Origin of the sequence: Kurthia populi, assembly GCF_042686175.1 — a bacterium.
In the GTDB taxonomy this organism is placed as follows: domain Bacteria; phylum Bacillota; class Bacilli; order Bacillales_A; family Planococcaceae; genus Kurthia; species Kurthia populi.
This window is the reverse complement of sequence record NZ_JBHUOR010000130.1, coordinates 1-42,195: the sequence shown is the minus strand read 5'-3', so window position 1 is coordinate 42,195 and position 42,195 is coordinate 1. Positions and strand designations below refer to the sequence as shown.

Genomic DNA, 42,195 nt, shown 5'->3' with positions numbered 1-42,195 from the left:
CTGTAATATATGCACGACTATCACTTTTTTTATCAATTCTCCACGCACCAGGTGTTGTATTCACTACACGCGCTTTAATCGCGTCTAACTGTTCTTTATTCATCATGATCTCCTCCTATTTCAAAACTAAAAATATAATGGCCATCGTGATACAAAAAACAAGCACAGCAACCTCATACCAAAACTCATACTTATTCATTTTCAGTCACCCTTTTCATGTACTCACACGCATTGTCATAAATTTCTTTTGCTAATTTGTGCGATTCGCCATTTTCATACTGGCGATAATCATCATAAATATTCGTCCAACCATTTTTACCTAACAACACTGTCCAGTCATGAACTAAAAATGTTTTCGATTCTTCTGCGTTCAACCATTTCAAGATTTTTGTATTTCGAGTCCATCCACAATATTGAAGCAAGATATTCCGCATCGTTTTTTCAATTGCCGTTGCGCCGTTCCACGATTTAAACCATTTTTCGATGTCATCAAAAACTAATTCTGCAGCACTCATAGTTTCAGCTGGCACACGATCAGCATGCAATAATTCAATCTCGCCTGTGTTGAGTAGCTTCATTTCTGCGCCACTTTTCCATATTTTTGATAAAATCTCTAAATAATTCATGATTTCACCTCACAAGAGTTATCTAATTTCATAAAAGTTATTAAAAGTTACCGAAAGTTATCTTTTAGTAACTACTCTAAACCTTAGAGCCACAAGGGTTTGGAGCGTTTCGGTTATTTTAGTTACCCTCGCAGGGCATTGCGCTCTTATATATATATATTTATTTTTTATTTTTTTAGTAATATAAAACAAAAATAACTAAAGTAACTTAAAAGCTAACTAGCCTTAGAGCCACAAGGGTTTGAGTAGAGTTACTTTATTTTATAAAAAGTTATTTAGTGATGAAAAACGGGACTTCTTCACTATGGTTTTGTAACCTATTTTGATTTTCGGTAACCTTGTCAGTTGGCGCTCGTTCCAACAATGTAATTCCGAAAAAGAACATTTTATTTTTTGTACTACGTTTCTTAACGAATCCCTTTGTTTCCATCATTCGATAAAAAGCACGACTATTTTTGACGGCTGTATCACTATTTTGATAACTAAAACGGTCATATACTTGGTACAACTCTTTAGCTTCGATTTTTAAATTTTTATCTTTTTGGTCAACGTAACAACATTCAGTCAAAAATGGTGCAAGTAAATCCATTTCTTCTTTGTATGTGCCCGTCGCTACTGCTACTACGCTTGGTTCTTTCAATCCCGACTGCTGCCACTTCATACAACCTTCGACTGCCCAATTTAAAATACCTGGCATTTCTAAACTTAGTTTCTCTGGCAACTTTTTATCACGTAGATGTGATGGTAAATTGAGATTGAATGGTATTAGCTTCACTCGTCGCCAAATACCTTCGTCCAAACCGCCAATTATCGGCTTGTGATTTGTTGTAAAGAAAACTTTGAAGTTTGGTATAAACTCAAAAAATTCTTGTCGTAGGAATCGCGCAAGGACTGGCTCTCCACCTGTAATTTGCTTCACGAATGATTCAGATAAACGTTCGCCTTCTTCTGATTCAATCGCTGACACAAAGCGTGAACCGACCAATCTGGCAATATCATTGTTTGCGCCTGTTTCCTTCTTTTTGATAAACGTGTCGGATTTGGCTTGTTTACCGTAGTCACCGACCAAATCTTTAATTGTATTAATAAATGTTGATTTACCATTACTACCACCTCCGACTAAAAACATCATAATTTGTTCTGAAATGTCACCAGTTAAGCTGTAACCAACAAGACGCTGCATGTACTCCTGCAGCTCTTTATCACCTAAGAAAATGCTATCTAAGAATTTGAGCCAATTCGGACATTCTGCATCTTTGATAAATTCCACGTTCGCAATTTTAGTTAAATGCAGATTACGGTCATGTGGCATGAGCTCACCTGTTTTTAAATTAACCACACCATTTTGCACGTTGAATAAGTAATCATGCTTATCAAATTCTTCTCGTTCACCGGGTACAATTGGCATTAAATCCTTAATACTATTCATACGGATATTTCGCTTTTCACAATATCTCGCCCACTTTTGCTCGCCTTCATCTTCCGATTTGTACAATCCGCGTAGCACCTTCGCTGTGATCCGTTCGATTTCTTTTTTGTTATCAACATTCCAGCGCTTGCCATCCCAAAGCATCCAACCGATTTCAGAAACATATTTAATGATATGGCCGTATTCGAATGCAATACGTTCAGCATTCCCTAATTCAGTTAGACGGAATTTTTTCTTTTCTTTTATTACTTCTTCTACTCGCTTATCATCCACAGACTCCCCAGTAATGTTAAACGTGAAATCATCGTACTGTGTTATGTTGTCTAAGATTGTGGAAGGTGTAGAAGCTATTGCTTTTGCGATTGTGCGCTCGCCATACGTTTCCCCCGTCTGTGTGAAATGAATAACATCCCACTTATCACGCATAAGATTACTTTCACGAAACATTGCATCCATGCGAATAGCGCTTTTGGCAGTCCAAAACGCTAAGTGATTACATAAAGCTAAATCGTCACTACTTCTGTCACCACTCGATTCACCATTGAACAAGGCTCGGATTTCATCGCCATTTCGACTACGGAACATTTTCTCCCACAGCTCTGCATTCGAGAATTTAATTTCATCTTTTTCGAAATCCGCTAAATTTACTCGACCTTGAATGTCGCTGTCGTCAAAATACTGTTCAAACACTTCTGCAAGCTCATCTGTACGTTCGTAAATTTCGTTGCTATTCTCGCGATCACCAGTAAACGTAAAGAACCGGCCGTACTGATAAATTTCTAATCCATGTTGTGTATTTTTTCTGCCCGTCCCCATCACCGACTGTGGAAGATTACCGCGAATAATGATGTGAATACCGTTCCCACTTGGACTAAATTCAGTGTATGAATCAAGCGTATCGATAATTTCAGACGCGAACGAATTTGCTTGGCCGTCCACAACGCACTTATCAATATCGACTCCGATTAAATTATCCTGGCGACTAAAAACAAAACCGATGCCATCAAATTCATCGTATTCGGTATAAAACTTTACTGCTGTTGCAAAGGTGGACCATGTATTTCGATTGTTCGCTTGTGCTGCAGAACCATCTGCTTGATATGGCACTTTTGTTTTCTTACCGTTACGGTCCTCGTATTTCCAAAGCACCCATTGTGCCATCATTTTCAGCTCGTTCGGAATTTCATTAAAGTTGTAATGCTCTCTCATTTTTTCACCTTCTCTTTTATGTAGAAAGAATGGGCTATATACCATTTTTCTTTCTTTAATTCTTCGATGTATTTTTTGTGATAAGGTGTGACAATTACTTCATCTATTTTTCGACGTAGCTCAACATATTTAACTTTTCTTGTTTTAACTTTTTCCTCAAAAATAGTAATGCCATTTTTATTTTTCATCGATTTCACCCCATTTTTAGCAAAAATAAAGAAGCCTATCGCTAGACTCCTTATTTTTAGTTGTTCGTTTTAGAACGGTAAATCATCTTCACCTACTGATACTTTATCGTTTGCTGCGGCACCGGTAGGGAATTTTGTTTCATCGAACCAAGTAACTTTCGGATAAACTTTACCTTCTTTATTAGGCTTATGTTTTACCGTTACCAGAACATTTTTGTTCAAGATTTCTTTTTCAACTTTTTCTAAATCCAATTCCTGTTTACCGCGATAACCGCATGCTTTTAGGAAAACATCGCGTTTACGCTCTGTTGATTCAGCCCACTGGCCACTGCCGATTAAGTAAACAGTGTTATAAAGAATCTTTGCACCTTGATGATCTTGTACAACGTCAGAACGAATTTCAACACCTACCGAAAAATTTGGTTCACCGTTAAACTCCTGTAACTCTGCGCTGATGATTGTTGCTTCAAATTTTCCCTCTTTGACCATTTCAAATTCTGATGAAACTGCATTTTCTTCGTTGAATGTAATTTTAAAACCCATTATTTATCTTCTCCTTCTGCTATCGTATTGTGGATAATTAATTCTTCTTGCAAACAACCTTTACGTGCGTCTAAATGATTTTTTGCGTATACACTTTGATTTCCTTCTAGCATGAAACCGCGTGTATCATCTGCTTTCTTGATTAAGCGCGCTACTACGTGCTCAACACCCATGATGTGATTCACGATTTTATCACGAATATCTGGAATGAATTGATTGTAGATTTGGCCACTTTCTTCTGTGATTTGTCGTGTTGTTTCCCACGCTGTAAAGAATACATTTGCATCTAGCTCGTTGAACATCACGACCATTTCGAGTAAATGCGTGTCATACAATGCATAATCTTTTAACTCTGGCATTCCAGACTTTGTATTGCGTCCTTTGGCCATGAGCCATAATTTTTGATAATGCGTTAAGTTATCAATGAAAACATTGTCATATTCTGCAATGTGCATTTTCGCATGTGAATAAAATTCTGCAATGCTTTTATGAGGATGTTCTGTATCAATTTGTGCTACATCTACATTGTCATATCCACTTAATACCTGTGCTGTACCATCAATGTCGAGTACCAAAGTACGACCAGGTAATAGTGCAGCTACTGTCGTTTTACCAACGCCTGGTTTTGAATAAATGATGCCTTTAACATTGGCGCTTTTCTTAATGTCTTTACCGTTTGTAATTTCCATGCCTTGACCTACTTTCTAAATTAAAATGGCGCTTTATCTTCTGCAGCTACTTCGCCTGGTGTATCTTCCACATCAGCAATATTCATTTGACCGTCTACTACATCATCTTGTGGACGAGCATCTTCCATGATTTCCTTCGGTGTTCCAAACTGGAATGTTAAATCTACTAAAAAGTATTGACCGTATTTGTTGTACTTTTCACTGATTTTATTCATTACGAGCGCATCTTTTTCTTTTGCAGCAGTTACAATTTCTTCTGCTTCTTCGCGCGTATCTGCATAATGCTGTTCTTTTTGATTGAGTAATTTCTTAGACAAAATTTTCCCTCCTATTAACGAATAGATAATGATTTATTAACTTTTAGCGTCGCGCCTTTTACTTCGTTGCCTAATTTTAAATACTCGGTTAATGCTTTGCTATCTGCTTTAATTTCAGTTTTGATGAAATTAATCGGTAGCTCATTTACATCTTCCACAATTGCTGACGCACGTTCGATAAAGTAAAAACTGAATTTATCAGTTTTAACACGTTTCTTTCCTTTGTCATCATCTTCTACGAGTTCAAGCGTTGACGACATAGCCTCTTTCATGCGTTTCACACTGTTTTCTAGTGAGCGTCTGCGTTCAGACAAACGTTTTTCTTCTGCTTTTAAACCATCAATATCTGACTGTATATTTTTGATAACCATTGCATAGCCTTCTAGCTTATCAGCTATTTCAAGCTCAACTGATTCAAGCGTGTCGCCTAGATCCATCCCATCCTCAATCATTTGCTGAATTTGAAGTAAATCACCTGTTAATGCATAAAGTGTTGCCATTATGGTTCACCTCTTATATATTTAATGTGTAAAATATTTTCTTAACTGCCTGTTACGACTGCAATCGTTTCAGGCTTTTTTCTTTTTAACACTGCAAAATGTTTTGGAAAAGAAACCGTACCAGCGAAAACACTTTTATTGAAACATTGAAGTGAACTTTGTTTGTATTCAAAATTTTTCTTTTCATTTAAATACACTCCAACTCTAACAAGTTCAAAACCACGTTCTTCTAAATCTGCAATCGCAACTTGTAATTCCTTTTCATTTTTCCGTTGAATGGTTATAGGTGCGTTTTTATTTTCATTGCGCCATCCCATATCATTCCACCACTTTTAATACTTCATATAATCCAGCAAGCATACCAGCAACTTCATGATATTCATCACGACGTTTAACCGAAATATGGCCATCATCAGACTCAACAATTTTATGTGCCAATTCGTTATGCTCATTAGTTTTGGTTTCAATCATCTGGCTAATTTTTGCTATGGTTTTTTCATTTTTGCCATGCCAGATAACTGCATTATTTAAATCTGCATGTTCGTTATGGTCCATCTTCATGATGTAATTATTGTCATCTACAAAGACTAATTTACCGTTATCTAAACGGTATGTAAGTTTGTTGATACAACCCTCATGGTCATATGAGATTTCTGTGACTTCAAAGCTACCTTCATCGTTTACGTAAATTGGATACATTATTGTGAACCTCCTATTTAGCAGCTTCAGCTACAGTTAAGATTTTTTTAATACCTTCTGGACTAAACCATTTACCAGCAACCATAATATTTTCATCCGATACTTCACCAGTTACTACACACGCGTTACTTGCAGCATATTTACGTAAGATGATTCGATCTTCTTCTGTGAAAATTTCTACTGGATCTTTAACTTCTAATCCTAGTGAACGACGTAATTCAATTGGCAATACGATTCGACCTAACTCGTCAATTTTGCGATTGATACCTGTTGATTTCATTAGTTCTCACCTCCTTGTAATGAGTAATCTGCGTTTGTGTCATCGATGATTTTTAAACCTTCCGAAAGCGAATGGTCCATATAGCAATGAATATCACCTGTATAGCATTCACCTTTCCAATTCCGGCCTGTAATAACTTCTATCTCTGTATCATCGCCAGGATAAATAACATGCCCAGGAACCATACTATCTGGTTGTACGGCCTTTAAAATGTCTGGTGGTAATTTTTCAATGATGTCTAATGCTTTTGCCAGTGCAATTGCTTCACCGATGTGTTCATTAAACACTTCACCTTTTTTACACTTTGCTTTTCCTTTTCGCTTTCCGTTTACAAGACTTAATTTAAATTTCACTTTTCTTTTTTCTGAATCAATCGTTGTTTCACTACTGATTATTTCATTCATCCATGAAAATGTTTCTAATGAATCTTCCACAAACTCTTTCGCCATTTCGATTGCTCTGGCGCGTTTCTGATTAGCAGTGAGATGATGACATGTTTTATTACTATATGAAGCAACGTCCTGTTGAACGCTTTCTTGTAGAGTAACGATGTTTGCTTTTAATTGATTAGCGAATGCTACGTTTGCTTCTGCATTCTTTTTCATTTCTTCAACCATTTTCACTGTTTCTGCAAAATCCATTACTGGAGTTACCATGTATTGTTCTTTAGTTTCCATCGTAATTACCTCACTTAATATCTAAGATTTTTTTAATATGTTTAATATGTTCTTGCGCTTTTGGTCCATCTTTACGACCTTTCAAAATATCTGTAAGATAGGCTCCAGAAATTCCGATGATCTTTGCCAAATCATTTTGTGACATCTTCTTTTTGTATAATTCAGCCCTAACACGTACCGCTAATTCTATTGACATTTCTTTGTACACCTCGATTTTTAATAAATATTTTATTTTTAGGATTAAACAGTTCATTTTTTTGGGTAAATAGATAATAAATTAGCTAATGCTATTGTTTTAAATTAGCATAAATGCTATTATGAAAGCACAGTTAAACAAGACCTACAAATACTATTAAATCAATGTTCCGCACCGCCAAATGCTCAAATGATTTATTGTAGTTCCTTTTTTGTACTCTTTTTTAGCTAAACAATTAGCTTATGAGAAAAGTATAATAGCATTTATGCTAAAAGTCAAACTTTTATTAACTTAAATGCTATTTTCGTTTTCTTATAGGCTCATGAAAGGTTGATAAACATGGGTTTAGTAGAAAAAATTAAAAAATTATGCGATGAACAAAATATTACATTTGCAGAGTTAGAACGAAGAATTGGAATTTCTAACGGTCAAATTAGAAGATGGGATAAAGTTTCCCCTAAAAATGACAACTTATTGAAAGTAGCAGAACACTTTAATGTATCTTTAGATTACTTGAATAATCGAACTAAAATACGATCAGTAGTAGACCAAAATTGTGAAGAAAAAGAAACACATACGATAGCAGCCCATATCAAAGATGATGTAACAGAAGATGAAATGGACGACATAAAAAAATATATAGAGTTCTTAAAGTCTAAACGTCATTAATAAAGGTGGGCTAGTCTAATGAATAAATTCGAGTCTTTAGTAGATGAATATTATAAGAGAGTACCAATAACAATTGATAAGAGAATGCCAATTGGTCTTTCTGGGATCTATACTTCATTTCATGGCATTTTGCTAAACGCTAACCTTACACAAAATGAATACCATTCCGTTTTAGCAGAAGAAATCGGACATTACGAAACAACGGCCGGAGATATTATTGATTTAACAAATGTTCAAAATAAAAAGCTAGAAATTATTGCCCGTCGTTGGGGATATAAAAAAATTGTCACATTAGACGATTTAATAGAATGCTATGAAAGATACATAACAACTGTGGAAGAAATATGTGCTCATCTTGAAATCGTTCCAGATTTTTTGGAAGAATGTCTAGTCCATTACCGCCAGCAATATGGACAAGATGTTTTCTATGAAGATTATTTAATCATATTAGATCCACTCGATATAAAAAGAAAAAAGGACTTAGCTTTATAAATAAAAGCTAGGCCCTTTTCTATTTTTTACATTTGTCTATTTATACATAAATGTCTAAATGTCTTTTTACATTTTTGATTTAGCGATTATCTCAATTGCTTTTTGCGTTGCATCATCAAATGTTGCTAATTCTTTTTGTAGCATTTTATTAATCAGTTCGTCCACATTCTTTAATGACTTGAAGTCCTTCACCGCATTTAGCGTTGCGCGTGTGCTAGGTGAAACTTTGATTGATACATTACCTTCTACTTTTTTCTTTTCTGCGTTCACTGGTGCAGCTACTACTGCATCATCTGTGGAAGATTCAAAAGGTTTTGTTGGCGCTGGTGCCGGCTTTCTAATTAAGTTGTTCATGTTGCATCTTCTCCAATCGTTCTAAGAATTCATCTGTTAGCGTTTCATATACAGCATGCACACGTTTATCATGCACATCTTTTTCATTTTCTGTAATGCCGATCATATCCCATCTTTTCAGACGTTCCATGTGCTTCACAACATTTTTGAACATATTCTCTACTCCGAAAAGTTCTGTAGCATTTGCTAATGTCGCTTCATCTACCAGTCCGCCTTTTTTAAGTATCACTGGCAGAACCCCGTACACTTCAACGTAGTGTTGATATTCGTCCACAAACACTTGTAACTCTTTCACAAAGTTCTCTGCGCCATCTAAACTTCTATCTTGGGTCTGCAATACAATTATCACACCGTCAGACGCGTATAACGCTCCGCTAGTGTACACGCTAAGTGTAGGAGGAACATCGATAAGTACGAAATCATAATCACCTTTAATCGGCTCTAACAAGGCGTTAAAATAACGTGCCCGTTGCGGACGTTGAGCGCCAGGGAATTTATCTTCAAGAAAATCTGGATAACGTGTGAAATCTGTGAATGATGGAAGTAAATCTAAGTTAGTTTTGATTGGCGTTACGATTTGTTTTAAATCACCTTCACGCATGGCTGCCATTAATGTTTTTTCAAAAGGTGCTGCATGGCCATTGATATTTTCATAAGTTTTTAAAAGAATGTTTGTTGCATTAGCTTGCGGATCCTGGTCAACTAATAATATCTTGTAGCCTTTTGAAGCTAATTCATAAGCAATCATTGTGCTATTGGTAGTCTTGCCAGTACCGCCTTTAAAGTTCGCAAATGTAATAACCTTAGTCACGTAAATCCCTCCAATTTCCAATATAAATATAGATTAATAGAAAAATGCCTAAATGTCTACATAGAAAATTACATTTTTACATAATTCTATATAAACATATCTACATTTGTACATTTTTCTATAAATTGTTTCATGTGAAACATTAGTCTTTATATTGTGCATTAATTTTACGTACTTCTTCTGCAAAGTTAATAGCTTGCTCATTTGATACAGTCTCGTCCACATGCTTTTTGTGTGTCTTGTCTTTAAACCAAGATGGCAACTTAGATTCATCTACTTGTATAACTGGCTTAGAATGGCTTGTATGGCTTTGTTTTTGAGTATTGTAAATAATGCTTGCTGTGTATGCTTCTAAATCATCGGCACCGTAATTTACTGATTCTTGTAATGCATACATGAAATGCTCGTCTGTAAAGTTGATAATGTTCTTTTTAGCTTTTTCAGCTAGTCGAATTAATTTGGTTACTAATGCATCTGCTTTAACGACATTTAATAACTTACAAACCTTACCGTACAGATTGACCGGGCCTTCTTGTTTTGGTTTTAAATCTTTAGAGAAAGAGAAACGAGAGAAGAAAGAGAGTGATTTCGTTTTTGGTTTCTCAATAGCTGGTGTATCAACGTTTTTAGCGATTTGAGGAAAGCCGTCTAGCTGTTCATCAACTTGGCCGTCTAGTTGTTCGTCAGTAGTAGCCGATTCAACTTGTGATACATTATTTACTCCTGGTACAGCAATCATAACTTTGAATAAATCAGCCATGATTAAATGTGCCTTTGGATGACGTAGATCTACAAATACATAAGCACCCGCATTGCCATTTCCGATTTGGCCAATATAAAATTCTTGTGAAGCATGTAAACGTAATAAACGAACAGTTTCTTTTACTGTTGTCGCACCAACGCCACGCTTACCAGTGTTCACTTTGATAACGTTCTTCTTTAAAGTATCAACGTGTGCAACGTATACACCTGCTTCAACTGATTTGAAAACAATATCGTCCACAACATTTTGCTTTTGTGCTGAAAACTCGTCATAGAAAACATCGCCAATGTTCGCTACTAGAATACTCATGCGAATTTGTTTAGCTGTTTTAGCTTTGCCAGAAGGTGCTTTTGTCCACTTGTTTGCTTTATGCATTTTAGTTGTTAATACATCTTTATTAAGTTTCATTTTCCATTTCTCCTTTTGGAGAACGAAAAAAAGCGTGGTATCGGATTACTTTTCGATACACACGCTTCGAGTCTTGTTAGACTTTTAGAAGTAAATTAGCTTTTAATACTTGAAATAACCCCTAAAATGATTTATCATAATAAGCAATTAAGTAAGCATTAAAAGCAAGTGAAAGTGCGTATCGTAGTTCTAGTACGATATAGCATGTTGGGTAGACGTTGGCGCGAATACTCAACCGCTTGCTTTTTTTGCGTTCATTTTTAAGTTGTTTTAATAATAATCTAAAAAAATATATTTTGCAACAGCTAACAAAAAAAGTCAGTAATATTATGACTAAAAACTCTATAAATTCATCTAAAGAATAATAATTTCATATTACGCATTTTTTGTGTCTGAAATGAAATTTTAGTGCTACGATTCGAAAAAACGAAAAGGTGGCAATTCTAATGGACACAGCTAGAAAAATTAAAATACTGTTGGCTGAAAATGATATGACTGCAAAAGATTTAGCAGAAAAGATTAATCTTAGTCAACCACAGATGTCACGAAAATTAAAACGTGGAGATTTTTTAGAATCTGAACTTATGCTGATTGCTGCAGCTTTCGATGCTGAAATTGAAGTTAAATTTACTTGGCCAAACGGCCGTAAATTTTAATACATAGTTTGAGTCGTATATGCGACTCTTTTTTATTGTCTAAAATTTGCTAGTGTGCAGCGCACCGATTACAATGTTGAAAAATGGAGGTGTCAATATGATTGATAACAAAATCACTAAAATGTTTGCGGCTGGTGTAAGTCTTCCAGAGATTTCGGCAGAAATGAATTTGTCATTGGACCAAGTGAAACGTTTGAAACGATTATATAATTATCAAGAAATTGTACGCCCTCTCGTATCACCGTCATCGTTTAATGCGTTTGAACGACTTAACCAAAGCGTTTTTGCGTTAAAGCCGCTAGTAGATTCTGGGGATGAAAAAGGACTTAATGAAGTGTTAGAGCAAGTTGATGATAAAACTTCACGTACTGATTTAAAAAGGCTTGTCGATTCATACTTAGCTAAACAAAAACGAATTAGCGAGCTTGTTATCCAACAACAACAACGCTTTGAATATATAGAACAACAAGAAGTGCAAATCAAAGAAGAGTTAAAATGCTTAGAAAAGCAATACGAGCGTCTACGAGAGTTTATGAATCTACCCAAGCAATATCCTAAAGCCATTGAGAAACTATTGTTTAAATACGTAGTGCCTTTTCGCGAAGGGTACGCATTAAGGCGTAGATTAGATAGTAATTTTAATAAGCAACTTAAAAAAGAAGGCGTAATCGAATTAAATGATTATATATGGCTTATAAATTCGCTTGAATCATTTGTCGATATGCTATCTATTCGCATTAAAAATGGTGGCGCAATTGAATGGGACTATCAAAAAGAATTGAATAGAAGTCATTTATTTGGAATTTCACAAGATGATGAATATAAAGCTATTAGAAAATATGCTTTATCGATGGATGAAGTAAATGCACAAATTGCTGAACAGACTTCGTACATTTTGGATTTTGAAGAAGAAAAGAAAGATATGATCCGCGAACTCACTAAAATAAAAAAATCTAACATTCGGTCTTGGAACGAACATGCAGTCATTAGTGATAGTTTGAGTGACCGTGAACTACTTAAACATAAAGAGCTGCAGAACCAGGCACTTAGGTGGCTATACACACAAGGTTATGTGGCATGCAGTGAAATAACATTACCTAACAAAAAGCGTGCAGATGTAATTGGTTATAAAAATGGACATGTGATAATTATTGAAGTGAAAGCAAGTTTGGAAGATTACAAACGTGATAAAAAATGGAAACAGTACCTTAACTGGTGCGATGAATTTTATTTTTTAGCTACGTATACATCTGAAAAATATGAAAACGTCGGTTATTTAGAAACGTATGCTAATTCTGTACAAATAATCGAGCACGACGAATTAAATCATCAGTGCAACGATTATATTGTTGTATGTGATTTGATTAATCGCACATTATCAAAGCGTTTTATTTACGGATTTTAATAATAGTGCGTAGCGCACTACTTGCGGTTGCTTAACAGTAACCGTTTTTATTTTGAAGTCACGCAAGAACATATCCGTTAAATCAAATGCTTTTTGATACGCTAAAAGTTTTTGAATGTGATAAGTAGTGAGAGATTTCTTGCGATAGATTTTCATAGCTGGATAGTGTGAGTGCTGCACAATGATGTAATTGTCATGCTTTAGTAATGTTTGACGATTCATGTTTATCACTCCTTTTTCTAAATGTAATTTAATTCCCATAAATATACAATAGTAAATTTCCTGTATTTGCTATTACTCATAACCCCGTCTTATCAGTACATGCAATAGCTTATCGTCCACACGACTATTCCATGAGTTTGTGGAAGAAAAGATAACTTATAAAACTTCTATTAATCACCGATATAACTGCGTTTACTTAAATTAACCTATCAAAAAACATTTGGACATTTTTCTATATAGACATTAATGTCTATATGTATTTATAGAAAAAGACATTTTTAAATGTGTATAAAATACTGTTTTTTTATTAAAAATAGTGTAAATTTAATAAGTACAACATATGGAAAAGGTGGGGTTATTTTGAGTTTTTTAATTATAATTTTAGTATTAGCTATAGTCATATCATTACTTTTAGGCTCAATAACATTAATTTTAAGTTTATTGAGAAAGAAAAAGAACAAAGTTACCAAAAGATATTTTCTCATAGCAATAGTTGCTTTTATCATTCTTATAGGTGTATCAATAGCTTCATCACCAGATGATAATAATTCTACAAACGAGAAAACTGAAGTAAAACAAGAAAAATCAATAGAAAAAACAAGCGATGAAAATATTAAACAAGAGAAAAAAAATGAAGTTACTTCTGTTGACTGGAAAAAAGAAATTAACAATATTGTTAAAACAGATAAAACCCCAACGGAAAAATTCGATGCAGTAGAAGAATTTGTATCTACTTATCCAGCATCCGAAAAAGAGATTGAAGGATTTGCTGAGGATATTATTAAAAAATATCAGAGTGGAAATTATTTAGATATAAGTGAGAAAGAATATTTAACGCAAATTTTCAAATCATCTGTAGTAGAAAAAAATTCTTCTGAAGATATGAAAGAATTTGCGTTTGATTACTGGCAAGTTCAAAAATATGTATATCGTGGTGCTGAAAAGCCTAATAGCCAGTTTGTAGAATCGAACGAATATCAAATGAATAAATCTTTACAATCAATCAAATAAGATAACGGCTGCCACTGGGCAGTCTTTTTTTGTGCAAATAAAAAGCCATCATATAGATGGCTAAACATGAAATAACTGAACACATTTTCAATTATTTATAATTATTTTAACCCGAAATAGAACAAAATAATAGTTCTATTTGATTATTATTTCTAGAAATAAAAAAAGCCCCATACCTTCTACATGACTGTGGAAGATACGGGGCTTTCTTATTTAACTAATGCGCAGTAAATTTTACGTATTTAGAAGATGCTGTAATATATAAACCACTTTTTAATAGATACATATTGCCAACTTTTTTAACAACAGTGAATACTTCACCTTTGTTTACTTGTCCATTTGGATTCGTCCAACGTGCTGTATCGTAGTAATTCAAGTCGTTCACAAGTACTTTGATTGTGCCAATTGATGTGTGATAGCCTTTTACATTCTTCTTGTTTGCAGTGATGTAGCCTTTTGCTGTTTTCAAGCGTGGCGTTTTCCCATCGTACTCGATACCAGTAATCGTGAGTCGCGTACCTTCTGGATAACGTTTAATCGTTTTCTTCAACGTAACATCTTCATACAAACCGATTTCTCGTAATGTCACGACACGATTTGGCGTGTACGTATAAAATTTATCGCTTGTTGTATCACCTTTCAATTTACGCGCCACTTCGTTTTTAAAACGTGTCCAATCGCTCGGACGTGCAACAAATGGTGCCGGACAATTCTTGGCTGTTACATCGTAGTGACGATATAAATCATGTTGATTCAAACCATATTTTTTACATAATTCTACGACTACATCTACTGTGCGATTAAATGTCTCTGTTGAGATTGAACCATTCTTTTCTAGGCACATTTCAACACCTACTGTTGTCCAGTTAGCATTTTGGCCAAGTTCAGCTGCAGCACCTCGATAAGCCTTTCCTTTCACATATTTTTGTACATCGTTTGCTTGATAAGTGAGCTCATTCAATGGCACAATACATAACGCTTCTTTGGCATCTACAAATAAATGAGCACTTGCATAGCGACTACCGCCTCCATCTTTGCCATCAAAAAATGATGCATGATTGGCAGCTGATGCCCCAGGATTTGCTGTGTAATGGACGATGATACCTTTCGTAACTGAACGCTTTAACCCTGGTCGGCTAAATTGATTCACAACTACATAATTATTTTTAATTTGTGACATTATGCTTCCTCCTTTTTCTTCTCGTGTTCCTCAATCACTTGCTTATGTTCTTTTGCTTTTTTCGTTACAACATACGTGTTCTTCCACACGCCATAGATAATCAAGATAAATGGCACTGCAGCGAGTAACGCATTCGTAAATGCTTCAATTGACTTATCTGTAAACCATGCAAATTCAAACCCTAATGTCTGCAAAAATAAAAGGACTGCTCCAAGCAATCCTCCGAATAAAGCAATGTATTCTTTTAGTTTTTCTGTATTCATAATTTCCTCCTTTTTATTGACCTAAGACGATCGCCATAATCGCTACAATGACTGAACCGATGATGGATGTACCTGCCCAGAAAACGATTTTGTCATGGCGATCAATACGATGATGAGCGCTTTTTGAACTTGCTCTTGCTTCTTCTGCAATGTCTTGCGCTAAATCGGCTTTTGTTTCAGCACGTTGCGCAGTATTACGTAATTGATTGATGTTATCTAACTTTGCATCCAGACTTCCTAGTTTCTCGAAAACCTCTAGCATGACTGTTTTTTCTTCTGCCATGTGACACCTACTTTTCTTCATTTTGACCAAAATAAAAACACCCTATAAGGTGCGATGATTAAGCGTAAATTCCTTCGTATGTGCCACGACGTTCTAGCTCTGCAACTACTTTATCGCGATATAATGTCGGCACTAAGATAACGCCTGTTTCTTTTGATTTTTCTTCACTTACTGTTCTGATTCCTAACTCTACTAAATCTGCATAAATAATAACCATTATTGCATTCCTCCTAAAATTAATTCGGCTAATTCAGCCATGCTCTGTTTGATTTGTTGATTTTCGGTTTTTAGTAATTCCATTTCGCTTGGTGGAATATCTTCTAAAATTACTTGATGAGGTGTTACTGATACATCTACACCGATTCCATCAGTTATTTTCAGCTGCTTACCTTCCGGAATATCTACCCATATAAAAGGAACTCCTATCGGTTCTCTTGGTGCAGGTTCTCCATTTCTGGTAGATATAATATAACCTTCGTTGTCGTGAATGATTAATGTACTCATTTTAAGTCCTCCTATTCAATCGCTATCCATTGGTAAACTTTATCCCCTGTAGATACGGGTAAAGAAAAACCACCTGAATTTACAGTAAAGTAAGGCGATTTGATGAAATTTTTCGAATATAAGTAATAATTTTCAGTACTCCAGTTAATAAGTGGTTTTGAATTGTAAATCGCCGGATAGCTAACACCTGTTGATTCTATTGCAATAATTATACTTGGTGTGAATGGTAATGATAGACCGTTTACACTTAAAGTACTCATACTCTCTGTACCATTGGATGTTCCGACTGAGCTGGACCCAGATGAAGAAGTAGCTGTTCCACTTGCCCACCTTTTACCTTGCACGAGCGAACCAACAACTCCAAAAATATTTTTACCACTCAAAATATTAGCAGAAATTAAATCTGGATCACCTAAAATTGTTTGAGTGCCACTTAAATATTGACCGCTTGTAATTATTTGATTTGTTGTTCCTGGTGTATAAGTTTGAGTAGTCTTACTTGGAATCGTACCCACAATATCTCCTGCATCAGTACTTGCTGTTTTACCAGAGAGAAGGTCAGATGCAATTGCATTACCAGAACCACCTTCACCCTGTAAGATAAAATTTACGCCATTGTATCGCACTTGATAAATCGCATTAGCTTTTAAGTTATTTACTGCTGTACCGTTAGCTTTTACAATAGCTTTAGCACCGAGATTGTTGATGTTTAATGTAGTTGCACCATTGCTTTCTGTTGTGTTTTTAAATGCAACTAACATACCTTCAACATAAGCAGACACATTGCTAATGGTCATTGTAAGAGCATTTGTCCCACTAGCTACACCATAAACTCCGTGAGTAACTAAATCTGCTTGATGTAGAACAAGATTGTTGCTTACATCGGCAACCGATTCTTTTGTTGCAAAGCCACTTGTATCAATCACTGGAACATGATTGTCCGTGTATTGCTTTGCTTGCTGTAATATTTCAGCATCTTTAGCTTCAACTTGTTCTGTAGTAGAATATCCACTTAAATCAACTGGTGGAATTTTCGAGATTTCTGCATTGGTATAATCTCTGGCGCTTTGTAACGTGTCAACATCTTTCATATCCGCGTAATCTTTCGCACTTTGTACAGCTGTAGCAGTTTCTTCTTTTGTTGATAGCGCCGATAAATCAATGTTTCCAACTTTACCGTCTGTATAATCTTTAGCAGATTGTAGTGCGCTTGCATCGCCAATTGCACGTTTAGTCGCTTCACTATCAATACGCGCTTTCAATGTATCGTGTTGTACGTTCTCTTCATCTGTACGGGATTGAATTACTTCATCATTTGTATTGCCTTCGGTTAATTCATTAAATCGAATTTCCACACTTTCAGCAGTTGATTTCGCACTATTTGCTGTCGATAAGGCATTACTGGCATCAGTTTTTGCCTTCGTTGCATCATTAGTTGCTTGCGTAGACAATGCTTTAGCACCGTCTGCTTGTGTCATAGCTTCACTTGATGCAGCAGTTGCAGTCTGTGCTACATTTTTCGCTTCATTTGCTACTGCTACTGCATCTGTGGAAGATTGCACAGCTTGATTTGCATTTGCTACTGCACTTTCAACTTGTGATACGGCGTTTTCAGATGCTTCAACAGCTTGTGTTACATGAGTTTTCGCTTCATCTGCTACCGTTTTAGCATCTTTTGCAATAACTAACGTTTCAGCCATATCATCTAATAATGACTTGATACTGATAATCGGAATGGTTTCCCCAACTTCATTAAACGACTTTTCAATTAGTAATCGTTGTGTACCGGCATTTGGGGCAATGTGTAGCTTATTATCTGCTGTTGTTAAATTGACTTGAATGCTATAAGTACCGGCTGGCAATTCACTTGATAGTGTGAACGAAAATATATTCATTTCTTCATTTATAATAGGTGTTTCAGTTGAATAAAGTGAGCCGTTAGAGCCGATTTGTACAGCGATTGTCGTGAATTGTGATAAATCAATACGTTGCTGTTCTTCGTCTAATACAGCTAATTCAACTTGTGTAGCGTTATCGGTACTTTTTAAAGTATCAATATCATTTACCAGTAGTAACTTCATTTACCTCGTCATCTCCTTCTTTTGCTGCTTGTGTGATGGCTTGTTTCAAAGATTGATTTTCCGTCTGCAAATGTTGAAGGATTTCTTGGTCCTCACTTATAATTGCTTGTAATTCTGCAATTAAAATAGCATCATCCGCTGTGGACGATGCCATATTTTTAATTACACTATTAAGGCGTGTAATTGTTGCTTCATATTGCTCTGTTGTTTTTTCTGCCATTATGCCACTTTCCTTTCTAGTTCTTCCACACGATGTAGTAGTTGCTGAATCGCGCGACTGTTAAGCCATGTGCCTTGCGCAACTAAAACACCTTCGCCTTTTGTATCTGCAACCTCAACTGGTGCTTCATCTAAAATTAGTCCGACGTATGGGCGATCTATACCTTCAATATCATCTAGATATTGATATTCTGTAATACGCATGCTATTAATAATCGCTAATGCATCGCCTTCGTATGTTTGGATGTTTTTCTTTAACTCACGTTTTGATGTTTCCACTAATTTTGCGCATGTCATATTCCCTGAAATTACAACATTACCTGTTGTACCACCAATTTTAATTGCGTCACTCCAGGAATTGATATTTGTGCTATTAAAATAAAAGTTCCCAATCCCTGCTGTTACAGCGTTGACACGATTTAAGTCAGCTAATTTTGCATAGATGTCGTACATATTATAATTTTTATCAGATACATAGAGTGAACCGCCTGCTGGATTAATAAAGATATTACTACCAACAGTCGACTCTAAAATAATATTTCCACTCGATGCAAGTACAAGTGAGTTAGCTTGCGACGTATAACCATCAGCAAAGAATTCAATAACACCGGATGCAGAACCGTTATTATCAGCATCCATCCGCGTTGAAATACCTTTTGCACTGTAATAGAGAGCGTTCGTATTCCCTCCATCCAGTTGTTTCATTTTAATATAGCCGACTTTGGCTTCAAGTGAATGATTCCCAGCGTATGTTTTTCCACGCCAGTTATTCGAAAAATAACCAAAACACGTCATTTGTTGACCTTCAATTTTTGTATAAGCTGTATTCGCGCTATTGGCACTAATAATACGCGGTGCAACGAATGTATCAGCTACTTTTACCGTACCGTCTAAATAAATGGCTTTCCCGGCAATATAAACACCCTTATCAGCTTCAACACTGATTTGACTAATAACATCACCTTTTTGTACACGTAAATTAATGCGGTCACTCATTTGCGTCATAATAGACGCTGTACCATTGTTCAAGGAATTTACTTCCGAACGCAGACCACTGGCTGTTAATGTCAAAGTCGTTAATTCTCTTTCAGCATTTCCGACTCTTAAAACTAAACCTTCCATTGATTGAGCAATTCCACTAATACGGCCATCGTTTTCTTCGTACCAACCAAGCGCTTCAACTCGATTATCGATGATAGATTGTGTTACTGTGGCGAATGCTGCATCATCTTGTTGATTTCGTTCTTCGACTGTCTGCTTTAAATTATCCATCGATGTATTAATACCTTCAATTTCGTCTAATAATTCTTGATGTTTTTGTAGCGTATCATTTTTTAATTCATCGATTAAATCGGGATCTAGCTTTTCAATGTCGATTTGTTGTAGTACCCATTTCTCGCCATCCCACACATACAACTGTGGAGGGTTAGTCGATGTGTTTAGCCATTGTTGCCCCTCAACTGGAAATGGTGGTGGCGTGGGTCCTACGTGGATGTCAGTATTATTACTAAGTGAAACTTTACTTGTCGCTTTGACTCGTTTTTCTTTCATCACGCACCTCCTGCATATTGGCGAATAGGACGATTATTAGACTGGGCACCAAATCGAATCAATTGAATATCGTTCAAATCAACACTAATTGCAATAACATCGAATAAGTCCTCATTAACAGTACCGATGATACGACGCTCTTTATCATCTGCATCACCTGCGGAATAAGAGCAATTCGTTAAAATCGTTGGTGTATTCCCGAACCCTTCACGCTTGGCCACATCACGATGTTTGTGACCGGCAAAGAAACTTATCAACTTACCAGGACCTCGTTCGCTGTAATCTACTTGAATAGTGACTGGATAATCATTATTTTTATTAGCAGTATGCAGTGCATCTTTTGTCGAATCGTATGTTGAACCAGTGCGCCACGCATTAAATATTCCTGACATAACTTCATCATTAAGGGCAGTCCAATCACCATTATCAACGGTACCATTCAACCCATTGTGGACGAATACAGCAACACCATAATTACTTGGTGTTTGCTTTAAAACGTCTGCTACATATTGAATTTGTTTTGCTTGAAATCCTAAATATTTGCGTGATTGATATTTTACTTTTTTTACATCATCCAGCAAGTCATAACGCAAATCCCATGCGTCGATTACGATGACACGCAGTTTTTTATCTTCCACATCGTAGTAGCTATAGATTGCATTATCTTCACTGTTATAACTAATGTCATTTTGTAAATATTGATTTTTAAAGATTAGAGATAATTCGTTAGGTTTAATTAAACCTTCACCCTTTGCACCGTATTGTCGTACATCACCAAGACCATTATCATCGTGATTCCCTTTCGTAAACATTACGGGGCAATCAGACTGATTTAACATAGCAGTTACAGCCTGTAAATTAGAAAGAGTGAGCGCTTTAGATGTTTTACCATCCACTAGATCACCACCATGTACAACTAAATCACAATCAACCTGGTGTGTAATTTCAACAACGTTTCGGATATGGTCCATCGAGCGCAATTTAGATTGTGTATATTCCATTCCATCTGTTGCATAGTGCGTATCTGTAATAAAAGGAATGATAGCATGCGTATTTTGTAAGGCTTCAATTTTCTTTACCGTATCTTCAATTGCTGTTTTAAAGTAAGTTGTAGCAACAAAGTTAAATGAATCGTCTAAAAAGTGACAATAAAAATCACAGTTCTTGGCATAATCTTCACCCGTCACTGTGACAGTATTACCAATATTCTGTTGCGCCATTTCCCATGCTGTATCGTGTTCACCTGTCTTACGATAAATCTTTTCCCACACGTATTGTTCTTTTGTGCCGTTCACTCGAATATTATCTTTGTAAACTACTGCTTCAAGTACTGCATCGCCAGTCGTTTGAAGGTAACCGTTACGTGCAATTAAACCGGCGCTTGGACGGATTTCAATACGATAAACAGGCGATAAACTATTATTTAGCGTTGTTAAATCGGATTGTATTTTTTTAATTTCATCTGGTGTATTGTTTACTAACTCTACATATTCACCTAAAATAACTTTGTTTTTTGTTGGATCACTAAAAGATGTTTCTTTTTCAATAATACGAGCACCTACTGTAAGCTCTGGTGCCATTTCAAAATCGACTGCTCTTACACTATCACCTAGCCAAACCGGTTCTTCATCTGTATAACCAGCCATCTGATTGAGTAAGGCAGTATCAATTTCATATTGGTATTTTGGGCGATTGCATTCATTTAATTCTTGTCGTGCAGCAGAATATAAAGCTGATGGCGTTTCAAGTTCACTATATTCAACAAACTTTACTAGATACTCACGACCACCGTTATATAAATCATTGGCAGCACTATCGTAAATCGTATCGCTACCATTATTCATATCTGTAAATGTAATGCCATCTTTTCCACGAGCTTTTATCGCTGTATAAAGTTCTGCATCAGATGCACGACGCGTGACACCCACTAAATCTCTACGATATTCAAAACGTTTACCTGTATCGTGTCGTCCGCGTTCTTCCACAAGATCAAAACACTTATTAATGATTTTATTCGCATCGTTTAATTCTACATAAGCATCAATTTCTCCACGATAATCTTTACAAATTTTTTGAATCTCTCCTTGTGCCGTTGTAGTGCCATCGAATTCTTGTGCGATTAGTTCACCTAACCATTCCGCATTTTTAATTTGCCAACCACTATTACTTAAACAATGTGCGAATGCATCGCGAAAATTGACTGTTCCAATTTTGGCACGTGGCACTAGTGTTTTTAATAAATCATGTACAAATGCATTTTCTGCATAAGCTGTTTTCACGTGTATATCGCCTAATAGTGCATCTTCTACATCATAAATACGAAACAACCGGTGCTTATAAGTTTCATCTTGAAATACTACATAATTCCCTCGCACAATGTGCTGTGATTCTTCTTCATTAGCTGGTACGCTAAATTGATACGTGTCATAAAAATCCTCTAGTTTCTCTGTACGCAAGTCATCGTAAAATGGACAAGAATGCGTACTATCATTGCTTAAAACGGCCACTGTTTTATAATCGTCAGCAGCATAACGACTTGCTGCATCTGCTTTTAAAATGAGTAGATTCATCGGTTACCTCCTTTCTATAATGCTGTCGGGCGTATATGCATCGTCCAGTCAAATCCTTCTGCAAATACAATTTCATCTTGTACGCCGCCTATGAATTTAATAAAGTCGGTGCCGATGTGCATTGCATCCATGAAAAGTTGGCCATTCTTATAAATACGACCACGTTCACAATCAAAAATAAGTTCATCACCTTCCCAAATAATGACCTCTGGTGTGGACGATAATATGGTTTCTTCTTTAATTTCCGCACGTTCGTAAACCTTTAAATCACAGAATGCTAAGTAGTTCGATTTGTAGCTAATTCCTTTAGCATCTTCTGTAATTGAACGTTTTCCTGCATACAATACAAAGCCAGCTAAATCTTTTTTAAATGTATCAAATTCATCGGTCCAAACAGATTCCCAACGATTGAGTTCATTCCGATTTTTTGTATCTAATTTAACGACTGTTGCAAAAAATTTATTGCCGACTTTCTCAATTTCGATATAGCCATAAAAATCTGTTAAATCATTTGTACTGTTATTTTCATTAAGTGATTCTTTTAGTGTGATATAACTATATGTTACTTTGCCTTTTGAATCGGTTTTTTTAACCTTTTGTTTCCTTGAAAGTGCAACAGCTTTTTTATTTTTAACAGTTGGTTTAAACTGGCCAACACTTTTCACACTGCCATCTGCGCGATATACTTGTACATTGATTTCTTGCTCGCTACCTTCTCCGTTATCTTTAATACCTAATTTACCAATTACTTTGCCTGCGCTGTCCAATAAATACAACTCAAATTTATTTTCGGCACGTTTGTAGTTATTCATCGACTGTATACGCCACGTCACTTTCCAGTTGGCCAATTGTTTCGTAAGCATACGTTTGAGCGCTGGACCATACCATTCTGTACTTTTACCAGTATTTTCTCCAAAATCTTTTACATTAATATCATCATCGGATTGTTGAAAATAAGAACCTTTACCAACAGTGCCATTATCTACTTGTGTAAACGTTTCACTAGACTGCCGTTGCCACAAGTCCATATTTTGTGCTGTATCTGTCAACACAGGATTATAAATTGTTGTAGCAGTTTCTCCAGTTTCTACATCCACTTTACCTCCGACGTAAACAAATTGGTCTACAGTCGATAAACCGCACCATGTCGCGTCTTTTTGAGCGATTGCATGGATGACTGGAAACGTCTGTTTCTGTCCTTTTGGTGTAAATTTCAAGATATTATTGATGATGTTATATGTCATTTGTTCACCGTATTTTAATGGATCAGCACAAGTAAAAGTCAAAGTTACGCTATAGTCATAACCATTAACCCATTCAAAATCAGAAATACCGGTAAACTGTCCATAATATGTCCATTGTGCATCTGTATCTAGAACAAGTGGCTTTTCTACTGGCTCTTGTAAAATAACCAGATTTTCTAAATACAATCGTTTCTCATTGAAATCTTCTTGTGAAAAACAATAAAGGCTCACGTCTAATGTAATCTGACGCGAACCAATATCATTTCCCATATTTAAAGTGCCTAGTCGACCAGGTACATTCACATTCTCCGGTGAAATTTCTGGTGAAGAAACTACTACATTATTTAAAAAGTACCCTAGTTGTTTCATATATGCACCATCATAAGTAAAGGATGGTTCTGCTGTGATTATCATGTTGTCACTCCTTTCGCTCGCATGCTCATGCGCTCATTCGTTTGATTAATACGATTAACGACATTTGCAATTTCTTTACCATCAATTTGAATAGTGGTACCCGATGCAAGTAAAGCAATTAATGCATCTAATTTTTTAGATGTTTCAGCACCTTGCGCCATGATAGCTGCTACAATACCTTCCACAGATGCAGTAGAAGTAGTTGCTTTATTCCCATTCAAATACTGACTAGCTTGTGCAAGTAATTGCATGGAACGTCCTTTTTTCGCTTTATCCAATGGTAAAACAAGCTCTGGGCCCGCCTCACCTACTAGACCAAGCGTAGGACTGGTAATAAGTCCACCGTTGGCATATGGTTTTACACGTGGACCTCTTGGACTCCATCCTTTTCCTTTACCAGCACGCGTGATAGCTGCATACCATTCTTTGATGTTGAACATGGCAAGTAATTGGTCATAGCCACTAAAAATATTGCCATGCCCTTTTAATTTATAATTATCAAATGTGGATTGAATGAATTGAAGTAATCCTTTCGCACCGCCCGAACCATTATGCGTATTTACATCGACAATTCCTTGTCGAACCGTCGCATTACCACCGGACTCCGTTTGAATTTGTTCAAGCACTTCATTTAACCCTTGTTTCGAAATTGCACGACCATAGATAGCTTGGTGGGCTTTCTTGATTTGTGGAATCCAAGCCTTTGCACCGCCAGAAACATTTCCTGCAGCACCAAAACTTCCTTTCGCTGCCTTTGCTTCAGCTGGTGATTTTGCTGATAAGTGAAGGTGATTCATATGCCCGCCATACGGGAACTTTTTAAACTCTCCACCATTTTGGCTCCATTTGTCACTTCCGATTACATATTTCAAATAAGGATGTCCTTGTAGCGATTTCGCCATTTGATAATAGGAATTATCACTAATTCCACCACGCGCTAAATCCAACCCAAGTCCATAAACATGGTCCGATGTAGTACCTGCTTTAGTTTTCGATTCTTTTCGTTTTCCGTTTGAAATATAAAGTGAAGGATACTGCGATTTAAATTGATTTACGATTTGTTTACCTAAATCATATAGGTAATCGTATACGCCCATTTTGTTGCTAATTTTATTAAAATCACCTGTAAATGGTGACCAAGAACCAAAATCGGCTCCACCGCCCATTGAATCGGCAATGTTAAAGACAAAATCTTTCGCTTTGTCCACCATTTTTTTCATCATGCCATTCAACATAGATGGCACCATACCAGAAGAAAATTCACCCGGAATGACATTTCCAATCACATTCATTAGAAGGTCTTTCACTTTTTCTGGACTTGTTACCCAATCCCAAATTTCTGTAGACCAATCTTTTACTTTATTAAATGCTGCAGAACTAACATCTTTCGTGCCTTGCCATAACTTTGAAGCACCCGATTTTGTGGATGACCACAGACCAGATAGTGTATCACCAACACCCGATTTATATTGTGGAATGACACCACGTTTGGCTAAATCGCGCGTCTTATGACCGGGCAATACTTCCGCACCTTGTGGAAGATTCATGACCACATTTCGTCCTTTTGGTACGAATGTTTGACCATTCGGCAATGCTACTAACTCACGATAGTTACTACCTGGTGCATCGTTGACCATTGCTAAACCGCCATCATGCCCACCATTTGGTGTACCTTTCGCATACTTAGTTAAATCGACTGGCTTTAATTTCGAATCGTCAGCGCCTACCCAAGTCATTACTTGATTCACGCCTTTAATGACTTTGTTTAAGCCCCACTCTACGCCACCGATTAACCCTTTTAGCAATTTTTTACCGCCATTTTTCAATGCCCCGGCACCTTTAGCAATTGCATCTGCCATTCGTTGTGGCATTTTCTTCACGTGATCGATCATATTAGTAACTTTCTCAACGGTTAATTTCTTAATGGCCGTCCATGAATTCGACATCGCTGTTTTTACATTCGACATACGATTCTTTACTGCATTGTAGCCATTGGAGAAAGAGTTCTTGGTGCTCGTCCACATCGATGATACTTTGTCGGTTGTTGCCTTTTTCGTATTTGTCCAAGCATTAGACACTGAATTTTTCACACTGGCCATACGTGATTTCACTGCATTGTAGCCCGACGAAAATAAGTTTTTCGTACTTGTCCACATACCTGTTACCTTAGCGACTGCTAATTTACGTGCATTTGTCCAAGCGTTTGAAATAGCATTTTTAGCGCCTTCGATTTTTGTTTTCACAAAGGTATAGCCAGATGCAAAAGCGCCTTTAACCGATTTCCACATCGCTGATACAACGCCACGAACGCCCATCGCTTTTAAATTGTTCCACGTGTTTAATAAGCTATCACGTAATTTATTAACAAAATTACGGAACGTTTCAGAATGCTTATACGCATATTTGAATCCAGCCACAAGTAAGGAAACCGCTGTGATAACTAACCCGACTGGTCCAAGTAGCGCTCTAAACGCTGTAACTAATCCTGTACGAATAAATGGTGCGATAAATTTAAGCACATTCCATAGCTTTGATAAGCCATTACCTAGCCAAACAATTGGCTTATAGGCTATATCTACAGCTTTTCCTAATCCACTCATAACGGTGCTCATAGATGGCAAGAAAGAAACAAGTAATTTCAAACCACTAAATAAACCTTTAATAGCACTCCAAGCGAGTTTAATTGGCATAGCTAATACTTTAAAAGCAATTGTTAAAGGACCCATCGCAACTGCTAATACACCGGCACCAATTGCGATTTTTTGTTGTGTATCAGATAATCCATTGAACCAAGTAATTAATTTTTCAACATATGGAAGAAGGCCTTCAGCTATCGCTGCACCCGTATTCATTAAAGTATTTCCAAGTGGTAACAACTCTTTTTTTAATTTATTATAAGCAGCAGTTAATCGGACAATCGCTTTCTCTTTTTCTTTATTTACTAAATCATCAGCTTGTCCTTTTTCTGCTTTACCACTTTTTTCTTTCGCATTGAAAATACCATTGATTGAACCCAAATCAATATCTTCACCTTGCGTACCGAAAATAGCTGCCCAAAAGGCTTTCTTATCTTCTTTTGGTAATTTATCAGCCTTTTTCTTTGCTTCCATCATGAAGGCTTTATAATCAATTTCACCAGCTTGGAATTTTGCGTATTCAGTAACTAATCCAAATTCTTTATAGGCATCAGCACCGTCACCGACTACTTTCTTTTGTCCTTCAGCAAGTAAATCGAGTGTCTTATCACTATTCCATGCACCCGATTTCATCCCACCTTCGAGTCGTGCAATGATTTCATCGATGCTTAAACCACCATCTTTTAGTTGCGGAATATATTCCATTGCTTGGTCAAAATCTTCAATACCTGTTTGTGCAATTCGTTGTGCATAATCCCCGGCTTGTTCAATTGTCATCCCAAACTTTTTTTGAAGCATAGAAAGAACATCGACAATCTCTTTTCCTTCTAAGTCACTATTTTTTGAAATAACTGTGGCATAATCAATGGCTTTTTGTTTATCTTTATCTGCAATTCCTCGTTGCTCGGTACGTGCAGCAATATTGGTTGTTTCATCAAGATCCGTAGTTAAACCAGCTGTGTACGTTTCCATGATGTTCTTTTTCATTTTCTTTAATTTTTCTTCAGAACCATTTACTAATGTTTCTAATCGCGATTCGATATTGTCAGTTGCATTTGAAATATCGATAGCGAGCGCACCCATTGCTGTTCCTACACCTGCAACAGCTGTAGATAATCCTATTAATGGCCCACTCATACCGCTAATTTTATCGCCTACCTTAGAAAATGCTGAACGTAGCTTACTACTACTTTGCTGTGTTTCATCCATTTCTTCTTGTAAACGATTCATAGCGCGTCGTGCTTCATTATTGGATGTTTCTAAGTCACGTACACGTGCCACCTGGCGACGATATTCTTCGCTATTTTCGCCATATTGTTGCTTCAAACGTTGCATCTTTTGCTTTTCCTTGTCGATTAAACGTGTCCGTTCTTCCACAGCTTGTTCTAGCCCGTTATAATCGGCTTCAAGGGCTTCGAGTTCTTTCCCTTGTGAACGCAAATTTGCCACGATTGAACGATTCTCTGTACTTAAAAGACTAATCGATTTCCGCAATTCCTCTGTACCATCGCGCGCATCCGTTAATTGCGATGTAACGCGATTTAACTGTGCTTGATACTTGGCTTGTTCTTGCACTGTTTTATTGATTTGGCGCGCTAATTCTCGTGCTTTTTCCGATGATTCGCCACTCGCTGCCACTTCATCTGCATAGGCTTGTTTGAGCTTATCGATTTGTTTTGCGTTGAGCTTCATGGAGTCACGTAAACCGTCATAATTTGCTTCAAGTTTCCCGACTTTATCCTCTAATGTATCGTAAACCGCCATTTCAGCTTTCATCTTTTGTTGATTTTGTTTCAATGCACGTTGCATATCTTTTAAACTGCTTTCAAAACCGACACTCGAAATATCCACTTCAATAATCATCTGACCTAATGGTTGTGCATTGTTTGCCATACTGCCACCTCCTTACATAAATCCTTTTAAGGCTTCATACATACTACCGACCTTTTTTTCTTCTTTCTTTTCTTTGTTGAAAAGTTCAACTAAATGAAAGAAATCGGCATTTGCTATATCTTGATAAGCCATGCCGTTTTCCATAAATGATTTATACAATTTATCGATGGTTTCTAATGATGCTTCATACGTTACTTCTGCATGTACTTCATCATTTTGGCCATCTTTTTTTCTTCTTCTTTTTCCAATTCTTCCACACCTAAGATTTGTTCAAAAATATGTTTAATTTTTAATGCACCTGTTGATGCATCAAGCCCTTCCCAAATATCATCAGACGATACGTGGAAAACATCTGCCACAAATTCAATTTGTTTTTCTAGCATTGCTACTTCATCTGGCTCTTTTTCATTGGCCATTTTTTCTAATTCTGCTTTTACTTTTAATGCATCACGTGTAACTTTAATCGACACGAAATCTAATTTGCGTGATTCATATTCAAATTGTTCTTTTCCATCCACAATTTCTTTTTTCTTCATTAGTTTTAATTCATAAATAGCCATGTAATAGCCCTCCAGTATGTTTTAGATAAATAAAAAAGCACCCCAAACGGAGTGCTTCATTGAATTTTAATTTAATTATTGCCACGTAATATTGGCTTGCTTTGCCTCTGGCGTAGCGCTCACATTAAGCGCCACCGCTGGGTGTAACTTTAAATGCTTTGGCACGTAATGCTGCTACTTGTTCGGCACCTACTGCAATTCCGTAACCTTTTTTATCATCGCCAACAACACACGCCATTGTGTATTCTTCTTCTGGCAATTCTTTGTTTTCTCCTTCAAGTGTTTCCCCTTCAAGTGAATTTCGTGACCATGATCCGCGATAAAGTGCAATCGCATACGGTTCACCTTGTGGCGTTTTATCATAGAAGATAGTCGCTGTATACGGTGCTTCTGTATCATCGCCACCTTCGTAGAAACCTTCTGTTGATTTTGCAATACCAAGAATCGTCATTTCAAAATCCAGTGGTACATCAATCGCTGTTAAAGTCGCAGATAAGTCACCGATACCACGTTTTGCTGTACGATAAGGAATGTTTGAACCGAATTGTTTCACAGCTTCAGCTGTTAATCCTTCTACACTAAATGAGCGTGTTGCCCCTTTATCTGTTTTTCCTTCAAGTGTAAAAATGTTTTCTTCTGTTGTTTGGAAATTGGCATCTAATACCGCGATTTCCGCTTTTTCAAATCCTACTGCGTTCATTCATTTTCCTCCTCTTTTTGAGTAAATAAAATAGCGCTATATAAACGTGTGTTTACGTAGCGCTTTGTTTCTTTAAAATATGTGTCCAGGCCACCGGCTTGTTGTTCAAAACCAAGTGTCCTCATAACTTTTCGTACTTCATATGCTAAAGAGTCCCGGACTCCTCGGTTTGTGGCTTCCACATTAATCTGGTAGTAGTAGCTTTCACTATGATTAGTGTTGCTGCCATAACTACTTGGCTTGCTTGGTTGTGACGGTGTAATGATAATAAATGGACTTAATAAGTCGCCTGTTTCTGCATACTCGTAAAATTTAATCCGGTCACCACAACTTGTTGCAATGAGCGCATTTTCGCGTAGTGCCTGATTAATTTCCATCATCAAATCTCTCATAAACGTTTGGCCATCTCCCTTCGCGTTGCATCAAATACTTCCTGTTTTTTAGTTTCCATAGCTTTTGCGATTTGCTTGTAACCGCCTAGTTGCGGACCGTAAAACTTCCCATCGCGTTTATAGCCATTCTCATTCAAATGGATAATACGATAGCGCTCTAATGGACCATTCCAACCAATCTGAACAGTACGCGCACCACGCTTTGATTTCGGTTTGCTCATGACAATCTCGTCAACTGTTGCCCCGATTGAATAGTCGCCTAAGCTACTTGATAGCCTTCTGGCCACTTCTTTTTTCAATACCGTTGCACCGGCAGTTACAGCTGTATCTGTTAGCTTTTTAAACTCTTTTTCGGACATCATTTGTTTTAAACGCTGTTGGATTTCGGCTAAACCATGAAATTCGACACTCATTAAACCACCGCCAATACGATGTTAATAAAACCAAGTGATTGTGCATCTGGTCTTACTTCAACGATATTCCAAACCTTTCCGGTATAACGATAGTGGCCAATCTCTGCAAAATGCTTACGGTCTGGAATATAATCCATCAACGGATCTCGAATATTAATCGTAATCGATTCTTTTGCATTGACCGTTTTTAAGATTTCTAAATCCTTTTGACTCGATGCGTAGATTTCACAAAAGCAATAATGTAACGTTTCCTTTTCTTGTTCTCCTGGCTCTGGACCCTGTATAGGCTCATAACCAAAGAACGTGATAGGTGTCCGTAAATCACCGCTAGTAAGTTGTCGTGCCATCTTCAATCACCTCATATAGTTCAAACTGCAGCGATTGGATTTGAGATAAAAAATTGGTGTCAAATTCTTCGAGCTTGTCGTTATAAACATAGCGTGAGCGCTCCATAACAAGCTCTCTAGCACGTTCATGCGATGCCACATCGAATTGACCACATTTCACTTTTAAATCCTCCACAGACGCAGAAATGATAGTTAATAATGCTTCATCTTCTGCTGTGTGGAAGATTTTCATACGACGTTTGAACGCCTTTAATAATTCATCCAATGCAATCCCTCCTAACCGGCTGGATTAACAGTTACGACGCATGTAGCTGTTTTATTACCGTCTGTTGTTTTAACGGTAATCGTTGCTTCACCTTCGGCTACAGCTGTTACTAAACCAGTTGAGCTTACAGTCGCAATAGCTGCTGCACTTGTAGACCAAGTAACAGCTTTATTTGTCGCTGTTGTTGGCGCTACAGTTGCCGTAAGTTGTTTTGTGCCTGCAATATCAAGCGTTGCTGTCGTAGCATCTAATGTCACACCGGTAACAGCTGTTTTAGGTGTTGCGTTTACAGCTGTAGATTTACTCGATTCACCTTTGCCATTTTTGGCTGTCGCTTGAATCGAGTATTGTTTACCGTCCGTTAAACCCGTAATAGTACCTGTTTTAGTGGTAGTGTTTTGTGTTTTAGGTGTTGTGCCATCTGTGTAATAAATGGTATAGCCAGTAATCGCTGTGCCATCGTTTGTACCGTCCACAATTGTGAAGTCAATGGCTCCTGCTTTGGCTGTCACCGTAACAGTTGGGGCACCAGGTACAATATCCGTTGTTGTAAATTGAACAGAACCTGTAGCACCATTTTCTTCAACTTCGACTGTATAGGCCGTATTTGGTGTTAAATTTTGCAAACTAAAAGGCGATGTAGCATCTTCTGACACCACAACGCCATTATTTTTAATCGTAGCCATTATTCAACCTCCCATGAAATATTGGCGCTTTTAGCATTCGGACTAGCCGACACGTTTAATGAGCCGGCATTAGCTGGGAATCGCGAGTGTATAGATTTGCGCAGCGTTATTATCTTTAGCTTTACCGAACGCAAAACCTTTAGCAGTGTATAGGTTGCAATCTTCAAGCGCTAATGTTTGATCGAATTTGTTCACTTGTAAGCCACCAGTTGTATAAAAGTCATAGCGATCAGTTACAAAAGCCGTTACTTCGTTTGCTTCTTGGAAACGCGATTCGATAATGCGTACATTAAATGGTAATGAAGTAATGAAAGCACCTAAAGAATTTTGGATAGTGTATTGAGCTTTAACTAACCATGCATCTGCTGGATTTACGATTAATGCAACTTTGCCATCAATAGTAACCGACTTACCATTTTCCTTCGTTGATAATGCTTTGTTTAAAGCAGCTAGTTCTTTGATAGTTGTTGCTGAATCAGCAAATGTTAATGTACCAGCAACTGCTTTCTTTGCATGGCCATTTGTTGGATCAATAGCGCCTTTTAAATCACGAATCAAACCGATTGGTTCATTTTTAGTTGGACCAGCACCCATAACAATACCTTGCTCTAATGCTACTGCATAAGTTTCTGTGATTTGCGCGCGTACATATGCTTCAATCCAAGCTGGGCCGAATTTTTCTAAATCCTTCGGTAATACTACAAATGCAGTTAATTTGCTTTGACCAAATGTTTCTTCAGTGAACGCTGCATCTAATTGGCCTTTAATTTCGCCAAACACTTTACCCCAAACGAATGAACCCTCTGGCTCTGAAGTAATTACACGAGCCGTTAAAGTGTTTAAGTTTTGGAAGTTGATTGCTGAAAGTAAAGGATGTGCTTCAGTTAAATCTTCAAAGATACGGTCTACAACTGTTTCTGGAAGAATTAAATCATCTTCAAATCCTGCTGAATGTTGAACAGCTGCAAAGAATTTATGTTCTTCAGATGTTAATACATTTGCACCGCGACCAGCTAAAACTGTTTGATCATGATTTTGTGCAGCTACACCTTGTGTGATTTGAGAAGTTAAAGAATCTACTAATGAATCTTGCATAACAGTCCATGCTTGTTCAACTTCTTCTGGTGTTGATGTTTCGTTTTTCACTACGTTTGCATAGTTTTGTTTTGCGTTTTCATACGAGTCTGTATGATTGTCTAATTTAAATGCCATCTTTAGATGACCTCCTTGTTTTTTGTATTAAAAAATGACACGACGTTTAGATGCAGCAACTGGTGCTGGCGTTTCTAAAGTCTTGTCATCTTTTTGTGTATTTTGAATTGTGCCTTTAAGTTCATCAAAATATGCTTTCAATTCATTTTTTGTGATGTATTCATTTTCCTTTGAATCATTACTACCTAAAGCATTATTAAATTCTGTTGCTTTATCTTGAAAAACTTCTGATTCAACTGCTTCAGCTGTACCTTCCACAATTTCATCAATGAACCCAAGCTCTTTTGCTTTCGCTGCAGATAAGTATGTTTCTTCATCGAGTAGCTTTTTTACTGTTTTTGCATCTACACGATGTGTATATGACGCTAAAACTGATTCACCAATCGAATCCAAAACATCAGCAACTTTACGTAATTGTTTTGCATTGCCAGCTACCATTGTCCAAGCATTGTGGACCATAAGTTGAGTGTTAGCATACATTTTGATTTTGTTTGCTCCCATTGCAATGATTGATGCAGCAGATGCAGCAATACCTGTGATGGTAATTGTTACGTTGCCTTTATGACCTCGTAGGGTATTCATAATATCGATACCAGCAAAAACATCGCCACCATATGAATTGATTTCTAATTCAATATCTTCATCATCTTTCACATTACGCATCTTAGAATTGAAATCATAAATGCTCCCATTCCATGAAGTAATGTCACCTTTGATTTTATGCTTCACTGTCTTTTTCACCTCCCTTCAATGCGGAATCTTCCACAGTTTCATAGTTTTTAGTGATTACATATTTATCAAGTTCTTCATCATCTGCTCGTTCAAATCCAAATAACTCACGAACTTCATTACGTGTGAAAGCACCACTAGCAACTAATTTATCGACTGCTTCAGCTTTATCGACAACGTTGTTGTTAGTGATGCCTTTAACATCAATATATTCGTTTGCTCCTAAATCTAACTTTGCATTTAATTCATCTTGAATTTTTTTAAGAAGTGGACCAATACAAAATTTAATATAGGCTTTCATCGCACCTTCGAGATCCGCCACATCACCATGAACCAAATTAATTGGTATACCTAAGATGTTGGCCACATCATCAATCAATGCACGTTTAACTTTTTCGACATCTTCAAGTGATGGACCTTTTACACTTCCATTTGAATATTCTTTGTACTCAATACCTTTTGATAAAGGAAAGATTGCTGTCACTGAATTTTTAACGGCTCCTAAAATCTTATCAATATAAGACTGCTGTTTTTCAGCGCTTAATGATTGAATTGAGTCAAAGTTAATTGAACCACGTACCTGGTAACTTCGTTTGGACGCTGTAATTAACGCACCGAAAAGCTCTGCATAATCTTTTGTAAGACCATCTAAAAATCCTGACAAATGATTATTATTGTAGGTTAAATAAATCACATCATCCATATCCCAAGTTTTATTATTAAAGGTGAAATTTTTAACTGTCACATTTTCAAATACATCTGGGAACAAAGCATATTCGCGTCTGTAAAAACTATCAGCGATTAACATTTGATTTTCGTATGGAATAATAAGCACTTCATTTTCACGAATCAATTTATTTACAACTGCTTGCCAAAAATCTGAAGCACTCATATCCGTATTGGGCCGAACATTTAAAAGATAATTCCAGCCTTTTTCATGTTTTCTTTTATCTTTCATGTGCCTAAAATCAGTCTGTGAAATGGTACGAGCTATAAAGTTAGAGCAAGTTTCAATTGCTAATTCCTTTAGATATGTCTTTTGTTCAATATCTACAGCAAACTCTAAATCGTATAACCATTCAAGCTCACTATTCCTTTTTAAAACATCACTAATAAATCCTATTTCCCTCACCTCCCTTCCACAGTTGTAGTAGTTAGAAGTTGAGTGCGCTCAATGCATCAAGTTCACTACTAATATCAATCGTTAATACTTCGTCTGCTCTATACATACCATGCACAAAGCATTGGAACCCGTCTGTTTTACGTCGAATAGGCTCTTTCTTTTCATACGTTTTATTTCCTTTTCCATCTGTTTTGACCAACACATTACGTGTATACCAACGCATTAAAGGATTATTACCAAAAACAATATGATGATTAGCAAAAGCTGTTTCAATACGTGGTGCCAGTAACGAGTGGATCGCACGTGGATTTCTAATTACTTCAACTTCAAAACCATTTGCTTCAAATTCAGAACGTAATAACTCCATTCGAAAATTATCGGCAATAATTTTTTTGATGTAGCAATGCTCACGCTGCTTCACAAACCAACCAACTACTTTTTTTACATCGATTGTTGGTTCATCCAAGACAGTTAATAACCCTTGTTGTTCCCAGTCCCGAATAGGCGCGAACTTTTCTTTCTTAGATTCATCTGGCTTCATCGAATAGCCATAAAACTTATCTACAAATTCTTTTCGGACAAATGAATGTGTATCAAAACAATAATCTTCGTTGTTGCGATACAGTAAGCCACATGCTGTGAAATCGCGAATACTGGCAAAATCAATACAGCCAATTACTTCTTTACCTTTATACTCTGGCAATGGACGATTTGTAGCTTGAATTTCTTCTTCTTTTGCTACCGATTTTTCTAAATCCACTTTCGGCAAGTTCATACGTTTAGTGATAAATTCTTCATACGTTGACGGATCATCTTGCAAGTTTTCATATTCTTCATAAATCGTTGCATATAATTCATTGGCGTAGTCGTTGCGTGGCTGGCATAACATCGGATTAGCTTTCTCCCATGCATTCGCATTATTAACTTCATCCTCATTATCGATTTTGCAGATAAATGGAAATATCGCATTTACACGTGCTTCACCTTTTAACACTTTCAACGAAAGCTCTTTCATGCCATCTAAAAATCCATCACGCACATAACCATCTGTACCGATGTAAAATTCACGTGGATTCTTTTTCTTACCTAAACCCGAAATGTGGACGGCAACATCTTTGTTTGATTCGTATTGATGTATTTCATCGAATACGACTGCGCCATCACGCAGGCCATCCTTTGTTTCACCGTTTGAAGTTCGGTATTTCAAAATCGCATATGTTTTATTTGAAACGATTTGTGTTTTCGTACGCTTAAACATTTTGCTTAATGCGCCACCGCGACCAATTGCGTTGTAACATTCATCGAAACTTGTTCGTGCTTGTTCTTCTGAATTGGCTACTAATGAAATATTGTATTCATCGATGCCATGCAATGGACTGATAAGGAAATTACATAAAGCTGAAATTTTACCATTCTTACCAAAACCACGTGCAACCAGCCATAAAGATTTGCGATAAAAAACGCGCCCGTTCTCTTTAAAAAACAAGAAAACAAACGCGTACAAAAATTTATCTGTATCAGTTAATTTGAAGTACCATTTTTCAGTGAAACGAATAGCATTTTCTATCATTTCATCATCAAAATAAATATCATCACGACTAAATACATATTTCTCTAAGTAGTTAATTAACATGATACGTTCTTTATTTAATTTTATTTTTCCGTCATGATACAACTGGATATAGTTAGCAACATGCTTATTTACAATCAAATTAAATCACTCTCCGATACTTCCACATCATTATCAGTAGCAGCAGTACCTTCACTGATAAAGTTGATTGTTTTTTCTAATGCGATAAGCTGGCCATTAATTTTAATCTTTTCATTTAACAACGGATGGCTCTTATTAAAGCGCTGGGAACCATTTTCCGTAATTTGTGAAATCCCTTCAGCTTCAATTTTTTCATCGCATTTCTGCAAATCATTCATGAACCCAATCATGCGCTCAACTTTATTTACTTCCAGCAAGTCGTCTTGATCGATGCGACTCATTAGCTGCTCTTTGATATTATCTAAATCCATTTACACCCCTCCCCCCTCGTAGCTTTTATGTAGCACCCCTAATATGAGTGCATTTAAAGAAAAATTTGGACAGTACAGCCCAACCACCGGTTTCCCAAGTTGGAAAAAGTTGGAAAAATTAAAGGCCGGGGTACTAATCAAAACGTTCATCGTCTGCCCATTTATTTTTTTTTGGTGTAAATCCAAATCGTTTGTGCCTTTTGTTGTGACAGCTGCGACAAAGCGTACGCAAATTTTCATCGACCAGTGCAAGCTCTGGATAATCATCTAATTCTTGAATATGGTCGATTTCTAAAATGGCATCATTTCGTGTAGTAACACGACCTTCTGATTTGCACATGACACATTCGTAATTATCACGTTCCAAGATTTCAAGTCGTTTATCTTTCCATGAGCGTGATAAATAGAAAGGATTTACCTTCTTGCCTTTCACATATGGCATTGTTATTCACTGCCTTCTGCTTTGATATCGTTTATAAAGTCGATGCTACTCAACCAAACACCTTCTACTCTAATAAAAGGAACTGAATAAACAATATTGCCTAATGAATCGTAGAATGAGTACGTATTATTTGTATCATCAAGTCGTACGATATCATCTACAGAAAAGCGTTGACCATCTACTAATGCTACTAAATAAGTATTCGTCATATCTTCTACACTCCTTATCCATTTATCTATAATTCTATATTTACATTTATACATTAATGTCTATATGTACAAATGTAATTACATAATAAAAGACCATCATACGTGAAAGGTATGTGGCCTTAGTATCGTGAGTCCTGCTGCTATGCTCAACTCACCTATTTAATTAGTAGTACGTAACGTGTACTAAACGAGATAGCTATTGATCACCTTCACTTTCTATTCATATCGAATGGATAAAGCAAAAGGAATCACCAACCTTCTGGGAAAAGTATTTACATAACTTTGAGTAACAATCTATATACTCATACAAGTGTACAAGGTAGTGCGTACTCGCCTTTATAATAGTTACACGTTCGCAAACTTGGAGGATTTACATGACATGAACTCACCTTATACACTTGAATGAGTACACAATCAAATGGTTACTAGGCACTTGATTGTTGTGAATGTACTCACGAGATAGAATGCTAAAAAAGAATAAAGTGCTCGTTAATTACTTTGACTATTCTTTATTTTTTCTATAATACTAATTTACACTGATTTTTTGTGAACTTCGCTAGTGTTAGAAAGTTCACTATACAAAACCAATTACATCTGCAGTTTTATCTAGTAGTGCATTTCTTTTTCTTAACACTTTACTTCGAGATATATAAAGATTATCTGCAATTTCTTCCCACTCATAAAAGTTACTTCCGTTATCCCAGTAACGCATATCTACTATTGTTTTAGAATCCACATCTAATTCTTCATATAATTTTTCAATTCCTTCTACAATTGCACGTAATGATTGATATTTTCTATCTTCCACAAGTGCTGTAGCTTTTACGAATGTATTATCAGATGTCCTATTGCTACGTCCTCCACCAATATTTTCGTCTGGCATTTGGTGTTTATGTAACAATTCCCATTCGCGATATTGTAATTTTTTTTTATATTCTTTAATATTAATCCAATAATCTTCAATTTTTTTAATATCATTTCGTGACAATGTAGACAATTAATTTTCCTCCTTCCTATTTTCTTTTTAGTCGTCCTTGCTTTTCTAAGTCATATACTTTTCGTTTAACTGCTTCACGTGGTTTGCCAATCATTTCTCCGATAATGCGATATGTGCCAAACTTTACTCCGTTGCTTTCAACATACTTTATAATCTGTTGTTCTTGTTGTGTGGTCCAACCACGATTATTTAAATTACCTTGTGCTATATTCGTTCCATTTACTTGATTAAGAATTGAAACAGCAAATTGTTCTAAAGTTCCTTTGCAATAAATATCGAAACCATCCACATTGAAATATTCCTCACATCTAGGTAAGCATTTACACTTTCTTTGTTTTGTTTCTAATTCTGTAAGTTCTAACTTAGGTATGTGATTCATTCAACTTCCTCCAAATAATATTTATCTTTTTGTTTCTCAATTCTTTCAATGTAAGCAGGCCTTGTATAAAAAGAAACCGTAGATTCTGCAATATTAAGATGCTCGGCAATTTCTTTTTTGCTACCAGTAAAAATATATTTATCTCCTTCATAAAGAGAAAACTCATTATCACCAAGACGAACCACCACAATAGTCCATGCTGGCTTTTTTGTTTGTGTTCTAATTTTTTTTACTGATAATCCAGTGGCTATTGCAATTTCTTTAACTGTTCCAGTCATTATATAAAAGTTATTTTTATAGAAATTATAGAGTCCAGCTTTCCGTCCGGCTTTATTCATATTTTCACCTTCTTATTTTATAAGTCCTCTGATTTAACAAATACACCATTGACCATCTCGCCAGTACGTTTACTAATCACGCCATATGCTTGTGCCAGACATTCTTCCACAGTTAAACCATACTGTTGCGATAAAATAATTAAAGTCACGATTGTGTCACCAATCGCATCTTTCAGTTCTTCATGTTGACCACGAGCCATTGCCGCAGCAATTTCACCAGATTCCTCCGACACTTTTAAAAATTGTTTCGTTGGATCCGCATTGTTTAATCCCTTATCTTTTGACCATTCTTCTACTAGATATACTAATTCATTCATCTTTTTCCCTCTTTCTCCATTTAGACATTTAGACATTTTTCTATTTTGACATTTAGGCATATATAGAATTATTCACTTATTCAATATTGCGTAAAATGTGTCGCTCGATTTTTTTGTTTACTACAAGTAACGTAAAACCCCTAAAAATTACGTCTAAGAGCTTTTAGACGTTACACTTAGTTACACTATGTTTTTTTATTTAAAATGCGTTACACACAAAGTCTGATATGAAAAATAGGCACATTATGCATTTTCTAATCCTTGTTTTGCAATATAACGGACATTTTGAATCGTTTCTTCGTAATCTGCGACTGTAATTGTGTCATCTAAGATTAGTTTTAAAGCTGTTTGCATTTCGTTAAATCGATGCTGCATATCTTCCACGACTTCGAGCGCACAAGCTGTGTATACAAGACCATCGAAATCTTCTTCGAATCGATGCTGTAACCATTCAACGATATTCTTTGATGACGGATTCACTGTTTCTGGATATTTCGCAACACCTTTTGCAGTTTGCATATCTGCTACCGCTAATGTTCGTTCTGCTTGTGGACGTTGCTTTAATTCGTCCGTAATTTTGCGTAATACTGTATTTGCTAAGATATGTTCTTCTGTTGTCATTTTGTTACTCATTCTCCTTCACCTCTAATAATTCTGGATTTTCATAAATATTTCCGATAACTTCACAACGAAAAGCATTAGCTTTCGTCATAATTAAAATCTCTTTACTAATATGTCTATCCCTTAACCTCACTATTCTTTCAAGCCATTGAAAACCATCATTTTCAATAACTGTTACTGTGCCATAACCGTCTATTGTAATATCCCCCTCATAAATCTCACGACCATTTTTGTCTTGCAAACCTGTGTATTGCATTAACACACAATCATCTAAATCAGATTGATTATGCGCTCTGTGACATACTAATCTGTGTTCAAAATCAATCGACCACGCTGTATCTAAAAACCCTTCTACTTCATTCCACGCACGAAAATTAATCTCACGCATTCCCATCTCCACCTTCCACATCAAATACTCGGAATCCTGTTGCACGCACAATTACAGCGCCTTTAAAATGGCGTAATGACCGTTTAGCAGATGTTAAATTGTCGTGCGCCTTAATTGTCGGGCGTGTACTGCTACCACCGCCCATCGGAAAATTAATAACATTTCCATGTTCATCTACATTAGCGATTAAATAGAGTGTGTCGCTTTTTGAAGTTGTATTAAACATCTTGTGCATCTCCTTCCGTATCAAAATCAATCCCTACGCCATTTTTTAAATACTCCTTAACTTGATAAAAGAAATGATGATAAATGTAATTGCCCATGTATTTTTTATCTAAATAAACGATGCTGAAATTGTAACGTGCTTCAAATGCTTTTAAGCGACCAAGTAACGCTCTCGGCTCGTATTTACTGCGATATTTGCCAAGTAAGATTTTTTCGTAACCTTTGGCATCTTCAATTACGAGCACAAAAGGCTTGCCCTGCGACCTACGTAACTCATTTTCAAATGCTGTTTCTGTGTCTTTTTGTAAATTTCCTGTGATTTCATCGATGCTGTTCTTGCGTTCCAAGCATGCGTCTAAATAAATATCTCGCATGATGCCGAGTTCAGGATTGCGTGGTATGACAGCTGAATAATCACCAGTGTCTAATTTACGACTAATGAATGATACGCCTTTACCTGCTAGATATTCACGCACATGCTCGTTAGCTTTTTCGCGTGTATCGATGACAATTTTCATTGATTTCACGATTTTATCGATTTCAGCCTTTGTGTATTTGTAATGTGCTGTTGTCATTTTTGCGCACCTCCCAATGTTTTATCAGCTATATCTACACAAGCGTGATAAACTTCTTCTATTGTGTGCATCATAGGACTTGGTTCAATTAACCACGTATCTGAATTTTGAATCAATAGAAGTGCTTCACGTAATCGTTCAACCTCTGCAATTAGCGCTGGCACATCTTGTCTAGCGTGTGCGATGAATTCAGCGTCATTATATTTTGATGATTCTCCGAAACGATGGACTTCGATAAGCCCGTTATCTTCACCATCCATCCATACGTCTGTA

55 protein-coding genes and 1 pseudogene are annotated in these 42,195 nt (G+C 36.5%); 5 read left to right on the top strand and 51 right to left on the bottom strand.

Translation table 11 applies throughout. The features are described from left to right. Positions 1-191 precede the first annotated feature (191 nt). The 12 genes from ACFSY7_RS15695 to ACFSY7_RS15640 all read right to left on the bottom strand — a co-directional run bounded on the left by ACFSY7_RS15695 (position 192) and on the right by ACFSY7_RS15640 (position 7,353). Positions 192-626 carry a hypothetical protein gene (locus tag ACFSY7_RS15695; protein WP_380148590.1) on the bottom strand — a complete coding sequence of 145 codons (435 nt, stop codon included), beginning with the start codon at positions 624-626 and terminating at the stop codon, positions 192-194. Positions 627-897: 271 nt separating this feature from the next. Continuing rightward, the gene (locus ACFSY7_RS15690; RefSeq protein WP_380148589.1) at positions 898-3,264 is read right to left on the bottom strand and encodes a phage/plasmid primase, P4 family; all 2,367 of its coding nucleotides are present in this window, start codon (positions 3,262-3,264) and stop codon (positions 898-900) included. After that, positions 3,261-3,452, bottom strand: coding sequence for a hypothetical protein (locus ACFSY7_RS15685; protein WP_380148587.1), 192 nt, complete (start codon positions 3,450-3,452; stop codon positions 3,261-3,263). The genes ACFSY7_RS15690 and ACFSY7_RS15685 overlap by 4 nt, the downstream gene beginning before the upstream one ends. A 69-nt stretch (positions 3,453-3,521) precedes the next feature. Next, complete coding sequence (locus tag ACFSY7_RS15680; protein ID WP_380148586.1) at positions 3,522-3,995, bottom strand: DUF669 domain-containing protein; 474 nt, start codon at positions 3,993-3,995, stop codon at positions 3,522-3,524. Next, positions 3,995-4,684, bottom strand: coding sequence for an AAA family ATPase (locus ACFSY7_RS15675; RefSeq protein WP_380148585.1), 690 nt, complete (start codon positions 4,682-4,684; stop codon positions 3,995-3,997). The genes ACFSY7_RS15680 and ACFSY7_RS15675 overlap by 1 nt, the downstream gene beginning before the upstream one ends. 20 nt (positions 4,685-4,704) lie before the next feature. Next, complete coding sequence (locus ACFSY7_RS15670; RefSeq protein ID WP_380148584.1) at positions 4,705-5,001, bottom strand: hypothetical protein; 297 nt, start codon at positions 4,999-5,001, stop codon at positions 4,705-4,707. A gap of 14 nt (positions 5,002-5,015) precedes the next feature. After that, positions 5,016-5,501 (bottom strand): siphovirus Gp157 family protein, encoded by a 486-nt coding sequence (locus ACFSY7_RS15665; protein WP_380148582.1) that lies wholly within the window; start codon positions 5,499-5,501, stop codon positions 5,016-5,018. Positions 5,502-5,542: 41 nt separating this feature from the next. Next, positions 5,543-5,818 carry a hypothetical protein gene (locus tag ACFSY7_RS15660; RefSeq protein ID WP_380148580.1) on the bottom strand — a complete coding sequence of 92 codons (276 nt, stop codon included), beginning with the start codon at positions 5,816-5,818 and terminating at the stop codon, positions 5,543-5,545. A 1-nt stretch (position 5,819) separates the two neighbouring features. Further along, a complete protein-coding gene (locus tag ACFSY7_RS15655) occupies positions 5,820-6,200 on the bottom strand; it encodes a hypothetical protein (protein WP_380148578.1) in 381 nt (126 codons plus the stop codon). A 13-nt stretch (positions 6,201-6,213) separates the two neighbouring features. After that, positions 6,214-6,480, bottom strand: coding sequence for an AbrB/MazE/SpoVT family DNA-binding domain-containing protein (locus ACFSY7_RS15650; RefSeq protein WP_380148577.1), 267 nt, complete (start codon positions 6,478-6,480; stop codon positions 6,214-6,216). Then, positions 6,480-7,157, bottom strand: coding sequence for a hypothetical protein (locus ACFSY7_RS15645; protein WP_380148576.1), 678 nt, complete (start codon positions 7,155-7,157; stop codon positions 6,480-6,482). The genes ACFSY7_RS15650 and ACFSY7_RS15645 overlap by 1 nt, the downstream gene beginning before the upstream one ends. Positions 7,158-7,167: 10 nt before the next feature. Next, positions 7,168-7,353 carry a helix-turn-helix domain-containing protein gene (locus tag ACFSY7_RS15640; RefSeq protein ID WP_380148575.1) on the bottom strand — a complete coding sequence of 62 codons (186 nt, stop codon included), beginning with the start codon at positions 7,351-7,353 and terminating at the stop codon, positions 7,168-7,170. Positions 7,354-7,692: 339 nt separating this feature from the next. Here ACFSY7_RS15640 and ACFSY7_RS15635 point away from each other — a divergent pair, with 339 nt between their 5' ends. Both ACFSY7_RS15635 and ACFSY7_RS15630 read left to right on the top strand, forming a co-directional pair. Further along, complete coding sequence (locus tag ACFSY7_RS15635; protein WP_380148574.1) at positions 7,693-8,022, top strand: helix-turn-helix domain-containing protein; 330 nt, start codon at positions 7,693-7,695, stop codon at positions 8,020-8,022. An 18-nt stretch (positions 8,023-8,040) separates the two neighbouring features. Next, entirely contained in the window at positions 8,041-8,514 is a 474-nt protein-coding gene (locus ACFSY7_RS15630; RefSeq protein WP_380148572.1) for an ImmA/IrrE family metallo-endopeptidase, read from the top strand. Between the two features lie 66 nt (positions 8,515-8,580). Here ACFSY7_RS15630 and ACFSY7_RS15625 read toward each other — a convergent pair whose 3' ends face one another. The 3 genes from ACFSY7_RS15625 to ACFSY7_RS15615 all read right to left on the bottom strand — a co-directional run bounded on the left by ACFSY7_RS15625 (position 8,581) and on the right by ACFSY7_RS15615 (position 10,850). Then, positions 8,581-8,868, bottom strand: coding sequence for a hypothetical protein (locus ACFSY7_RS15625; protein WP_380148571.1), 288 nt, complete (start codon positions 8,866-8,868; stop codon positions 8,581-8,583). Continuing rightward, positions 8,852-9,679 (bottom strand): ParA family protein, encoded by an 828-nt coding sequence (locus ACFSY7_RS15620; protein WP_380148570.1) that lies wholly within the window; start codon positions 9,677-9,679, stop codon positions 8,852-8,854. The genes ACFSY7_RS15625 and ACFSY7_RS15620 overlap by 17 nt, the downstream gene beginning before the upstream one ends. 142 nt (positions 9,680-9,821) lie before the next feature. Then, positions 9,822-10,850, bottom strand: a complete 1,029-nt coding sequence (locus ACFSY7_RS15615; RefSeq protein WP_380148569.1) for a hypothetical protein — start codon at positions 10,848-10,850, stop codon at positions 9,822-9,824. 446 nt (positions 10,851-11,296) lie between these two features. Here ACFSY7_RS15615 and ACFSY7_RS15610 point away from each other — a divergent pair, with 446 nt between their 5' ends. After that, complete coding sequence (locus tag ACFSY7_RS15610) at positions 11,297-11,506, top strand: helix-turn-helix domain-containing protein (RefSeq protein WP_380148568.1); 210 nt, start codon at positions 11,297-11,299, stop codon at positions 11,504-11,506. A 97-nt stretch (positions 11,507-11,603) separates the two neighbouring features. Beyond that, positions 11,604-12,911: an MmcB family DNA repair protein gene (locus ACFSY7_RS15605; protein WP_380148566.1), complete on the top strand. Its 1,308-nt coding sequence runs from the start codon at positions 11,604-11,606 to the stop codon at positions 12,909-12,911. Here ACFSY7_RS15605 and ACFSY7_RS15600 read toward each other — a convergent pair. After that, positions 12,885-13,133, bottom strand: a complete 249-nt coding sequence (locus ACFSY7_RS15600; protein ID WP_380148564.1) for a hypothetical protein — start codon at positions 13,131-13,133, stop codon at positions 12,885-12,887. The genes ACFSY7_RS15605 and ACFSY7_RS15600 overlap by 27 nt on opposite strands. Before the next feature lie 360 nt (positions 13,134-13,493). On the opposite strand from ACFSY7_RS15600, the gene ACFSY7_RS15595 reads away from it, so the two are divergent. Continuing rightward, a complete protein-coding gene (locus ACFSY7_RS15595; protein ID WP_380148562.1) occupies positions 13,494-14,144 on the top strand; it encodes a hypothetical protein in 651 nt (216 codons plus the stop codon). A 217-nt stretch (positions 14,145-14,361) separates the two neighbouring features. Here the strand turns inward: ACFSY7_RS15595 and ACFSY7_RS15590 are convergent, their stop codons facing one another. The 35 genes and pseudogenes from ACFSY7_RS15590 to ACFSY7_RS15420 all read right to left on the bottom strand — a co-directional run. Beyond that, positions 14,362-15,324: a DUF5776 domain-containing protein gene (locus ACFSY7_RS15590; RefSeq protein ID WP_380148561.1), complete on the bottom strand. Its 963-nt coding sequence runs from the start codon at positions 15,322-15,324 to the stop codon at positions 14,362-14,364. Then, complete coding sequence (locus ACFSY7_RS15585; RefSeq protein WP_380148559.1) at positions 15,324-15,587, bottom strand: phage holin; 264 nt, start codon at positions 15,585-15,587, stop codon at positions 15,324-15,326. The genes ACFSY7_RS15590 and ACFSY7_RS15585 overlap by 1 nt, the downstream gene beginning before the upstream one ends. A 13-nt stretch (positions 15,588-15,600) precedes the next feature. After that, positions 15,601-15,891, bottom strand: a complete 291-nt coding sequence (locus ACFSY7_RS15580; protein ID WP_449274629.1) for a hemolysin XhlA family protein — start codon at positions 15,889-15,891, stop codon at positions 15,601-15,603. 37 nt (positions 15,892-15,928) lie between these two features. After that, a complete protein-coding gene (locus tag ACFSY7_RS15575; protein ID WP_380148555.1) occupies positions 15,929-16,087 on the bottom strand; it encodes a CD1375 family protein in 159 nt (52 codons plus the stop codon). Further along, positions 16,087-16,374, bottom strand: a complete 288-nt coding sequence (locus ACFSY7_RS15570) for a hypothetical protein (RefSeq protein ID WP_380148554.1) — start codon at positions 16,372-16,374, stop codon at positions 16,087-16,089. The genes ACFSY7_RS15575 and ACFSY7_RS15570 overlap by 1 nt, the downstream gene beginning before the upstream one ends. Positions 16,375-16,385: 11 nt before the next feature. Next, positions 16,386-18,455, bottom strand: coding sequence for a hypothetical protein (locus ACFSY7_RS15565; protein WP_380148553.1), 2,070 nt, complete (start codon positions 18,453-18,455; stop codon positions 16,386-16,388). After that, complete coding sequence (locus tag ACFSY7_RS15560) at positions 18,433-18,675, bottom strand: hypothetical protein (RefSeq protein WP_380148552.1); 243 nt, start codon at positions 18,673-18,675, stop codon at positions 18,433-18,435. The genes ACFSY7_RS15565 and ACFSY7_RS15560 overlap by 23 nt, the downstream gene beginning before the upstream one ends. Continuing rightward, the gene (locus ACFSY7_RS15555) at positions 18,675-20,225 is read right to left on the bottom strand and encodes a gp58-like family protein (RefSeq protein WP_380148550.1); all 1,551 of its coding nucleotides are present in this window, start codon (positions 20,223-20,225) and stop codon (positions 18,675-18,677) included. The genes ACFSY7_RS15560 and ACFSY7_RS15555 overlap by 1 nt, the downstream gene beginning before the upstream one ends. Continuing rightward, positions 20,225-22,795, bottom strand: a complete 2,571-nt coding sequence (locus ACFSY7_RS15550; protein ID WP_380148548.1) for a phage tail spike protein — start codon at positions 22,793-22,795, stop codon at positions 20,225-20,227. Before ACFSY7_RS15550 ends, ACFSY7_RS15555 begins: the two co-directional genes overlap by 1 nt. A gap of 14 nt (positions 22,796-22,809) precedes the next feature. Beyond that, a complete protein-coding gene (locus ACFSY7_RS15545; protein WP_380148546.1) occupies positions 22,810-24,453 on the bottom strand; it encodes a distal tail protein Dit in 1,644 nt (547 codons plus the stop codon). Continuing rightward, a complete protein-coding gene (locus tag ACFSY7_RS15540) occupies positions 24,450-28,982 on the bottom strand; it encodes a hypothetical protein (RefSeq protein WP_380148544.1) in 4,533 nt (1,510 codons plus the stop codon). The genes ACFSY7_RS15545 and ACFSY7_RS15540 overlap by 4 nt, the downstream gene beginning before the upstream one ends. A 12-nt stretch (positions 28,983-28,994) precedes the next feature. Further along, positions 28,995-29,126 carry a hypothetical protein gene (locus tag ACFSY7_RS15535; protein WP_268744215.1) on the bottom strand — a complete coding sequence of 44 codons (132 nt, stop codon included), beginning with the start codon at positions 29,124-29,126 and terminating at the stop codon, positions 28,995-28,997. 47 nt (positions 29,127-29,173) lie between these two features. Beyond that, positions 29,174-29,542 carry a phage tail assembly chaperone G gene (gene gpG, locus ACFSY7_RS15530; RefSeq protein WP_380148541.1) on the bottom strand — a complete coding sequence of 123 codons (369 nt, stop codon included), beginning with the start codon at positions 29,540-29,542 and terminating at the stop codon, positions 29,174-29,176. A 124-nt stretch (positions 29,543-29,666) separates the two neighbouring features. Next, entirely contained in the window at positions 29,667-30,242 is a 576-nt protein-coding gene (locus ACFSY7_RS15525; protein WP_255512522.1) for a major tail protein, read from the bottom strand. Beyond that, positions 30,239-30,622, bottom strand: coding sequence for a DUF3168 domain-containing protein (locus ACFSY7_RS15520; RefSeq protein ID WP_380148539.1), 384 nt, complete (start codon positions 30,620-30,622; stop codon positions 30,239-30,241). Before ACFSY7_RS15520 ends, ACFSY7_RS15525 begins: the two co-directional genes overlap by 4 nt. Positions 30,623-30,630: 8 nt before the next feature. Continuing rightward, positions 30,631-31,047, bottom strand: coding sequence for a hypothetical protein (locus tag ACFSY7_RS15515; RefSeq protein WP_139996404.1), 417 nt, complete (start codon positions 31,045-31,047; stop codon positions 30,631-30,633). Continuing rightward, complete coding sequence (locus tag ACFSY7_RS15510) at positions 31,047-31,394, bottom strand: phage head-tail adapter protein (protein WP_380148537.1); 348 nt, start codon at positions 31,392-31,394, stop codon at positions 31,047-31,049. Before ACFSY7_RS15510 ends, ACFSY7_RS15515 begins: the two co-directional genes overlap by 1 nt. Further along, positions 31,375-31,659, bottom strand: coding sequence for a phage gp6-like head-tail connector protein (locus ACFSY7_RS15505; protein WP_380148535.1), 285 nt, complete (start codon positions 31,657-31,659; stop codon positions 31,375-31,377). The genes ACFSY7_RS15510 and ACFSY7_RS15505 overlap by 20 nt, the downstream gene beginning before the upstream one ends. A gap of 11 nt (positions 31,660-31,670) precedes the next feature. Continuing rightward, entirely contained in the window at positions 31,671-32,345 is a 675-nt protein-coding gene (locus tag ACFSY7_RS15500) for an Ig-like domain-containing protein (RefSeq protein ID WP_380148533.1), read from the bottom strand. 69 nt (positions 32,346-32,414) lie between these two features. Further along, a complete protein-coding gene (locus ACFSY7_RS15495; RefSeq protein ID WP_380148531.1) occupies positions 32,415-33,557 on the bottom strand; it encodes a phage major capsid protein in 1,143 nt (380 codons plus the stop codon). 27 nt (positions 33,558-33,584) lie between these two features. Further along, positions 33,585-34,286, bottom strand: coding sequence for a head maturation protease, ClpP-related (locus tag ACFSY7_RS15490; RefSeq protein WP_380148529.1), 702 nt, complete (start codon positions 34,284-34,286; stop codon positions 33,585-33,587). Further along, positions 34,276-35,418 carry a phage portal protein gene (locus ACFSY7_RS15485; RefSeq protein ID WP_380148527.1) on the bottom strand — a complete coding sequence of 381 codons (1,143 nt, stop codon included), beginning with the start codon at positions 35,416-35,418 and terminating at the stop codon, positions 34,276-34,278. Before ACFSY7_RS15485 ends, ACFSY7_RS15490 begins: the two co-directional genes overlap by 11 nt. Positions 35,419-35,440: 22 nt before the next feature. After that, positions 35,441-37,120, bottom strand: a complete 1,680-nt coding sequence (locus tag ACFSY7_RS15480) for a terminase TerL endonuclease subunit (protein WP_380148525.1) — start codon at positions 37,118-37,120, stop codon at positions 35,441-35,443. Next, positions 37,117-37,431 carry a terminase gene (locus ACFSY7_RS15475; RefSeq protein WP_380148524.1) on the bottom strand — a complete coding sequence of 105 codons (315 nt, stop codon included), beginning with the start codon at positions 37,429-37,431 and terminating at the stop codon, positions 37,117-37,119. The genes ACFSY7_RS15480 and ACFSY7_RS15475 overlap by 4 nt, the downstream gene beginning before the upstream one ends. 133 nt (positions 37,432-37,564) lie before the next feature. Beyond that, the gene (locus ACFSY7_RS15470; protein ID WP_380148523.1) at positions 37,565-37,873 is read right to left on the bottom strand and encodes an HNH endonuclease; all 309 of its coding nucleotides are present in this window, start codon (positions 37,871-37,873) and stop codon (positions 37,565-37,567) included. Between the two features lie 2 nt (positions 37,874-37,875). After that, positions 37,876-38,082 (bottom strand): hypothetical protein, encoded by a 207-nt coding sequence (locus ACFSY7_RS15465; protein ID WP_380148521.1) that lies wholly within the window; start codon positions 38,080-38,082, stop codon positions 37,876-37,878. Between the two features lie 574 nt (positions 38,083-38,656). Next, on the bottom strand, positions 38,657-39,079 hold the full coding sequence (locus tag ACFSY7_RS15460) for a transcriptional regulator (RefSeq protein ID WP_380148520.1): 423 nt from the start codon (positions 39,077-39,079) through the stop codon (positions 38,657-38,659). Between the two features lie 16 nt (positions 39,080-39,095). Then, a complete protein-coding gene (locus tag ACFSY7_RS15455; protein WP_380148518.1) occupies positions 39,096-39,458 on the bottom strand; it encodes a hypothetical protein in 363 nt (120 codons plus the stop codon). Next, a complete protein-coding gene (locus ACFSY7_RS15450; protein ID WP_380148516.1) occupies positions 39,455-39,796 on the bottom strand; it encodes a hypothetical protein in 342 nt (113 codons plus the stop codon). Before ACFSY7_RS15450 ends, ACFSY7_RS15455 begins: the two co-directional genes overlap by 4 nt. Positions 39,797-39,813: 17 nt before the next feature. Next, positions 39,814-40,113, bottom strand: a complete 300-nt coding sequence (locus ACFSY7_RS15445; protein ID WP_380148514.1) for a MazG-like family protein — start codon at positions 40,111-40,113, stop codon at positions 39,814-39,816. 243 nt (positions 40,114-40,356) lie between these two features. Continuing rightward, positions 40,357-40,746 (bottom strand): hypothetical protein, encoded by a 390-nt coding sequence (locus ACFSY7_RS15440; RefSeq protein WP_380148513.1) that lies wholly within the window; start codon positions 40,744-40,746, stop codon positions 40,357-40,359. Continuing rightward, positions 40,739-41,122: a YopX family protein gene (locus tag ACFSY7_RS15435; protein WP_380148511.1), complete on the bottom strand. Its 384-nt coding sequence runs from the start codon at positions 41,120-41,122 to the stop codon at positions 40,739-40,741. The genes ACFSY7_RS15440 and ACFSY7_RS15435 overlap by 8 nt, the downstream gene beginning before the upstream one ends. Next, complete coding sequence (locus tag ACFSY7_RS15430; RefSeq protein WP_380148509.1) at positions 41,115-41,348, bottom strand: hypothetical protein; 234 nt, start codon at positions 41,346-41,348, stop codon at positions 41,115-41,117. The genes ACFSY7_RS15435 and ACFSY7_RS15430 overlap by 8 nt, the downstream gene beginning before the upstream one ends. Beyond that, entirely contained in the window at positions 41,341-41,922 is a 582-nt protein-coding gene (locus ACFSY7_RS15425) for an ERCC4 domain-containing protein (RefSeq protein ID WP_380148507.1), read from the bottom strand. Before ACFSY7_RS15425 ends, ACFSY7_RS15430 begins: the two co-directional genes overlap by 8 nt. Beyond that, positions 41,919-42,195 (bottom strand): annotated as a pseudogene (locus ACFSY7_RS15420) (hypothetical protein); the annotation flags it as partial. The gene ACFSY7_RS15425 and the pseudogene ACFSY7_RS15420, both read right to left, overlap by 4 nt.

Excerpts from the sequence above, each read along its gene's own strand:
- ACFSY7_RS15690 (WP_380148589.1), bottom strand. The coding sequence starts at position 3,264 with ATGAGAGAGCATTACAACTTTAATGAAATTCCGAACGAGCTGAAAATG.
- ACFSY7_RS15610 (WP_380148568.1), top strand. The coding sequence starts at position 11,297 with ATGGACACAGCTAGAAAAATTAAAATACTGTTGGCTGAAAATGATATG.
- ACFSY7_RS15555 (WP_380148550.1), bottom strand. The coding sequence starts at position 20,225 with ATGAAAGAAAAACGAGTCAAAGCGACAAGTAAAGTTTCACTTAGTAAT.
- ACFSY7_RS15440 (WP_380148513.1), bottom strand. The coding sequence starts at position 40,746 with ATGAGTAACAAAATGACAACAGAAGAACATATCTTAGCAAATACAGTA.
- ACFSY7_RS15515 (WP_139996404.1), bottom strand. The coding sequence starts at position 31,047 with ATGAGTGTCGAATTTCATGGTTTAGCCGAAATCCAACAGCGTTTAAAA.
- ACFSY7_RS15535 (WP_268744215.1), bottom strand. The coding sequence starts at position 29,126 with ATGGAAAACGGCATGGCTTATCAAGATATAGCAAATGCCGATTTCTTT.
- ACFSY7_RS15575 (WP_380148555.1), bottom strand. The coding sequence starts at position 16,087 with ATGGTTATTATTTATGCAGATTTAGTAGAGTTAGGAATCAGAACAGTA.
- gpG (WP_380148541.1), bottom strand. The coding sequence starts at position 29,542 with ATGGCTATTTATGAATTAAAACTAATGAAGAAAAAAGAAATTGTGGAT.
- ACFSY7_RS15645 (WP_380148576.1), bottom strand. The coding sequence starts at position 7,157 with ATGGAAACTAAAGAACAATACATGGTAACTCCAGTAATGGATTTTGCA.
- ACFSY7_RS15680 (WP_380148586.1), bottom strand. The coding sequence starts at position 3,995 with ATGGGTTTTAAAATTACATTCAACGAAGAAAATGCAGTTTCATCAGAA.
- ACFSY7_RS15605 (WP_380148566.1), top strand. The coding sequence starts at position 11,604 with ATGATTGATAACAAAATCACTAAAATGTTTGCGGCTGGTGTAAGTCTT.
- ACFSY7_RS15430 (WP_380148509.1), bottom strand. The coding sequence starts at position 41,348 with ATGTTTAATACAACTTCAAAAAGCGACACACTCTATTTAATCGCTAAT.
- ACFSY7_RS15560 (WP_380148552.1), bottom strand. The coding sequence starts at position 18,675 with ATGGCAGAAAAAACAACAGAGCAATATGAAGCAACAATTACACGCCTT.
- ACFSY7_RS15445 (WP_380148514.1), bottom strand. The coding sequence starts at position 40,113 with ATGAATGAATTAGTATATCTAGTAGAAGAATGGTCAAAAGATAAGGGA.
- ACFSY7_RS15565 (WP_380148553.1), bottom strand. The coding sequence starts at position 18,455 with ATGAAGTTACTACTGGTAAATGATATTGATACTTTAAAAAGTACCGAT.
- ACFSY7_RS15475 (WP_380148524.1), bottom strand. The coding sequence starts at position 37,431 with ATGGATTTAGATAATATCAAAGAGCAGCTAATGAGTCGCATCGATCAA.
- ACFSY7_RS15455 (WP_380148518.1), bottom strand. The coding sequence starts at position 39,458 with ATGAATCACATACCTAAGTTAGAACTTACAGAATTAGAAACAAAACAA.
- ACFSY7_RS15435 (WP_380148511.1), bottom strand. The coding sequence starts at position 41,122 with ATGCGTGAGATTAATTTTCGTGCGTGGAATGAAGTAGAAGGGTTTTTA.
- ACFSY7_RS15545 (WP_380148546.1), bottom strand. The coding sequence starts at position 24,453 with ATGATAATCACAGCAGAACCATCCTTTACTTATGATGGTGCATATATG.
- ACFSY7_RS15635 (WP_380148574.1), top strand. The coding sequence starts at position 7,693 with ATGGGTTTAGTAGAAAAAATTAAAAAATTATGCGATGAACAAAATATT.
- ACFSY7_RS15650 (WP_380148577.1), bottom strand. The coding sequence starts at position 6,480 with ATGAAATCAACAGGTATCAATCGCAAAATTGACGAGTTAGGTCGAATC.
- ACFSY7_RS15510 (WP_380148537.1), bottom strand. The coding sequence starts at position 31,394 with ATGGCACGACAACTTACTAGCGGTGATTTACGGACACCTATCACGTTC.
- ACFSY7_RS15600 (WP_380148564.1), bottom strand. The coding sequence starts at position 13,133 with ATGAATCGTCAAACATTACTAAAGCATGACAATTACATCATTGTGCAG.
- ACFSY7_RS15655 (WP_380148578.1), bottom strand. The coding sequence starts at position 6,200 with ATGTATCCAATTTACGTAAACGATGAAGGTAGCTTTGAAGTCACAGAA.
- ACFSY7_RS15500 (WP_380148533.1), bottom strand. The coding sequence starts at position 32,345 with ATGGCTACGATTAAAAATAATGGCGTTGTGGTGTCAGAAGATGCTACA.
- ACFSY7_RS15585 (WP_380148559.1), bottom strand. The coding sequence starts at position 15,587 with ATGAATACAGAAAAACTAAAAGAATACATTGCTTTATTCGGAGGATTG.
- ACFSY7_RS15590 (WP_380148561.1), bottom strand. The coding sequence starts at position 15,324 with ATGTCACAAATTAAAAATAATTATGTAGTTGTGAATCAATTTAGCCGA.
- ACFSY7_RS15675 (WP_380148585.1), bottom strand. The coding sequence starts at position 4,684 with ATGGAAATTACAAACGGTAAAGACATTAAGAAAAGCGCCAATGTTAAA.
- ACFSY7_RS15615 (WP_380148569.1), bottom strand. The coding sequence starts at position 10,850 with ATGAAACTTAATAAAGATGTATTAACAACTAAAATGCATAAAGCAAAC.
- ACFSY7_RS15580 (WP_449274629.1), bottom strand. The coding sequence starts at position 15,891 with ATGAAGAAAAGTAGGTGTCACATGGCAGAAGAAAAAACAGTCATGCTA.
- ACFSY7_RS15450 (WP_380148516.1), bottom strand. The coding sequence starts at position 39,796 with ATGAATAAAGCCGGACGGAAAGCTGGACTCTATAATTTCTATAAAAAT.
- ACFSY7_RS15465 (WP_380148521.1), bottom strand. The coding sequence starts at position 38,082 with ATGACGAATACTTATTTAGTAGCATTAGTAGATGGTCAACGCTTTTCT.
- ACFSY7_RS15570 (WP_380148554.1), bottom strand. The coding sequence starts at position 16,374 with ATGAGTACATTAATCATTCACGACAACGAAGGTTATATTATATCTACC.
- ACFSY7_RS15625 (WP_380148571.1), bottom strand. The coding sequence starts at position 8,868 with ATGAACAACTTAATTAGAAAGCCGGCACCAGCGCCAACAAAACCTTTT.
- ACFSY7_RS15685 (WP_380148587.1), bottom strand. The coding sequence starts at position 3,452 with ATGAAAAATAAAAATGGCATTACTATTTTTGAGGAAAAAGTTAAAACA.
- ACFSY7_RS15470 (WP_380148523.1), bottom strand. The coding sequence starts at position 37,873 with ATGCCATATGTGAAAGGCAAGAAGGTAAATCCTTTCTATTTATCACGC.
- ACFSY7_RS15640 (WP_380148575.1), bottom strand. The coding sequence starts at position 7,353 with ATGTCAATAGAATTAGCGGTACGTGTTAGGGCTGAATTATACAAAAAG.
- ACFSY7_RS15520 (WP_380148539.1), bottom strand. The coding sequence starts at position 30,622 with ATGATGGAAATTAATCAGGCACTACGCGAAAATGCGCTCATTGCAACA.
- ACFSY7_RS15550 (WP_380148548.1), bottom strand. The coding sequence starts at position 22,795 with ATGAATCTACTCATTTTAAAAGCAGATGCAGCAAGTCGTTATGCTGCT.
- ACFSY7_RS15540 (WP_380148544.1), bottom strand. The coding sequence starts at position 28,982 with ATGGCAAACAATGCACAACCATTAGGTCAGATGATTATTGAAGTGGAT.
- ACFSY7_RS15660 (WP_380148580.1), bottom strand. The coding sequence starts at position 5,818 with ATGGGATGGCGCAATGAAAATAAAAACGCACCTATAACCATTCAACGG.
- ACFSY7_RS15525 (WP_255512522.1), bottom strand. The coding sequence starts at position 30,242 with ATGAACGCAGTAGGATTTGAAAAAGCGGAAATCGCGGTATTAGATGCC.
- ACFSY7_RS15495 (WP_380148531.1), bottom strand. The coding sequence starts at position 33,557 with ATGGCATTTAAATTAGACAATCATACAGACTCGTATGAAAACGCAAAA.
- ACFSY7_RS15665 (WP_380148582.1), bottom strand. The coding sequence starts at position 5,501 with ATGGCAACACTTTATGCATTAACAGGTGATTTACTTCAAATTCAGCAA.
- ACFSY7_RS15695 (WP_380148590.1), bottom strand. The coding sequence starts at position 626 with ATGAATTATTTAGAGATTTTATCAAAAATATGGAAAAGTGGCGCAGAA.
- ACFSY7_RS15425 (WP_380148507.1), bottom strand. The coding sequence starts at position 41,922 with ATGACAACAGCACATTACAAATACACAAAGGCTGAAATCGATAAAATC.
- ACFSY7_RS15630 (WP_380148572.1), top strand. The coding sequence starts at position 8,041 with ATGAATAAATTCGAGTCTTTAGTAGATGAATATTATAAGAGAGTACCA.